The organism is Pseudomonas onubensis (genome assembly GCF_965653655.1).
GTDB lineage: Bacteria > Pseudomonadota > Gammaproteobacteria > Pseudomonadales > Pseudomonadaceae > Aquipseudomonas.
In genome coordinates, this window is record NZ_CBFHAZ010000047.1 from 1 (window position 1) to 44,605 (window position 44,605).

The 44,605-nt window shown below is 59.5% G+C and carries 44 protein-coding genes; 24 read left to right on the forward strand and 20 right to left on the reverse strand.

Annotated features, from left to right (window positions below):
• Positions 1-70: 70 nt before the first annotated feature.
• The 3 genes from msrA to msrB all read right to left on the reverse strand — a co-directional run bounded on the left by msrA (position 71) and on the right by msrB (position 3,222).
• Positions 71-766: a peptide-methionine (S)-S-oxide reductase MsrA gene (gene msrA, locus ACTD9P_RS16465; RefSeq protein WP_438868517.1), complete on the reverse strand. Its 696-nt coding sequence runs from the start codon at positions 764-766 to the stop codon at positions 71-73.
• Positions 767-922: 156 nt separating this feature from the next.
• A complete protein-coding gene (locus ACTD9P_RS16470) occupies positions 923-2,683 on the reverse strand; it encodes a cytochrome c biogenesis protein DipZ (RefSeq protein ID WP_438868518.1) in 1,761 nt (586 codons plus the stop codon).
• 38 nt (positions 2,684-2,721) lie between these two features.
• Complete coding sequence (msrB, locus tag ACTD9P_RS16475; protein ID WP_438868519.1) at positions 2,722-3,222, reverse strand: peptide-methionine (R)-S-oxide reductase MsrB; 501 nt, start codon at positions 3,220-3,222, stop codon at positions 2,722-2,724.
• Between the two features lie 272 nt (positions 3,223-3,494).
• On the opposite strand from msrB, the gene ACTD9P_RS16480 reads away from it, so the two are divergent.
• Together ACTD9P_RS16480 and ACTD9P_RS16485 are read left to right on the forward strand one after the other, a co-directional pair.
• A complete protein-coding gene (locus tag ACTD9P_RS16480) occupies positions 3,495-4,205 on the forward strand; it encodes a response regulator transcription factor (RefSeq protein ID WP_438868521.1) in 711 nt (236 codons plus the stop codon).
• Positions 4,202-5,668 (forward strand): sensor histidine kinase, encoded by a 1,467-nt coding sequence (locus ACTD9P_RS16485; protein ID WP_438868522.1) that lies wholly within the window; start codon positions 4,202-4,204, stop codon positions 5,666-5,668. The genes ACTD9P_RS16480 and ACTD9P_RS16485 overlap by 4 nt, the downstream gene beginning before the upstream one ends.
• A 94-nt stretch (positions 5,669-5,762) precedes the next feature.
• Here ACTD9P_RS16485 and ACTD9P_RS16490 read toward each other — a convergent pair whose 3' ends face one another.
• Positions 5,763-6,467 (reverse strand): SDR family oxidoreductase, encoded by a 705-nt coding sequence (locus ACTD9P_RS16490; protein ID WP_438868523.1) that lies wholly within the window; start codon positions 6,465-6,467, stop codon positions 5,763-5,765.
• Positions 6,468-6,568: 101 nt separating this feature from the next.
• Between ACTD9P_RS16490 and ACTD9P_RS16495 the strand changes: the two genes are divergently transcribed.
• Entirely contained in the window at positions 6,569-7,471 is a 903-nt protein-coding gene (locus tag ACTD9P_RS16495) for a LysR family transcriptional regulator (RefSeq protein ID WP_438868524.1), read from the forward strand.
• An 81-nt stretch (positions 7,472-7,552) separates the two neighbouring features.
• On the forward strand, positions 7,553-8,560 hold the full coding sequence (locus ACTD9P_RS16500) for an aldo/keto reductase (protein WP_438868525.1): 1,008 nt from the start codon (positions 7,553-7,555) through the stop codon (positions 8,558-8,560).
• A 50-nt stretch (positions 8,561-8,610) separates the two neighbouring features.
• Here ACTD9P_RS16500 and ACTD9P_RS16505 read toward each other — a convergent pair whose 3' ends face one another.
• Positions 8,611-9,855, reverse strand: coding sequence for a hypothetical protein (locus tag ACTD9P_RS16505; protein WP_438868526.1), 1,245 nt, complete (start codon positions 9,853-9,855; stop codon positions 8,611-8,613).
• Positions 9,856-10,199: 344 nt separating this feature from the next.
• On the opposite strand from ACTD9P_RS16505, the gene rarD reads away from it, so the two are divergent.
• Complete coding sequence (rarD, locus tag ACTD9P_RS16510; protein ID WP_438868527.1) at positions 10,200-11,081, forward strand: EamA family transporter RarD; 882 nt, start codon at positions 10,200-10,202, stop codon at positions 11,079-11,081.
• A 64-nt stretch (positions 11,082-11,145) separates the two neighbouring features.
• Here the strand turns inward: rarD and hppD are convergent, their stop codons facing one another.
• Complete coding sequence (hppD, locus tag ACTD9P_RS16515; RefSeq protein WP_017135508.1) at positions 11,146-12,222, reverse strand: 4-hydroxyphenylpyruvate dioxygenase; 1,077 nt, start codon at positions 12,220-12,222, stop codon at positions 11,146-11,148.
• 245 nt (positions 12,223-12,467) lie between these two features.
• Positions 12,468-13,391 carry a DMT family transporter gene (locus ACTD9P_RS16520; protein WP_438868528.1) on the reverse strand — a complete coding sequence of 308 codons (924 nt, stop codon included), beginning with the start codon at positions 13,389-13,391 and terminating at the stop codon, positions 12,468-12,470.
• Between the two features lie 77 nt (positions 13,392-13,468).
• On the opposite strand from ACTD9P_RS16520, the gene ACTD9P_RS16525 reads away from it, so the two are divergent.
• The 3 genes from ACTD9P_RS16525 (at position 13,469) to ACTD9P_RS16535 (ending at position 16,560) form a co-directional block, all read left to right on the forward strand.
• Positions 13,469-14,365 (forward strand): LysR family transcriptional regulator, encoded by an 897-nt coding sequence (locus tag ACTD9P_RS16525; protein ID WP_438868529.1) that lies wholly within the window; start codon positions 13,469-13,471, stop codon positions 14,363-14,365.
• Between the two features lie 91 nt (positions 14,366-14,456).
• A complete protein-coding gene (locus tag ACTD9P_RS16530; RefSeq protein ID WP_438868530.1) occupies positions 14,457-15,998 on the forward strand; it encodes an EAL domain-containing protein in 1,542 nt (513 codons plus the stop codon).
• 199 nt (positions 15,999-16,197) lie between these two features.
• The gene (locus ACTD9P_RS16535; protein ID WP_065929983.1) at positions 16,198-16,560 is read left to right on the forward strand and encodes a histone-like nucleoid-structuring protein, MvaT/MvaU family; all 363 of its coding nucleotides are present in this window, start codon (positions 16,198-16,200) and stop codon (positions 16,558-16,560) included.
• A 104-nt stretch (positions 16,561-16,664) separates the two neighbouring features.
• Here the strand turns inward: ACTD9P_RS16535 and ACTD9P_RS16540 are convergent, their stop codons facing one another.
• Positions 16,665-17,201, reverse strand: a complete 537-nt coding sequence (locus ACTD9P_RS16540; protein WP_438868532.1) for a DUF4946 domain-containing protein — start codon at positions 17,199-17,201, stop codon at positions 16,665-16,667.
• Between the two features lie 194 nt (positions 17,202-17,395).
• Here ACTD9P_RS16540 and gloA point away from each other — a divergent pair, with 194 nt between their 5' ends.
• Entirely contained in the window at positions 17,396-17,917 is a 522-nt protein-coding gene (gene gloA / locus ACTD9P_RS16545; protein ID WP_017135498.1) for a lactoylglutathione lyase, read from the forward strand.
• A gap of 106 nt (positions 17,918-18,023) precedes the next feature.
• On the opposite strand, the gene ahpF is transcribed toward gloA, so the two are convergent.
• From ahpF to ACTD9P_RS16560, 3 genes are all read right to left on the reverse strand, one after another.
• On the reverse strand, positions 18,024-19,589 hold the full coding sequence (gene ahpF / locus ACTD9P_RS16550; RefSeq protein WP_438868533.1) for an alkyl hydroperoxide reductase subunit F: 1,566 nt from the start codon (positions 19,587-19,589) through the stop codon (positions 18,024-18,026).
• 127 nt (positions 19,590-19,716) lie between these two features.
• On the reverse strand, positions 19,717-20,280 hold the full coding sequence (gene ahpC, locus ACTD9P_RS16555) for an alkyl hydroperoxide reductase subunit C (protein ID WP_003173835.1): 564 nt from the start codon (positions 20,278-20,280) through the stop codon (positions 19,717-19,719).
• A gap of 133 nt (positions 20,281-20,413) precedes the next feature.
• On the reverse strand, positions 20,414-21,346 hold the full coding sequence (locus tag ACTD9P_RS16560) for a site-specific integrase (RefSeq protein WP_438868534.1): 933 nt from the start codon (positions 21,344-21,346) through the stop codon (positions 20,414-20,416).
• A gap of 169 nt (positions 21,347-21,515) precedes the next feature.
• On the opposite strand from ACTD9P_RS16560, the gene ACTD9P_RS16565 reads away from it, so the two are divergent.
• A complete protein-coding gene (locus tag ACTD9P_RS16565; RefSeq protein WP_438868535.1) occupies positions 21,516-22,523 on the forward strand; it encodes a DNA-binding protein in 1,008 nt (335 codons plus the stop codon).
• Here ACTD9P_RS16565 and gorA read toward each other — a convergent pair whose 3' ends face one another.
• On the reverse strand, positions 22,524-23,882 hold the full coding sequence (gene gorA, locus ACTD9P_RS16570) for a glutathione-disulfide reductase (protein WP_438868536.1): 1,359 nt from the start codon (positions 23,880-23,882) through the stop codon (positions 22,524-22,526).
• Positions 23,883-23,979: 97 nt separating this feature from the next.
• Entirely contained in the window at positions 23,980-24,819 is an 840-nt protein-coding gene (gene galU / locus ACTD9P_RS16575; RefSeq protein ID WP_003212579.1) for a UTP--glucose-1-phosphate uridylyltransferase GalU, read from the reverse strand.
• Between the two features lie 308 nt (positions 24,820-25,127).
• Between galU and ACTD9P_RS16580 the strand changes: the two genes are divergently transcribed.
• Complete coding sequence (locus tag ACTD9P_RS16580) at positions 25,128-25,316, forward strand: hypothetical protein (protein WP_438868537.1); 189 nt, start codon at positions 25,128-25,130, stop codon at positions 25,314-25,316.
• Positions 25,317-25,461: 145 nt separating this feature from the next.
• Positions 25,462-25,746: a hypothetical protein gene (locus ACTD9P_RS16585; protein ID WP_017135492.1), complete on the forward strand. Its 285-nt coding sequence runs from the start codon at positions 25,462-25,464 to the stop codon at positions 25,744-25,746.
• 9 nt (positions 25,747-25,755) lie between these two features.
• Here ACTD9P_RS16585 and ACTD9P_RS16590 read toward each other — a convergent pair whose 3' ends face one another.
• The 4 genes from ACTD9P_RS16590 to ACTD9P_RS16605 form a co-directional block, all read right to left on the reverse strand.
• Positions 25,756-25,986, reverse strand: coding sequence for a hypothetical protein (locus tag ACTD9P_RS16590; RefSeq protein ID WP_438868538.1), 231 nt, complete (start codon positions 25,984-25,986; stop codon positions 25,756-25,758).
• A 77-nt stretch (positions 25,987-26,063) separates the two neighbouring features.
• Positions 26,064-26,987 carry a c-type cytochrome gene (locus tag ACTD9P_RS16595; protein WP_438868539.1) on the reverse strand — a complete coding sequence of 308 codons (924 nt, stop codon included), beginning with the start codon at positions 26,985-26,987 and terminating at the stop codon, positions 26,064-26,066.
• The gene (locus ACTD9P_RS16600) at positions 26,984-27,631 is read right to left on the reverse strand and encodes a c-type cytochrome (protein WP_438868540.1); all 648 of its coding nucleotides are present in this window, start codon (positions 27,629-27,631) and stop codon (positions 26,984-26,986) included. Before ACTD9P_RS16600 ends, ACTD9P_RS16595 begins: the two co-directional genes overlap by 4 nt.
• Positions 27,632-27,802: 171 nt before the next feature.
• Positions 27,803-28,153: a hypothetical protein gene (locus ACTD9P_RS16605; RefSeq protein WP_200433939.1), complete on the reverse strand. Its 351-nt coding sequence runs from the start codon at positions 28,151-28,153 to the stop codon at positions 27,803-27,805.
• A 213-nt stretch (positions 28,154-28,366) separates the two neighbouring features.
• Between ACTD9P_RS16605 and ACTD9P_RS16610 the strand changes: the two genes are divergently transcribed.
• The 4 genes from ACTD9P_RS16610 to ada all read left to right on the forward strand — a co-directional run bounded on the left by ACTD9P_RS16610 (position 28,367) and on the right by ada (position 30,651).
• Entirely contained in the window at positions 28,367-28,669 is a 303-nt protein-coding gene (locus ACTD9P_RS16610; RefSeq protein ID WP_003173824.1) for a DUF1883 domain-containing protein, read from the forward strand.
• 26 nt (positions 28,670-28,695) lie between these two features.
• Entirely contained in the window at positions 28,696-28,854 is a 159-nt protein-coding gene (locus ACTD9P_RS16615; protein WP_438868541.1) for a hypothetical protein, read from the forward strand.
• A 3-nt stretch (positions 28,855-28,857) separates the two neighbouring features.
• The gene (alkB, locus tag ACTD9P_RS16620) at positions 28,858-29,523 is read left to right on the forward strand and encodes a DNA oxidative demethylase AlkB (RefSeq protein ID WP_438868542.1); all 666 of its coding nucleotides are present in this window, start codon (positions 28,858-28,860) and stop codon (positions 29,521-29,523) included.
• 75 nt (positions 29,524-29,598) lie between these two features.
• Positions 29,599-30,651, forward strand: a complete 1,053-nt coding sequence (gene ada, locus ACTD9P_RS16625; protein WP_438868543.1) for a bifunctional DNA-binding transcriptional regulator/O6-methylguanine-DNA methyltransferase Ada — start codon at positions 29,599-29,601, stop codon at positions 30,649-30,651.
• 75 nt (positions 30,652-30,726) lie between these two features.
• Here the strand turns inward: ada and ACTD9P_RS16630 are convergent, their stop codons facing one another.
• Entirely contained in the window at positions 30,727-31,320 is a 594-nt protein-coding gene (locus tag ACTD9P_RS16630; RefSeq protein WP_438868544.1) for a CGNR zinc finger domain-containing protein, read from the reverse strand.
• Positions 31,321-31,494: 174 nt separating this feature from the next.
• On the opposite strand from ACTD9P_RS16630, the gene ACTD9P_RS16635 reads away from it, so the two are divergent.
• A complete protein-coding gene (locus tag ACTD9P_RS16635; protein WP_438868545.1) occupies positions 31,495-32,373 on the forward strand; it encodes an alpha/beta fold hydrolase in 879 nt (292 codons plus the stop codon).
• Positions 32,374-32,482: 109 nt separating this feature from the next.
• Positions 32,483-33,553, forward strand: coding sequence for an NAD(P)H-dependent flavin oxidoreductase (locus ACTD9P_RS16640; protein ID WP_438868546.1), 1,071 nt, complete (start codon positions 32,483-32,485; stop codon positions 33,551-33,553).
• On the opposite strand, the gene ACTD9P_RS16645 is transcribed toward ACTD9P_RS16640, so the two are convergent.
• Positions 33,550-37,299 carry a hypothetical protein gene (locus ACTD9P_RS16645; RefSeq protein ID WP_438868547.1) on the reverse strand — a complete coding sequence of 1,250 codons (3,750 nt, stop codon included), beginning with the start codon at positions 37,297-37,299 and terminating at the stop codon, positions 33,550-33,552. The genes ACTD9P_RS16640 and ACTD9P_RS16645 overlap by 4 nt on opposite strands.
• Before the next feature lie 253 nt (positions 37,300-37,552).
• On the opposite strand from ACTD9P_RS16645, the gene modA reads away from it, so the two are divergent.
• The 6 genes from modA (at position 37,553) to ACTD9P_RS16675 (ending at position 43,724) form a co-directional block, all read left to right on the forward strand.
• The gene (gene modA, locus ACTD9P_RS16650) at positions 37,553-38,299 is read left to right on the forward strand and encodes a molybdate ABC transporter substrate-binding protein (RefSeq protein ID WP_438868553.1); all 747 of its coding nucleotides are present in this window, start codon (positions 37,553-37,555) and stop codon (positions 38,297-38,299) included.
• Positions 38,296-38,982, forward strand: a complete 687-nt coding sequence (gene modB / locus ACTD9P_RS16655) for a molybdate ABC transporter permease subunit (protein ID WP_438868554.1) — start codon at positions 38,296-38,298, stop codon at positions 38,980-38,982. Before modA ends, modB begins: the two co-directional genes overlap by 4 nt.
• Before the next feature lie 5 nt (positions 38,983-38,987).
• A complete protein-coding gene (gene modC, locus ACTD9P_RS16660) occupies positions 38,988-40,067 on the forward strand; it encodes a molybdenum ABC transporter ATP-binding protein (protein ID WP_438868548.1) in 1,080 nt (359 codons plus the stop codon).
• Between the two features lie 74 nt (positions 40,068-40,141).
• Positions 40,142-41,191 (forward strand): DNA topoisomerase IB, encoded by a 1,050-nt coding sequence (locus ACTD9P_RS16665; protein ID WP_438868549.1) that lies wholly within the window; start codon positions 40,142-40,144, stop codon positions 41,189-41,191.
• Between the two features lie 124 nt (positions 41,192-41,315).
• Positions 41,316-42,950, forward strand: coding sequence for an ABC-F family ATP-binding cassette domain-containing protein (locus ACTD9P_RS16670; RefSeq protein ID WP_438868550.1), 1,635 nt, complete (start codon positions 41,316-41,318; stop codon positions 42,948-42,950).
• A gap of 69 nt (positions 42,951-43,019) precedes the next feature.
• Positions 43,020-43,724 carry a YoaK family protein gene (locus ACTD9P_RS16675; RefSeq protein ID WP_438868551.1) on the forward strand — a complete coding sequence of 235 codons (705 nt, stop codon included), beginning with the start codon at positions 43,020-43,022 and terminating at the stop codon, positions 43,722-43,724.
• A gap of 145 nt (positions 43,725-43,869) precedes the next feature.
• Here ACTD9P_RS16675 and ACTD9P_RS16680 read toward each other — a convergent pair whose 3' ends face one another.
• Positions 43,870-44,223: a hypothetical protein gene (locus tag ACTD9P_RS16680; RefSeq protein ID WP_438868552.1), complete on the reverse strand. Its 354-nt coding sequence runs from the start codon at positions 44,221-44,223 to the stop codon at positions 43,870-43,872.
• Positions 44,224-44,605 lie beyond the last annotated feature (382 nt).

Below are 44,605 nucleotides of genomic sequence, written 5' to 3' on the forward strand. Positions count from 1 at the left end.
AGCCACACATGTGCTGACTGACACTACGCCTTCGCGAGCAAGCCCGCTCCCACATTGGGTACTGCGGTGGTTATTGGTTTTTGACTAACACCGGCTCTGCGCGGTACTGGTCGGGGAACAGTTTTTTGAGCTGCGCTACCTTGGGCAAATCATTGATCACGATGTAAGGGTAAGACGGGTTCTCGGTCAGAAAGTCCTGGTGGTAGGACTCCGCCGGGTAAAACGCCTTGCCCATCTCCACCTTGGTGACAATCGGCTTGTCGAAGGCTTTGGCTGCGTCCAACTGGGCGATGTACGCCTGGGCGACCTTTTGCTGTTCGGCATTTTGCGCAAAGATTTCCGAACGGTACTGGGTGCCGCTGTCCGGGCCCTGGCGGTTCAGTTCTGTGGGGTTGTGGGCCACCGAGAAGTAGATCTGCAACAGCTTGCCGTAGCTGACCTTGCTCGGGTCGTAAGTCACCGACACCGATTCGGCGTGGCCGGTATCGCCGTCGCTGACCGACTCGTACTGGGCCGTGTTGGCCGCGCCGCCGTCATAGCCGGATACCGCGTTTTTGACCCCTTGCACATGTTGGAACACGCCCTGGACACCCCAGAAGCAACCACCGGCGAACACCGCGGTTTGCAGGTTGCCGGAGTCGGCCGGCAGGTCCATGGCCGGCGGCGCGATCATCACCGCGTCTTCGGCGCCACTGAAGGAGAAGGCCGAGCTTTGGCCGACGAAAGCGGCGAAGGCAAGCGCGGGTAAAAACTTGAGAAGCTTCATCACAGTCACTCCAGTGCAACTGAATAAACAAGGCCAAAATGTGGGAGCGGGCTTGCTCGCGAATGCGATCCAACAGTCACAAAAGCTTTGGCAGATCGAACGCTTTCGCGAGCAAGCCCGCTCCCACACTGATTGGGTTATCACTTCATGTCAGGCTTAGCCGAAGGTGAAGGCATAGGCCGACACATGCGAATCAAGAAATTCGATGCTGAAGGTACGGTCCTTAACGCCGGCGGGCTGACGCACCAGCTGGTACAGGCGTTGCTCGGTCACCGTACCGCTGCCATCCGGCGCCACATCGGTGCCATGGGCATCGCCTGGCGCCTGGCCATCAATCGTCACCTTAAAGCGCACCGGCTTGCCATCGGCGCCAGGCCCCAGCACCAGGTGCAGGTCACGGGCATGGAAGCGGTAAACCACACGCCCACCGGCCTGGTCGAGGGTGGCTTGCTGGCCGCCGACATTCCATTGGCCTTCCAGGGTCCAGTTGTTCAGGGCCAGGTGGCCGGCCGCCGGGTAATTCACCACTGTGTCGGTGCCCAGCGAGCCGGTGGTGACGAAGTTTTCCGCACGCTGGAAGCCCAGGTAGGTTTCCGGCGATTGCACTTCGTTCATGTCCGGCGCTTGCTGCACACCCTTGGCATCGGCCTCGATCAAGCCACCGGCGACGTTGGTCGCGCCGGCCTCACGCAGCAGTTGCTGAATCACGCGCTCCGACTCGGCATAGTCGCCTTCACCGAAGTGGTGATAACGAATCTGGCCCTTGGCATCGGCAAAGTAATGCGCCGGCCAGTATTGGTTGTTGAAGGCGCGCCAGATCTTGTAGTTGTTGTCGATCGCCACCGGGTAGGTGATGCCCAGGTCTTTCATGGCCTTGGTGACGTTGTTCACGTCGCGTTCAAAGGCAAACTCCGGGGCGTGTACGCCGATCACTACCAAGCCCTGGTCTTTGTATTTCTCGGCCCAGGCTTTGACGTATGGCAAGGTGCGCAGGCAGTTGATGCAGGAGTAGGTCCAGAAATCCACCAGCACCACTTTGCCCTTGAGTGCTTCGGCGCTCAGCGGCGGGCTGTTGAGCCATTGCACCGCGCCCTCCAGCGGCGGCAGTGAGCCTTCGATTGGCAGCGTGTCGCTGTGGTTGGCCGCCGCCATCATGGCGCCACCGGCCATCATCGCCACGCTCTTCTGCGCAGGCTTGGCGCTCAGTGTGTCGACCAGGCTTTGTTCGAGGCCACCAGTAGAAGCGGTCGACAGACGTGACAGCACGCCAGTGTCCAGGCCCAGGGCGATGGCAGCCACACCGGCCAACATCAGTGCCCCCAGGCCTCGGCGCAGCCATTCACCGGCGCCCAGGGATTTTTTCATCAAGCCAAAGACTTTACCGCCGACCAGCAACGCCAAGGCCAGGGAGGTGGCAGCCCCGGCCGCGTAAGCCAGCAAGAGCAAGGTAGTACCGATGCTGGCCCCTTGCAGCGCCGCGCCGGTCAACACCAGCCCGAGGATTGGCCCGGCGCAAGGCGCCCAGAGCAAACCGGTGGCCACGCCGATCAGGAACGACGCGCCCGGACGCGGTTTGGCATCGGCCCCGGCGGCTTCCGACAAGCGGCTGCCGGCGGCCACCAAGGGCCGCGTCAGTCGCTCCGACAGCTGTGGCAGCAACAGCGTGAGCCCGAACAGGGCAACGCACAGCAACGCGAGCCAACGCCCGTATTGATTGACTTGCACCACCCAACCGCCGCCCACCGCAGCCAGTGAGGCCACCAGGGCGAATGTCACCGCCATCCCCGCTAACAGCGGCAAGCCACTGCGCATAAACGGCTGCCCGGTGCGAGCGAAGACAAAAGGCAGAACAGGCAGGATGCACGGGCTGACAATTGTCAGCACGCCGCCCAGATACGCGAGAACCAGCAGCCACATGGGATCGACCCTTATATGAATTAAAAATGGACATCGGCTTAAGCCGCCGTGAACGTCATGGCGGCGCCATTCATGCAATAGCGCAGGCCGGTAGGTGCCGGGCCGTCGTCAAATACGTGGCCTTGGTGGCCACCGCAACGGCGGCAGTGGATTTCCTTGCGCACCACGCCATAGGAGGTGTCGACGTGGCTGGCGACCGCGTTGTCCAGCGGCTGCCAGAAACTTGGCCAGCCGGTACGGCTGTCAAACTTGGTGGTCGAGGAGAACAGCGGTAATGCGCAACCGGCACAGGCAAAGGTGCCGGCGCGGTGTTCGTCATTGAGTGCGCTGCTGTAGGGGCGCTCAGTGCCCTCCTCGCGCAGCACGTCAAATTGCTCGGCTGTCAGCAAACTGCGCCACTGGGCTTCGGTGTGGTTGACCTCAAAGGTTTCGGCCGCTTCGACTTCGGTGACCATGTTCAGCTGTTTCAGCAGGCCCCCGGCCAGGACGGCGACGCCCAGGCCACCACCGGCCAGCAGCATTTGTCGACGTGAGTACATACGATTCTCCTCAACCCATAAATAATCTGGCGGGTGTACACCTGTGGCGAGCGAGCTTGCTCGCGCTGGGCTGCGTAGCGGCCCTAAAAAAAAGCGGGAGCGCTGCGCACTCCAGCGCGAGCAAGCTCGCTCGCCACGACAGCGCACTTGCAATGTCGCCATCCTGAGCCTTGGACGGTCGCGAAATCCTCACGCAGAGTTAAACAATTCGTGATAACTACACTGTTGCAAAAGCCGCACAATGCGCGAACTACAAGCGAAGGTTTTGTTTTATGGATCAGCCCAAACGTGTCCTGGTGGTCGAGGACGATGCCCATATTGCCGACTTGATCTGCCTGCACCTGCGCGACGAGCAGTTCGAGGTGGTGCACAGCGCCGACGGCACCGAAGGCCTGGGCCTGCTCGAACAAGGGGGCTGGGATGCACTGATCCTCGACCTGATGCTGCCCGGTGTCGACGGCCTGGAAATCTGCCGCCGTGCCCGCGCCATGGCGCGCTACACACCGATCATCATCACCAGCGCGCGCTCCAGCGAATTGCACCGCATCCTCGGCCTGGAGCTGGGCGCCGATGACTATCTGGCCAAGCCGTTCTCGATGCCGGAGCTGGTGGCGCGGGTCAAGGCCCTGTTGCGCCGGGTCGACGCGATGGCGCGCAACCTGAAGATGGACGCCGGCAGCCTTGAGTTGGGCGCGTTGTTCATCAACCCGCTGACCCGTGATGCAAGCTTGCAAGGCCAGCGCCTGGATCTGACGCCGCGCGAATTCGACCTGCTGTACTTCTTTGCCCGTCAGCCCGGCAAAGTCTTCTCGCGCATGGACCTGCTCAACGCCGTGTGGGGCTACAGCCACGAAGGCTACGAGCACACCGTGAACACCCATATCAACCGGCTGCGCGCCAAGGTCGAGGTCGACCCGGCCAACCCGGCGCGCATCCTTACGGTGTGGGGCCATGGCTACAAATTCGCCGAGAGCGCCGCATGAAGTTGACCCTGACGCAACGCCTGTCGGTGGTGTTTGCCGTGTTGCTGGTGATCTGCAGCGGCACTTCGGCCTGGCTGCAGGTGCGCTCCAACCACATGCATGAACTGGAAGTGGTGCAAGGCCTGTCCCGCGACCTGGCGGCGCACATTGCCCGCGATACCCAACTGATGGACGCCGACGGCCTCAAGCCGGATGCCGTGCGCAACCTGTTCAGCCAATTGATGCTGGTTAACCCAAGTGTCGAGGTGTACCTGCTCGATATTGACGGCCGTGTGGTCGGTAACGCCGCCCCCAGCGGGCATTTGCTGCGTGACCACGTGGACCTCGCGCCGGTTCGGCGCTTTCTCAGCGGCGCCATGCTGCCGATTCTGGGGGATGACCCGCGCAGCGTCGACGGGCGCAAAGTGTTTAGCGCTGCGCCGCTCAAGGCCAACGGCCAGCAAACCGGGTTTCTGTACGTAGTGCTGCTGGGCGAAGCCCATGATGTATACGACGCCAAGGACGCCACCGGCATGGCCTTGAAGATCGCCCTGTGGTCCATCGGCCTGGTCGCCCTGCTCTGCCTGATGGCGGGCCTGATCGCCTTTGCCTGGATCACCCGCCCCCTGCGCCAACTGACCGACAAGGTCGGCCAGTTCGACATTAACGGCGCGCCGAAAGCCGCCGAAACGAAGGTGCCCGAACTCAACAGCGGCGACGAAATCGCCGTGCTCGATCACGCCTTCGTGCAAATGCAAAACCGCCTGGGCGAGCAATGGCGCGCCATCACCCATCAAGACCAGGAACGCCGGGAGATGGTCGCCAATATTTCCCACGACCTGCGCACGCCGCTGGCGTCCTTGCATGGCTACCTGGAAACGCTGTCGCTCAAGGATGCGAGCCTGAGCCCCGAAGAGCGCCGGCGCTACCTGGGCATCGCGCTGGACCAGAGCCGCAAAGTTGGCGGGCTGGCCCAGTCACTGCTGGAGTTGGTGCGCCTGGAGCATGGTTTTGTGCAGCCGGTGATTGAGGGCTTCTCGCTGCCGGATCTGGTGCAAGACATTTTCCAGAAATTCGAATTGACCGCCGAAGCCCGTGCCATCACCCTCACCGCCACCCTGCCGCCCAAGGTGCCGACGGTGCTGGCCGACCTGGGCCTGATCGAGCGGGTGCTCACCAACCTGCTGGACAACGCGCTGCGTCATACGCCGGTGAATGGCGAAGTCGAGGTGATCCTGGCGCCGGAGGCCGGTGCCGTGGCGGTGACGGTCAGCGACAGCGGCCCCGGAATCGATGCCGAATTGCGCGAGGGTTTGTTCCTGCGCGCCTTCACCATCGGCGGCGCGCGCCGCGATGGCGGCCTGGGCTTGCGCATCGTGCACCGCATCCTGCAACTGCACGGGCGCAGTATCGAACTGGTGGAGCGCCCAGGGCATGGCGCGACGTTCAGGTTCTCCCTGCAAACCCGAGCCTCAACACGTTGACTTGCGGCTAAGCTGGCATGGCGGCCTGTGCCGCCATGCCTTTTTGCAGTGCCTGCGCCCTTTGCCAACCAGCCCCCGCACGTTTGCTCAGGGTTTACAGCAGGCCTCCGCCGTCGATATCAATTACCGCGCCGGTGACAAAGCCATTTTCCATGGCCAGCACGTACCCCGCCGCAACCTCCTCTGCCTGCCCGACTCGCCCAACGGGCAATGCCGCACCCGCCTTGGCGAACATCGCCAGGCGTTGCTCCTCTGCAAGCCCCGCGTACGCTGGCGTATCAATCACGCCCGGGCTGATCACGTTGACCCGCCGTGGCGCCAACTCTTTTGCAAGCTGCTTGCCCAGCGCTTCAGTCGCCGCATTGATACCGGTCTTGATGAACTGACCGGGCATCAACTTACGACCCAGTTGGCCCGAGGTCAGGCTGATGCTGCCGTGCTCGGCCAAAAATGGCAGCGCCTGTTGGATCGCACGCAATGCACCCCAGAGTTTCACGTTGAAATTTTCCTGGGCCTCGTCCAGATCCGTCTCGATCAGCGGTTTGGCCCGCACCGACGGACCGGAGGTAAACACCAAGTGGTCAAAGCGCCCGACCGTCTCGAACAAACGTTGCAAGGAGGCGCTGTCGGTGACGTCCACCGGCTCGCTGCGCACGCCATTGCCCGCACCGGAGGTCAAACGGCGCCCGGCCAGCACCACGTGTGCGCCACGGGCGGTGGCAGCCTTGGCCACGGCGGCACCGATGCCGCTGCTGCCGCCGATCACGATGACGGTTTTACCGCTGAGGGAAGATGTCATGGGGTTGCTACCTGGCTGAAAAAATGAGCGTTGATCTTCTCAGCTTGGCAATCGGCGAAAAATCCCGGTAAAACGACAAGATCTTTAAAGGATTTTTACAAATGAGCTCGACCCTGGACCTTGAAGTGTTCGTACGTACCGCCGACACCGGCAGCCTGTCGGCGGCGGCGCGCAGCCTCAACCTTACCCCGGCGGCGGCGAGTATTGCGCTCAAGCGCCTGGAAACCCGGCTGGGCATTCGCCTGCTGGCCCGCTCCACGCGCAGCATGCGCCTGACCGAAGAAGGCCGACGCTACCTGGACAGCGTGCGGGTGGCCCTCGAAGCGCTGGCCGAAGGGGAACAGGCGATCAAGCAACAAGGCCAGAGCCTGAGTGGGTTATTGCAACTGGCGGCACCTTCGGACTTCGGCCGTAACGTACTGCTGGGCTGGCTGGATGAGTTCAAGCTCGAACATCCGACGATCCGCCTGCAGTTGCTGCTCAACGACAGCAACGCGGATCTGTTCCGCGACACCGTCGACATTGCCCTGCGCTTTGGTGTGCCGAGGGACTCCAGCCTGGTGGCGTTGCCCGTGGTGCCCGGCCACCATCGCATCCCCTGCGCCAGCCCTGATTACCTGGCGCGCCATGGCACACCGCGTACGCCGGCTGACCTGGCGCAGCACAGCACGCTGCGCTACATGCGCCGTGGGCAGGCGAATAGCACTTGGTATTTTCGCCAGGGTGCGTTACTGCAAGAGGTCGAGGTGTCGGGCGACTACCTGAGCGACGACGGTGAAATCGTGCGGCGCTGGGCGCTGGCCGGCCACGGCATTGCTTACAAGGCCAATCTGGATATTGCCGGCGATATCAGGGCCGGGCGGTTGGTGCCGCTGCTGCCCGACTGGCAAGGCGAGCCTACGCCGTTCAACCTGATGTGCCCGCACCGCTTGCAAGTGTCGGAACGGGTGAAAGTGCTGCATGGTTTTCTACAGCAGCGCTGCCAGACCTTGCTGAGTGCATGAAGAAACGCGCGCAGGGCTTGTTCCAGAGCCGTTGAGTCTGGTATTGCATGGTTGACGTTTCCCTGCCATGAGGAGCTTTGCATGATTTACCGCACATTGGGCGAGTCCGGGTTGAAGGTCAGCGCGCTGACCCTGGGCACCATGATGTTTGGCGAGCAGACCAACACGGAAGACTCGCTGCGCATCATCGACAAGGCCTGGGACCAGGGCATTAATTTTATCGACACCGCCGACGTCTACACCGGCGGGCGTTCCGAAGAAATCGTCGGCGAAGCGATCACCCGCCATCGGGCGGATTGGGTGGTGGCGTCCAAAGTCGGTTTCGGCCCGGCAGACGGTTTGCCCAACCGCAGTGGCTTGAGCCGCAAACGCATTTTCAATGCGCTGGAAGCCAGCCTGACGCGCCTGGACACCGACTACCTGGACATCTACTACCTGCACCGCGAGGACCACGACACGCCGCTGGAAGTCACCGTGTCGGCGATTGGCGACCTGATCCGCCAAGGCAAGATCCGCTATTGGGGGCTGTCCAACTACCGGGGCTGGCGTATCGCCGAAGTGATTCGCCTGGCCGAACGCCTGGGTGTCGACAAACCGGTTATCAGCCAGCCGCTGTACAACATCGTCAACCGCCAGGCTGAAGTCGAGCAGATCACCGCAGCCGCTGCCTATGGCTTGGGCGTAGTGCCTTACAGCCCATTGGCGCGAGGAGTACTCAGTGGCAAATACGCGCCCGACGTGACGCCCGAAGCTGGCAGCCGTGCGGCGCGCCAGGACAAGCGCATCCTGGAAACCGAGTGGCGGGTGGAATCGCTGCGCATCGCCCAGCAGATTCAGCAGTACACCCAAGGGCGTGGCGTGGGGATTGTCGAGTTTGCGATTGCCTGGGTGCTGAACAACTCGGCGGTGAGTTCGGCGATTGTCGGGCCGCGTACCGAGGCGCAGTGGGATGCATACACCGGCGCGCTGGAAGTGAAAATCACGGCAGAAGATGAGGCGTTTATTGACTCGCTGGTGACGCCGGGGCATTCGTCTACGCCGGGGTTTAATGACGTGAGCCATTTTGTGTCAGGGCGTATTAGTCGGTAGTCATACCCCGCCCACAGTCGCCAGTGTGGGCGGGTTTGTTGGTTACCGAGTTATAGTTTTATATCCGCTTTTACACCTAACCCATGGGCGGCTTCCCTGGCCTCTTCTTGTGTCACAGGTTGTTGTTTTAATATCTTCGCCAGCACGGCGGCGACAGATCTGTAAGTACCATAGCCAGGCACAAACCCCTGAGCGGTAGTCGCAAAGTGGGTCAGTATCGCGTCCATTTCACTTTTTGGCAGACCGAATACCCTGCCGATATCGTTGTTCTTATTCAAGAAAAGTAATACGGCATTGACGGGGTTATCCAGGCCTCGCTCGACTGTATCGGCAGTTGCTTTGTCCACGCCAAACGCTTGCAGAAGCGTTGAGACGCCGGAAAATGGACTTTCCAGGAAGTTGGCGAAGGCATTGACTACAGAATCCAAATCACCATTGCCCCTGAAAGCGAGTGCTCTCAGTTGCGGCAATGTGATGGGGGCCAGTGGCAGTTGACTATGAGCGCCATTTCTAAGGAAATAAAAATTCCCCTTGTCACCGGAACCTAGCAAATTACCGTAAAAGTCATACCGATAGACCACTTTCTCGCCATCCGGTCGCACGCCGCTAAAGGTCGGCCGGCCTGCATCGACCGATTCCAGTTGCTGATTGACAAGGCCATTGACGAACATAATTGTCGTGGGGTTTTCACTGGTTCGATCCAAGTGTTCAAACACATTCCCTACGATCTGCTTGCCTGGCCCCATCAGCATTTTGGGCGCACTGCCTTCAGATGCGGATGCCCGCTCCTGTAAAGCTGTTCTGACCGGGGATGACGCATTTCTGTCTCCAAAATGGGTAAGAAACGCATTAAACGCGTCGGGCTTTTTCGGTAGATTTTTCAAAAAATCGTCAATTGCCTCATAGCTTTTAAACTCATAACTTGATTTAAAGTCCTGCTCCGGCATCCACAGTACGAAATTCACAGCACCCGGAACGATCGGTTCGCGTTTGACAATGAAACTATGCCTGGCCTGATAAGGCCCCACGTTGAAACTGTAAGCACTCACGCGAGGTTGTTGGGATGTGTCTGAAGCGGCAACAGCATCCAATAATGTTTTTCCGTCCGCCGTGAGTACACCGCTTTTGGTATCGCGCGCAACCGACTCGGAAAAGGTCTTATAGACTTCAAGTTTGGTCCAGGAAGGTGTGTCACCTTTCGGAAATGCAAAGCTTTCGCCCCACCTGCCGATAATACCGGGCAAGCCGTTGAAGGTGGCGGGTGAAGAACCGTAATAGGGGGAGATGCGCTGCATGGAGTGGCCTCGTTATCTAATGTTTAAGTCTGCAACCCCCCTGAACCATTCCTTGCCAGAGTCACGGTTATCATCACGCAGTGATGACGCCCGTCAAAGTCGCGTTTACTAACTTCTTTCCATTAGTTAAAGCTTTTGCAGGGCGTTGATAACCCGTGCAAAACGTTCCGTGCAAAACTAAGCGTGGTCATGCTAGCCACGCGAAGTCATACTTATGTGGGGTGAACGTGGGAATATGTTCCATTAAAACGACTTAATCGACGTGACAAAGAATGTCGTGAACCCTATATTCCCCACCTAAGTTGCCCCCTTCTTCTGTAAAAATCAGCGTTCGCGAGGACAGTGTGTCTAAAGGTGTTGTTTTATCGGTCTTGGCCTCGGTGATGTTTGCCGTGATGTATTACTTCACCTCGCTGCTCACGCCCTTGAGCGGCCTGGAGATTTTTGGTTGGCGCATGCTGCTGACCGTGCCGTGTATGACCGTGTTCATGATGGTCAGCGGTGAATGGCGGCGCGTGTGGGAGTTGCTGCGGATGCTGGCGGCCAAGCCGCGATTGATCGGCGGCGTGGTGCTGTCGTCGGCCCTGCTGGGCGTGCAATTGTGGTTGTTTATGTGGGCGCCGCTGAATGGGCGCAGCCTGGATGTGTCAGTGGGCTATTTCCTGCTGCCGCTGACCATGGTGCTGACCGGGCGCCTGGTATACGGGGAACGCTTGTCGCGCTTGCAGCAAATCGCGGTAGTTTTTGCCGCGCTCGGGGTGCTCAATGAGTTGTACCAGGCAGGTGGTTTTTCCTGGGCCACCCTGGTGGTGATCATCGGTTACCCGGTGTACTTCGTGGTGCGTAAATACCTGCACACTGATCACTTGGGTGGCTTGTGGCTGGACATGGCGCTGATGTTGCCGGTGGCCTGGTGGTTTGTGCAGCACGGCGAACAAGGCTTTGCCGTGCTCGATGTGCACCCCAAGCTGTATGCGTTGATTCCGATGCTGGGTTTGATCAGTGCCTCGGCGTTGGTGAGCTATATCATTGCCAGCCGCTTATTGGCCTTCAGCCTGTTCGGGCTGCTGAGCTACGTGGAGCCGGTGTTGCTGCTCTTCGTGGCGTTGTTGCTGGGTGAAGGCATCAAGGGCGGCCAGTGGCTGACGTATATCCCGATCTGGCTGGCCGTGATGGTGCTGGTGTATGAAGGCTTCAAACATCTGGTGCGTCAGCGCAAAGCTTAAGATGTGCAGGCACTAAAAAGCCCGGCTGAGAACCCTCTCAGCCGGGCTTTTTTGTTGCTGACGCTTAGTCGGTGGTCAGTACACCGCGACGCACCTGGTCACGCTCGATCGACTCGAACAGTGCCTTGAAGTTGCCCTCGCCAAACCCATCGTCGCCTTTGCGCTGGATGAACTCGAAGAACACCGGGCCCATCAGGGTTTCCGAGAAGATCTGCAGCAGCAGACGCTTGTCGCCCTCGATCGAGGAACCATCCAGCAAAATACCGCGTGCCTGCAGTTGGTCCACCGGTTCGCCATGGTTGGGCAGGCGGCCTTCGAGCATTTCGTAGTAGGTGTCTGGCGGCGCGGTCATGAAGCGCATGCCGATCTTCTTCAGCGCATCCCAGGTCTTGACCAGGTCTTCGGTGAGGAACGCCACGTGCTGGATGCCTTCGCCGTTGAACTGCATCAGGAACTCTTCGATCTGGCCCGCGCCTTTGGACGATTCCTCGTTCAGCGGGATGCGGATCATGCCGTCCGGGGCGCTCATGGCCTTGGACGTCAGGCCGGTGTATTCGCCCTTGATATCGAAGTAGCGTGCTTCACGGAAGTTGAACAGCTTCTCGTAGAAGTTGGCCCAGTAGACCATGCGGCCGCGATACACGTTGTGGGTCAGGTGGTCGATGACCTTGAGGCCCGCCCCTACCGGGTTGCGGTCCACGCCTTCGAGGTACACGAAGTCGATGTCGTAGATCGAGCTGCCTTCGCCAAAACGGTCGATCAGGTACAGCGGCGCTCCGCCGATGCCCTTGATGGCTGGCAGGTTGAGTTCCATCGGGCCGGTTTCGATATGGATCGGCTGGGCGCCCAGTTCCAACGCGCGGTTGTAGGCTTGCTGCGAGTCTTTGACGCGGAATGCCATGCCGCACACCGAAGGGCCGTGTTCGGCGGCAAAGTACGACGCCAGGCTGTCGGGCTGGTTGTTGAGGATCAGGTTGATCTCGCCCTGGCGATACAGGTGCACGTTTTTGGAGCGGTGGGTCGCCACTTTGGTGAAACCCATGATTTCGAAGATCGGCTCCAGGGTGCCCGGAGTCGGCGATGCGAATTCGATAAATTCAAAGCCCATCAGGCCCATTGGGTTTTCGTATTGGTCGGCCATTTCGGCACCTCATCATTCTTGTAAGTAGCAAGCAGTCAATTACAGGCAAGGATGAGGTTGCACGGTGGCGCACACGAGAGGCCCCGCACGCTGCGGGCGAGGAAGTCACCAAAAATGAGGGGGGAGCCGAGTAGCTTCATGATTACATCAGTCTCTGACGGCCGAGGCTTGCGTGAGCGCAAGTCCATATTCTTGTATGCGTAAATCGATTCTACACAGCGTAACAGTATTTGTCCGCACTCTTATCAAATCCCTATTGCCTTTGGCTGCGCAAGGGGTTTGTTGCATAAATAGATGCCCAACAGGATCACCGCGCCGCCCAACACCATGGGCAATGTCAGTTGCTCGCCGAGCAGCAGCGCGCCACAGATCACCGCCGTCAGCGGGTTCAGCGCAATGAACACGCCTGCGCGGGTTGCACCGATACGCCGGATGCCATCGTAATAACCGATGTACGCCAGCGCGGAGCCGAACACGCCCAAATACACCAGGCTCACCACCTGCGGCCAGTGCAGGCTGGCGAGCCCTTCAACCGTGAAGCGCCCGGTGAGTGCAGTGACCAGCGTCAGCATCAGAGTACCGAGCAACACTGACCACGTGACGGTTTGCAACGGCCCCAGGCTTTGATTCAGCGCCCGGGAAAACAACGAGTAAATCCCCCACCCCAGCACACAGCCAAAAATCGGTACGTCACCCTGCCAGGTACTCGATGCACCTTGCAGCACCTGCGGGTTGCGACTGACGATCACCAGCGCAGCGCCGGCCAGGCACACGGCGATGCCCACGACCTTGGCAGCGCCGAGGCGCTCTTTGAACAACCACCAGGAAGCCAGGGCAATCACGGCCGGGTTCAACGCCACGATCAACGAGGCGCGCGAGGCATTGATGTAATGCAGGCCGTAGAAAAAACACAGGTTGTAGAAAAAAATTCCGAAAAAACCCAGTACCGCCAGACGCAGCAGTTGCCGGGGACGTGGCCGCGCTAGCGGGATGCGTGCGCACAGCATGAACAGCAGCAGCGCCAGGCTGGCAAGGATAAACCGCAGGCTGGCAGCCAGCAGTGGGTCGACTTGATTGGCCAGGTAGCGCCCGGCGACAAAAGTGCCGCCCCAAATCATGCTGACAGCGGCGAGCTTGAGGTACGTGAGGCGATCAGACAGAAGATGCATTGGCAATTGCTCGACAGGCGACAGGATTGGCATATTCTTCGACTAATGTTAGCTAATCGTAAAATGAGCCTTTACTCATGACCTTGACCCAACTGGAAATTTTTTCCCTGGTGGCCGAACTGCAAGGTTTTACCAGTGCGGCACACCGCCTGGGCATCAGCCAGTCGGCGGTGTCCCATGCCGTCAAGGCTCTGGAGCAGGAGTTGGGCGTGGATTTGTTCCGGCGCCACCAGACGCGGGTGGAGCTGAGCGATATCGGCGCGCAATTACTTGGGCGTGCCCGTGCCATGCTCGGCCTGGCCGCGACCTTGCAGCAGGAAGCCGCCGATGCGCGCGGTATGAAGCGCGGCACCCTGCGCATCGGCTCCTTTGGGCCTACCGCGTCGGTGCGCTTGTTGCCGGCAATCCTCAGCCATTTTCGGCAGGCCTACCCGGGTATCGAAGTGCATGTGGACGAAGGGCCTGACCGGCAAGTCATCCAGTGGCTGGACGAGCGGCGCGTCGACGTGGGTTTTGTGGTGCTCGCCGACACGCAAACAGACAGCGAACGCTTCGACACCGTGGCGTTGTTCGAGGATCAGCTGGTCGCGTTGTTGCCGGCCAACCATGCGCTGGTTGCCAGCACGTCAGTGCCGTTGAAAGCACTGTGTGATGATCCGTTCATTCTCACCGAGGCGGGTTCGTCGGAGTTGGTGATGCGCTTGTTCAGTGTTGCCCGATTGCGGCCTAACGTGCGGTATCGCTGCGCGCAATTGCTCAGCACACTGGCGGCTGTCAGCCGTGGCGACGGAGTGAGCATCGTGGCGCAGGCATCGTTGCCGGAACAAGCCGACAGCCGTTATGTCGCGCGTCCGTTGTCGCCGCCGGTCCCGCGCCGGATCGGCCTGGCGGTGCTGGACCGGCGCCAAGCCTCTCCGGCAACCCTGGCGTTCCTCGCTCTTGCGCAGAGGTGGGTCACCGATAAACCCGTGTAACCGTGGTAAGGCCATTCAAGTGAGCGCCACAGCGTAATGCCATCTATCATCGGCACACACCTCTCTTTTTATTCCGTTATTGGCTGCCCCTATGCCCCTCACCGCCAAAGGCCCTCGAAGCCGCACTGCACGCGCTTTTTTCAGCAGCGTTTGCGGTCTGCTCCCCGTTTTACTGGGGGTTGTGATTCTTCACTGGCAAGCCGAACGCACCCTGGAACAAAGCACTGCCCAAACCGCCCTGGAAGCGGTACGCCAATTCGATTTGATGCTCGACAACACCGCCCTCGCCGCCCAAGCCTTGCTGCCACTGGCCGGCCAACCGTGCGACAACGGCGCGCAACTGGCACTGCGCGAACAAGTCACTCGGCGCCCCTTCGTTCGGGCTACCACCTTGTCCTGGCAGAAAAACATTTATTGCAGCTCGTTGTTCGGCGGCAATTACCAGTCGCCCGTCAACCCGGACGATTACGTGGATGGCACGCTGTGGTTGATGAACGGCAACCCGGTAACGCCGGATACCGCACTGTTGGTTTACCGCCTGGTCGATGGCGATAAAGCCGCGTTTGCCTCGGTTGACGGTTATCACCTGACCAACGCCTTGCGTCTGATCAGCCGCTACGCGGATCTGATCCTGCAAGTGGGGCCAAACTGGCTGGACGACGACGGTAAGGTGCACACCACCGCCGTCCCGCAGTTTGCGGTGGCTCATCAGCACCTGGCCTCTGAGCGTTATCGTTACAGTGTCGACGCGGGCATGCCGGCCGGTGAGGTATGGCGGTACATGGAGGCGCGTTACCCGGCGCTGTTCAGCTTGTTGGTATTTTTTGGTGTGTTGGCGGGCGTGTTGGCGCACTGGCTGCAAAAGCGCTCGTCGGCGCCGACCCATGAGTTGCAGCGCGCGTTGGGGGCCAACGAATTTATTCCGTATTTCCAGCCTGTGGTGCGCGGTGACACCCGTGAGTGGGCCGGCTGTGAAGTGTTGATGCGCTGGCAACATCCAAAGGAAGGCCTGGTGCGCCCTGACCTGTTCATCCCGTTGGCCGAACACTCCGGCCTGATTGTGCCGATGACCCGCTCGCTACTGCGCCAGACCGCCGCACAACTGGCCCCGCATGCCGAGCGCTTCAGCCCGGGCTTCCATATCGGCGTGAACATCACCGCCAGTCACTGCCAGGACCTGGACCTGGTGCAGGACTGCCGGGAGTTTCTCGCCGCTTTCGCGCCTGGCCAGGTGACGCTGGTCTTGGAGTTGACCGAACGTGAACTGATTCAGCCCACCGACATCACTGCCCGCCTGTTCGACGCCCTGCATCAACTGGGGGTGATGATCGCGATTGATGACTTCGGCACCGGCCATTCCAGCCTGGGTTACTTGCGCAACTTCAATGTCGACTACTTGAAAATCGATCAAAGCTTTGTCGCCATGATTGGCGCCGATGCACTCTCAAGGCATATTCTGGACAGCATCATAGAACTCAGCGCCAAGCTGGACCTGGGTATAGTGGCCGAGGGCGTGGAAACAGCAGAGCAATGCGAATACCTTGCAGCCCAAGGTGTGGATTTCCTGCAGGGCTACCTGTTCGGCCGGCCGTTACCCTTTGAAGCATTCATTAAGTCGTTGACCAGCCATTGAATAGCCATCTAGTCCGTTGGATGAAATAATCTTATTTAGGTAACGCCGTGATTTACTCGTGCGGCATTAACTACTACAATTTTTCCTGCCTGTGCTGAACTCGCAGAAAGGCCACTTTCTTTGAGTTACCTTAAAGCTCTTGGCCTACACGCTTTATCTGCAGTTGATGTCAGCCAACAACACTATTGGAGTACAGATTTTGTCCAGACTCGCCGAATTTCGCGCAGCAGAAAAAGCCCTTCAAGAACAGCTGGCCCAGCTGGAATCCTTGAAGAATGACGCCGGCCTGAAAAAAGAAATCGAATTCGAAGAAAAGCTGCAAGGGCTGATGAAGCACTACGGCAAAGGCCTGCGCGACATCATCTCGATCCTTGATCCTAACCCTGGCAAAGCCAGCGCAGCGGCTGCCGCACCAAAACAGCGCCGCGCACGCGTGGTCAAGGTTTACCACAACCCGCACACCGGCGAACTGATCGAAACCAAAGGCGGCAACCACCGCGGCCTGAAAGCCTGGAAAGAACAGTATGGCGCTGCCACTGTAGATTCCTGGTTGCGCGGCTGATCGAAAGACGCTGCAAAAAACCCCGCTGATGCGGGGTTTTTTTTGCTTCGAAAACGAACTTAATCAAGTGTTCACTTTGTTCAAAAACGAGCGATATAACCCGCTCAAAGTTTAAGGCTATCACGCACCGAACTGACTTCTTCCTTACTGGCTTCATAGGCCTCAGCCTGACCAGCGAAGGAAAAGACATAGGCTTTATCGGTATCAACTGCGCCGACCAATGTTTGTGACAATATGTGCCGACCGTTCTCGGTAATCACGCAAGTAGTTTCCAGCGCCTCAAGACGGCTCAAGGTGGTGGTGTGCATCTTGGTGCACACGCTTTGATAACCGCTGCCGGCAAAATCCTTCTGGATGGATTTGCGCATTTCCAGCAATACGCCTTGAAGATTAACTTTATGGCCCGCCTCAATCGGTGTGCCGGTCAACTCCATGACCATCAAGGTGTTGCCGTTTTCATCATTCTTGATTGCGCGTTGGCGGGACACCGCCTGCGGTTTTACCGGCGCTTCGTCGTCGGGCACTACTTCCTCGACTTGCCAGCCGCTGGGCCAATGAATTTCCGGGTCGGCCGCCAACACAAAGGGGCTGCCCAGCAACATGCACATAGCGCTCAACAGCGGTTTACGAAATTCAATCATCAAGAAACACACCCAAGGTCCAAGCGTCGAAGTTTGAGCCCGGCACCCTTGGCTCGCAAGGGCTGAGTGAGCTTTTTCATTTGGCTCGGCCGGCAACGCTTGCGTATCATGGCGTTGCGGCACGGATGCCGGCCGCAAGCCAAGGGACCACTCAAGTCACGAGTCGCGTTTGCCCCATTTTTTCTGGAGGGCCCATGAGCCTGCACGATCTGAACACTTTCCCGGGCGTCACTGCCCAACCTGACACCGCCACCTCGAACTTCGTGTTCAACCACACCATGCTGCGGGTCAAGGACATCACCAAATCGCTGGATTTCTACACCCGCGTCCTGGGCTTTTCCCTGGTTGAGAAACGCGATTTTCCGGAAGCTGAATTCAGCCTGTATTTCCTGGCCCTGGTGGACAAGGCCCAGATCCCGGCCGACGCCGCGGCGCGTACGCAGTGGATGAAGTCGATCCCGGGCATCCTCGAATTGACCCACAACCACGGCACCGAAAACGATGCCGACTTCGCTTACCACAACGGCAACACCGACCCGCGTGGCTTTGGCCATATCTGCATTTCAGTGCCGGATATCGTCGCGGCCTGCGAGCGTTTTGAAGCGCTGGGCTGTGATTTCCAGAAGCGCCTGAGCGATGGCCGCATGAAAAGCCTGGCGTTCATCAAAGACCCGGATGCTTACTGGGTTGAGATTATTCAGCCAGCGCCGCTGTAAGCGTTCTGCGTGACGCGCAGCGTCACCGGATGCATTCCCACGTAGAACGCGGGAACGAAAAAACCCCATGATCACTCATGGGGTTTTTTATTTACGCTACCTGAATTTATGCCGGTGCCGACGTGCGGATCAGGTGATCAAAAGCACTCAGCGAAGCCTTCGCGCCCTCGCCTACTGCAATCACGATTTGCTTGTACGGCACGGTCGTCACGTCACCGGCAGCAAACACGCCCGGCAGTGAAGTTTCGCCACGCGCATCGACGATGATCTCGCCGCGCGGGGTCAATTCCACCGTGCCTTTGAGCCAGTCGGTGTTGGGTAGCAAGCCGATCTGGACAAAAATGCCTTCCAGCTCGATGGTCTTGAACTCGCCGCTGTCGCGATCCTTGTACGCCAGGCCGGTGACTTTCTGGCCGTCGCCTTTGACTTCACTGGTGAGCGCGCTGGTGATCACGTCAACGTTCGGCAGGCTGTAGAGCTTGCGCTGCAACACGGCATCGGCGCGCAGTTTGCTGTCGAACTCGAGCAGGGTCACGTGGCTGACGATACCGGCCAGGTCAATGGCCGCTTCAACGCCGGAGTTACCGCCGCCGATCACTGCCACACGCTTGCCTTTGAACAACGGGCCGTCGCAATGCGGGCAGAAGCACACGCCCCTGGCCTTGTATTCCTGCTCGCCCGGCACACCCATTTCGCGCCAGCGGGCACCGGTGGCCAGAATCACGGTCTTGGACTTGAGGGTCGCACCGCTTTCAAAGCGAATTTCGTGCAGCTCACCGGCATTTTTTGCCGGGACCAGGCTGCTGGCACGTTGCAGGTTCATGATGTCCACGTCGTACTGACGCACATGCGCTTCCAGCGCGCTGGCCAGCTTCGGCCCTTCGGTCTCCTGCACGGAGATGAAGTTTTCGATGGACATGGTGTCCAGCACCTGGCCGCCGAAGCGCTCAGCGGCCACGCCGGTGCGAATGCCTTTACGTGCGGCGTAGATCGCAGCAGCAGAACCGGCCGGGCCACCACCAACAACAAGTACATCAAAGGCGTCTTTGGCGCTGATTTTCTCGGCGGCCTTTTCGATACCGCTGGTGTCGAGCTTGGCAAGGATCTCTTCCAGGCCCATGCGGCCCTGGCCGAAGTTCACGCCATTGAGGTACACGCTGGGCACCGCCATGACCTGGCGTTCATCGACTTCAGCCTGGAACAGCGCGCCGTCGATGGCGACGTGGCGGATGTTCGGGTTAAGCACGGCCATCAGGTTCAGCGCCTGGACCACGTCCGGGCAGTTCTGGCACGACAGCGAAAAGTAGGTCTCGAAGCTGAACTCGCCCTTCAAGGCGCGAATCTGTTCAATCACTTCGACACTGGCCTTCGACGGGTGGCCACCGACTTGCAGCAGGGCCAGCACCAGCGAAGTAAATTCATGGCCCATGGGGATGCCGGCAAAACGCAGGCTGATATCGGCACCCGGACGGTTGATGGAGAACGACGGCTTGCGCGCATCACTGCCATCGGTTTTGAGGGTAATCAGCGTAGTAAGGCTGCTTACGTCCTGCAAAAGGGCAAGCATTTCCTGGGATTTCGCACCGTCGTCGAGGGAGGCGACGATCTCGATCGGCTGGGTGACCCGTTCCAGGTATGACTTCAACTGAGCTTTAAGATTGGCGTCCAACATACGGGCGATTTCCTATTAATTCGGTTTATTGCAGACAAAAAAACGCCCGAGCGAAACTCGCCCGGGCGTTTTGAGGGCGGTGCAGCTTACTTAAGGTGCGGCAATCCGCCCTTGATGTTTCACAGACTTAGATCTTGCCGACCAGGTCCAGGGACGGAGCCAGAGTAGCCTCGCCTTCTTTCCACTTGGCTGGGCAGACTTCGCCTGGGTGAGCAGCGACGTACTGAGCGGCCTTGATTTTGCGCAGCAGCTCGGAAGCGTCACGGCCAACACCGCCGTCGTTCAGTTCAACGATTTTGATCTGACCTTCCGGGTTGATTACGAAAGTACCGCGGTCTGCCAGGCCGGCTTCTTCGATCAGCACGTCGAAGTTGCGCGAGATGGTCAGGGTTGGGTCGCCGATCATGGTGTACTGGATTTTGCCAATGGCTGGCGAAGTGTTGTGCCAGGCAGCGTGAGCAAAATGGGTGTCGGTGGAAACGCTGTAGATCTCGACGCCCAGTTTCTGGAATTCGGCGTAGTTGTCAGCCAGGTCTTCCAGTTCGGTTGGGCAAACGAAGGTGAAGTCGGCCGGGTAGAAGAAAACTACCGACCATTTGCCTTTCAGGTCAGCGTCAGTCACATCTACGAAGTTGCCGTTTTTGTAGGCGGTCGCTTTGAACGGTTTTACTTGGCTGTTGATGATAGGCATCGGTGACTCTCCGTCAGTGGTTGAAAAGTTGATGAGATGAATCCTACCCACTCTTTCCCTTGATGGCTCATTGGCAAACCTGATGCTGACGATTGGTTTTCCCTATCAGGTATCTGTATTAATAGAAGAAATCTCAAAGCAGCGGCTGAGTCGCCAGGGTCATGCCCAGAAAGGGGGTCGCTTCAACATAGCGCATGGCAGATTTCATGTCGCTCCAGCCGACGTAACTCATCAGCGACTTCAAATCCCAGCCACTGCGGTGGGCCCACGTGGCAAAGCCACGGCGCAGTGAGTGGCTGGTGTATTGATCGGCCGCGATGCCCGCGCGCTCCAGGGCCTGGCGCAGCAGCGGGATCACGCTGTTGGGGTGAAGCCCCTCCTCGCCCAGGTTGCCCCAGCGGTCCACCCCACGGAACACCGGGCCGCGCACCAGGGCCGAAACGCTCAGCCATTCGCTGTAGGCCTGCACGGGGCACAGCCGCAGCAGTGCCGGGGTCTGGTAGGTCTTGCCGAGGTTGTCGCGGTCACTTTTGCTGCGTGGCAGGTACAGGCTGATGCCGGCGCCAGGCACCGCTTGCACATGTTCGATGCTCAGGCGGCACAACTCGTCGCTGCGAAAGCCACGCCAGAAACCCAGCAGGATCAGCGCCGTGTCGCGCTTGGCGCGCAGCAACCGCGGCTGATCCTGCGCCTCACGCGCTTGCCCGGCTTCAACCTCCAGTGATGCCACCACCTGCTCAAGGTGCTTGAGCTGCAAAGGCTCGGCCTGCTTTTCCTGTGCCGGGTGCACCGCCCGAATGCCCTTGAGCACCTTGCGCACCACGGGCGCCTTGGTCGGGTCCGGGAACCCCTGGCTGGTGTGCCACTGCGCCAGCGCCGAGAGCCGCAGCTTCAGCGTGTTGACCGCCAGCACTCCGGCATGGGCCACCAGGTAGCGCGCCACGCTGTCGCTGGTGGCTGGCAGGAAGCCGCCCCAACTCACTTCAAAATGCTCGATGGCCGCGCGATAGCTGCGCCGCGTGTTGTCGCGGGTGGCGGCGTTGAGGTAACGGTCCAGGTCGCTCATGAAAGGCCTATTCGTACTGCTGACGAGTGTATTAGCGGGTAAAACGCTTATGACACGGGATAATACGCCAATATCCCATCTGTTAAATCATGAATTTAAACGAGTTTTATTCGTGATAGAGTATGTATCTACATACTACGTACCACAGTACTAAATCGACGGAGACCCCATGGCACGCGGCGGCATAAACAGAGCAGTGGTTCAAACGGCACGCCTGGCGATCCTGGCCCGCGGCGAAAACCCCAGCATCGATGCAGTGCGTATCGAGATGGGCAATACCGGCTCGAAAACCACGATTCATCGCTATTTGAAGGAACTCGATGACAGCGAAACCCGGCTGACCATCACTGAAGCGCCCATTGACGACGAGCTAGGTGAGTTGGTCGCGCGTTTAGCCCAGCGCCTTAAAGAGAAGGCGCAGGAGCCTATCGACTTAGCGCTGGCGCAGTTCGAACAGCAAAAAGCCGCCCTGCTCGCTCAGGTTGAAGCGCTGGAACTGAATCAAAGTCAGCTCAAGCAGCAATTGGATATCCAGGCCGCCGCACTGGCCGAAGAAAGCGCCGCCTTGCAGACCGCCAGCACCAGCCTGCAAACCGAACAAACCCGCAATGCAGGGCTCAGCCAGGCATGCAGCGATTACGAGCTGCGCATTAATGACAAGGACGAGCAGATTCGCTCGCTGGAAGACAAGCACCTGCACGCGCGTGACGCGCTTGAGCATTACCGCAATGCGGTCAAGGAGCAGCGCGAGCAGGAACAACGGCGCCATGAAGGCCAGTTGCAGCAGGTGCAGGCCGAACTGCGTCAGGCGCAACAAAGCGCCATGGTGCGCCAGGATGAGATCACCCAACTGCATCGCGACAATGAGCGGCTGCTTATCGAGCACCGCGTGACCAGCAAGGAATTGACCGCCCTGCAGGAGCAATCACGCAAGGAGCAGGCGCAGCAGCAAACACTCAGCGAGCAGCTTGGCCGGATAGAAAGCGAACGCACCCTGCTTCAGGAGCGTTTGCGGGTTGCGGTAGAGGAAGGTCAAGCGCGCCAGGCGGCGCTGAGTGAGCAACAGCAGGTGAGCAAAACCCTGGAACTGGACCTGATCAAGGCCCAGGCCAGTATCGAGGCATTGCGCCTGGCGGCCGTCGTTGCAATGCCGCCAGAGGCAACAACCGAGGCTTGATCAGCCCGCCACAGGCGTGCGCATGGTGACGAACTCTTCCGCCGCCGTAGGGTGCACGCCGATGGTTTCATCGAAATGCTGCTTGGTCGCGCCGGCCTTGAGCGCGATCGCCAGGCCCTGGACGATCTCGCCGGCGTCCGGCCCGACCATGTGGCAACCCAGGACTTTGTCGGTGTCGGCGTCGACCACCAGCTTCATCAAGGTTTTTTCCTGGCAGTCGGTCAACGTCAGTTTCATCGGCCGGAAGCGGCTTTCGAAGATCTGCACCTTATGGCCGTTTTTCTTCGCGTCTTCTTCGCTCAGGCCAACCGTGCCGATATTCGGCAGGCTGAACACCGCGGTCGGAATCATCGCGTAATCCACCGGGCGGTATTGCTCGGGCTTGAACAGGCGACGAGCAACCGCCATGCCTTCGGCCAGCGCGACGGGCGTCAATTGCACACGCCCGATCACATCACCAATGGCCAGGATCGAGGCTTCGGCGGTCTGGTACAGGTCGTCGACTTCGACAAAGCCACGCTCATCCAATTTGACGCCGGTGTTTTCCAGCCCCAGGTTGTCCAGCATTGGGCGGCGGCCGGTGGCGTAGAACACGCAATCGGCTTCCAGCACGCGGCCGTCTTTGAGGGTGGCCTTGAGGCTGCCGTCAGCCTGCTTGTCGATGCGCTCGATATCGGCATTGAACTGCAGATCAAGGCCACGCTTGGTCAACTCTTCCTTCAGATGCGTGCGCACTGCGCCGTCAAAGCCGCGCAGGAACAGGTCGCCGCGATACAGCAGCGTAGTATGCGCGCCCAAGCCATGGAAGATGCCCGCAAACTCGACGGCGATATAACCACCGCCGACCACCAACACACGCTTGGGCAGCTCTTTGAGGAAGAACGCCTCGTTGGAGCCTATGGCGTGCTCACGCCCCGGGATTTCCGGGATCTGCGGCCAGCCGCCAGTCGCAATCAGGATGTGCTTGGCAGTGAAGCGCTCGCCATTGATCTCCACCTGATGAGGGTCCACCAGACGCGCATGCCCTTCGTGCAGGGTTACGCCGCTGTTGACCAGCAAGTTGCGGTAGATGCCATTGAGGCGGTTGATTTCGCGGTCTTTGTTGGCAATCAGTGTCGCCCAATCAAAATTCGCCTCGCCCAACGACCAGCCAAATCCACTGGCCTGCTCAAAGTCTTCGGCGAAATGCGCACCGTACACCAAGAGTTTTTTCGGCACGCAGCCGACGTTCACACACGTGCCACCCAGGTAACGGCTTTCGGCCACCGCCACCCTGGCACCAAACCCCGCCGCAAAGCGCGCTGCGCGAACACCGCCGGAACCGGCACCAATTACATACAGATCAAAATCGTAGGCCATTTCACTCTCCTCGGCAGGACATCAGCATACCGACTTACATGGGGCCGAAAAACGAAAAAGCCACCCGAAGGTGGCTTTTTGGGCGAGCCACTGTGAATCAGTAAGCCTTACCGGTCTTGTAGAAGTGCTCGTAGCAGAAGTTGGTGGCCTCAATATAGCCTTCAGCACCACCGCAGTCGAAACGACGGCCTTTGAATTTGTAGGCAATCACGCAGCCATCTTTGGCTTGCTTCAACAGGGCGTCAGTGATCTGAATCTCACCGCCTTTGCCTGGCTCGGTTTCTTCGATCAGCTTGAAGATGTCCGGCGTCAGGATATAACGACCGATAATCGCCAGGTTCGAAGGCGCGTCTTCCGGCGCTGGTTTTTCAACCATGTCACGCACGCGAATCAGGCCATCACCAATGTCGTCGCCGGCGATCACGCCGTACTTGTTGGTTTCCTGAGGGTCAACCTCTTGAACCGCGACGATGGTGCAACGGTATTTCTGGTACAGCTTGACCATCTGGGTCAGTACGCCGTCGCCTTCCAGGTTGACGCACAGGTCGTCAGCCAGGACCACGGCGAACGGTTCGTCACCGATCAACGGGCGGCCGGTGAGGATGGCGTGGCCAAGGCCTTTCATCTGGGTTTGACGGGTGTAGGAGAACGAGCACTCGTCGAGCAGTTTACGGATGCCGACCAAGTACTTTTCCTTGTCGGTGCCCTTGATCTGGTTTTCCAGCTCGTAGCTGATGTCGAAGTGGTCTTCCAGCGCGCGCTTACCACGGCCGGTAACGATGGAGATTTCGTTCAGACCGGCATCCAGTGCCTCTTCGACGCCGTACTGAATCAGTGGCTTGTTCACCACCGGCAGCATCTCTTTGGGCATGGCTTTGGTCGCTGGCAAGAAGCGAGTGCCGTAACCGGCTGCTGGGAACAAGCATTTCTTGATCATATAAGTCCTTACAAAGGGCTGTGCGTACGGAATTCGGCGCAGTCTAATCAGGCCGCAGTCACCTTACAATGGGTCCTGCTGGCGTTGCGATGTCAACATAGAGAAAAAATCCGCGCGTAAGTTCCGCTGATCCTACGAAGAGCATTCACTCACGGCGCGACAAAACCAGCCTTTGCTCCTTTATTTAAACGGGCCTGAATGGTTTTAGCATGCTTTTCGATGCAGGGCACTGACCTGCAACAACTTGCGCGCCGCGGGGCCAATTGGCGCTATCATTACGCGCTTGAACCACACCACGAGATTGATAGATGTCAGAACCAAAAGGCGTAAACGGCTACCTGATCACCCAGCGAGCGGACGGCTGGCACCTGATCAACTTCCACGGCGACAGCGTCGCTGGGGTATTCGCGAGCGAAAGCATGGCCATTACGGTGGCTGAAGTGTTTGTGGACGAAGCTGGCCACGCATCGAGCAAGCGCCCCAAGGACAAAAAGTAAGCGCTATTGCGTTGCGCACAAAGCCCCGGTCGACGGGGCTTTTTTGTGTTTATCTGTACCTTGATGGCCGTTCGCTATAATCTTGCTGCAAACGCCCCACGACAGTGTCTGCGCCCCTCCTACACCCTCGACGACGACCCAACTCATGAACAAGATTCTGGCACTGACTGCGGCTCTGGCGCTGATGACCGGCTGCACCACCACGTCCGACACCTACCTTAAAAACGGCGAGCAAGGCTTGACCATCGATTGCTCGGGCGAGGCCAATTCGTGGGCCAGTTGCTACGAAAAAGCCGACGCTTCATGTGCAGGCACCGGTTACCGCATCGTCGGCACCGAAGGCACGCCAGCACTCAAGGAAAGCGACAAGACCCTGGGCAAAGACGTGGGCAACTTCAAGAGCCGCAGCGTCGTGGTGGTGTGCAAGTAACCCTGCGGGTTACAGATGAACTTCGGCGAACTTGATGCCCAGGCCACGCAAGGTCTCGATCAGGTCATCCAGGCGCGGGAATGACTCAACCTCGTCCTGATCGTCAACCAGGAAGTAACTGCGGCCGCCGCTTTTCTTGAAAAATACGATCCACTCGCTCAGGTCGGCAGGGTTCTGGATGACATGGGTGGCCGTTATCTGGCCTTCGGCATGTCGGGCTTTGACGTGTTCTCGTTTCATGACGGGCTTTCCAGGAAGGACAAATGCCGCGCAAACCCAGGGTTTGAGCGGCATCTTTGCATTGAATGGCCGACAGTTTAACGGATGCCCTGCCCGATCAGCACGCCCTCTACCGTCTGACCGTAAAGATTGACCCCGTCATTGGCGTGAAACTTGACCCGAGTCTTCTCTATTGAGCCTTCAACCAGGCGCGGGTCCTGCGGCCGTTCATGGCTGTTGACGTAGGCCGCCACATCCCACGCCTGTTGATCGCTCAGGCTGCCACCCTTGCCCAGTGGCATGTTGTGCTTGATGAAGGACGCAGCCGTGTTGATTCGATGCATGCCGGCGCCCCAGTTGTAGGAGTCCTTGCCCCACAGCGGCGGCATCACATAGCTGTCACCGACCTTTTGCCCCTGCCCTTCAGCGCCGTGGCACACCGCGCATTGGCCCTTGTACACCTCGGCGCCCTGGGCCAGGTTGTAACCCTTGGCCGGTTGCGCTACGTCCGGGTAGCCGCGCCCCGCAAGCTCCACGCCCAGCGGCGCTTTGCTGGCCAACCAATAGGAATAGACTGACAGCGCGGTAATCTCGGGGCTGTCGGCGGCTGGAGGCGTGCCGCCATTCATGCTGAACTGGAAGCAGCCCTGCAAGCGCTCGGCATAGGTGTTGACCTTGCCGTTCTTCTTTCGGTACGCCGGGTACATCGGGTACGCGCCCCACAGCGGCGCCGAGTTGGCCAAGCGGCCTTGATCCAAGTGGCAATTGCTGCAGTTGAGCCCGTTGCCGACAAACTCTGGCGCCAGGCGCTTGGTGTCGACGAACAAGGCGTAGCCCTGGCGCACCAGCTTGCCGTAAGCATTGTCGGGCAGCTCGCTTTCCTGCGGCGACTGGAATTGCTCGGCCGCTGCGGGCGTGGCCGCCAGTTGCAACTGGGATTGGTCTTGCATGGCAATCGGTGCCGCATGGGCAGGCAGTGCAGCCAGCAAGCCGAATATAGACGCTAACGTGAATGGCTTCATGGCTTGGCCTCCAACTTCAACGCCGCAAAATACTGGGCAACGCCCTGCACTTCTTCTGCCGTCAGGGACTTGGCGATATGGCCCATCAAGTCATTCGGGTCGTTGTGACGGCTACCGTTTTGCCACGCCATCAATTGCGCCGCCAGGTAAGCGGCAGGCTGGCCCGCCAGCGGTGGGAATGCATCGCCCACGCCAGCTCCGGCAGGCCCATGGCAACTGACGCACGCGGGAATCTGCCGCTCCCAGGCGCCTTGCAGTGCCAGCTTTTGCGCAGCGTTCACAGGCATTTCGCTGCGATACGCCGTTGCGACGGCCGGAAACGGCATCGCCGCCACCGCCTCACTGACAGCCGCAATTTCCTCTTCAGTCAACGCCTTGGCCAATGGCTGCATCACCGGATTACTGCGCGCCCCGCTGCTGAAGTCAGCCAATTGTTTGCGCATATACGCGGCCGGCAACCCTGCGAGTCGGGGGAAACCGGCGGCAGCCAGGCCCAACCCATCGGCCCCATGGCAAGCCACACAGGGCATGGCGCCCGGCTGCGATCCGCCTTCGGTAAACAGCTTTTTTCCCTCCAGCGCGTGGGCATTGCCCAATAACAACAGCAACGCGCTGCCTATCAACAGTCGTTCCAGAGACATCATCACGGCTCCTTCCTTATAGTTATATGCTTAGACTACAAACGCATAAGCCTACAAATAGTAGGGTAACGATCCTCGAACGACAACACTCAAATAAACGCAAAAAAAAGCCCGACCCTGCCAAGGCAGAGTCGGGCTTTTCTATCGGGATCAGTAAGCGGATAAACCAAATGCTTAGCCTGAGATGCAATCCTCCGCGGCTTTCTTGATATCGCCTGGGCGGATCGGCACATTTGACATGCTCTCATAGAGCTTGATACTGCTGCCGCTGGAGCGGTCTTCAATCTCGAAGATCGCCGAAGGGTCGGCCGAGAATTTCTGCGGCACAATCACCTGTACGCCATCCTTGTGCGGCTCAATCTGCGACGGCCGGCGGGTCGCTTCCAGTTTACGGACCACGCACGCGGCATATTCAGGCGGTTTTTTGCCTGAAATAACCACCAGGGTTGGCGGGGTCTGCTTGATATCTGCAACCGAAGCACATCCACCCAACGCCAAGGCCAGAACCAACACACTCCACTTCATACTTAAACCTCCGATAAAGACCCTACGACAGCGTAGAGGGGAAATTTCTCCCGCTGATGTAGGATTTATCTCTGAAAACTCGGGAAATAACTGTTTTAAATTGTCGAAGTCGTCGACGACGACCCGATAATAATCGCGTCAGGGCTGATAAACTCTATCTTAACCTACGTATCATTCTGATTTTTCAGAAAAAGCCCTTCTGGAGACACCCCCATGAAATTCATCCACCAGCGCGAGCACCTCAACGAGGGCGACATCGTTGTCATCGAATGCTCGCAGACCTGCAATATTCGCCTGATGAGCGATGCCAATTTCCGCAGTTTCAAGAACGGTGGCCGCCACACTTACCACGGCGGCGCGTTTGACAAATTCCCGGCGAAAATCACCGCACCCAGCACCGGGTTCTGGAACATCACGCTGGATGTGGTCACGCGCCGCGCCATCAGCGTGACCCGCAAACCTGCGTTGTCCCACAAAATCCGTATCGTTCGCCGTACCAGCACCAAGCTGAGCTGAGCCGAACCCTCGACAGGAAAACTGCTGTGACCAAATACGTAATCAAATACAAGCTCAACGGCGAACGTCGCTTTGAATTTGCCCTTCTGCAGGCAGGAAGCGTTGAAGAAGCCAAAGCAGCCCTGGCAAAAATCCACGATGCCAGTGACGAAATCACCGACATCAATGTGAGCAAGGCGCTGTAACCCATGCCAGGCCCGACGGCTGATCTGTTCGCTGAGGATGCCTTGCAGCAACCGGCGGGGCGCGAGCAGATTGGCGAAGAGTCCTACGTACTAAGGGGCTTTGCCCTGCCCTGGATTGAGCGCCTGCTGCCTGAGCTACGACAGATACTGGCCCAATCGCCGTTCCGGCAAATGGTTACGCCCGGCGGTTTCATCATGTCGGCAGCGCTGAGCAGTTGCGGTGCACTGGGCTGGACCACTGACAGCGCCGGTTACCGCTACAGCCCCATTGATCCACGCAACCAGCAGCCCTGGCCAGCTATGCCTGAGACGTTGCGTGAACTGGCCACGCTGGCGGCAGCCGAAGCCGGCTTCAGCGCATTTGTCCCGGACGCGTGCTTGATAAACCGCTACGTGCCGGGCGCCAAGATGTCCCTGCATCAAGACAAAAACGAACGTGTCTACAGCGCCCCAGTCGTTTCAATCTCCCTGGGTTTGCCGGCTGTATTCCTGTTTGGCGGCCACGAGCGCAGCGACAAAACCCAAAAAGTTTCACTGTTCCACGCCGATGTAGTGGTCTGGGGCGGTGTCGACCGTTTGCGCTTTCATGGGGTAATGCCCATCAAGCAAGGCGTGCATCCGATCATGGGCCCGCAACGCATTAACCTGACCTTTCGCACCGCCGGATAATTTGACCGCAAGCTTCAGAGTGCCGGCCATCAGCAACGCGGTTAATCTGGCCGTGATCCGTCAAGAGTGCAGGCCATGACCACCGAACAAGACCCACGCTGGGCCGCTATCGTCGCCCGTGATGCCAAGGCCGACGCCCTGTTTGTCTACGGTGTGAAAACCACCGGCGTGTATTGCCGCCCCAGCAGCGCCTCGCGTTTACCGCGCCCGGAAAACATCGAGTTTTTCGACACTGCGGCGCAAGCCGAAGCTGCGGGTTATCGCCCCAGCAAGCGCGCGGCCGGCGACCAGACTCAATTGGCCGCCCACCATGCCCAACTGGTGGCCGAGGCGTGCCGACAGATCGAGCTGGCCGAAACCCCGCCTGGCCTGGAAGCACTCGCCCATGGCGCCGGGCTAAGCGCATTCCATTTTCATCGCGTATTCAAAGCCGTCACTGGCCTGACACCCAAGGCCTACGCCAGCGCCTTGCGTTCGCGCAAAGTCCGCCACAGCCTCAAGGGCGAACATTCGGTGACCAACGCGTTGTATGACGCAGGCTTTAATTCCAACAGTCGCTTTTATGAATCCGCCGATCAACTGCTCGGCATGAAGCCCAGCGACTACAAGGCTGGCGGCACCAACAGCACGATTCTTTTTGCCGTGGGCCAATGCTCGCTGGGTGCGATTCTGGTGGCGCAAAGCCAACGCGGGGTGTGCGCGATTTTATTGGGCGACGATCCGGACACCCTGCTGCGCGACCTGCAAGACCAATTCCCCAAAGCCGAACTGGTCGGCGCCAATCATGAGTTCGAACAGTTGATAGCCCAGGTGGTGGGTTTTATCGAAGCCCCTGCCCTGGGTTTGAATTTGCCCCTGGACTTGCGCGGCACCGCCTTTCAGGAGCGCGTATGGCAGGCATTGCGCGACATCCCGGTGGGCAGCACCGCCAGCTACGCGCAAATTGCTGCGCAGATCGGCGCGCCCAAGTCGTTTCGCGCGGTGGCCCAAGCCTGTGGCGCCAACAGCCTGGCAGTGGCGATTCCCTGCCATCGCGTGGTGCGCAGTGACGGTGAGCTGTCGGGCTACCGCTGGGGCGTAGAGCGCAAGCGCCAGTTGCTGGAACGCGAACAGTCGGAAAACCGCTAGCAGATACGGTGGGTCACAACCCCGGCAATGACATCAAACAAGCCGCCAACATCGGGCTCATACACCGCCCTTCTTTTACAGCCCCAGTTTCCGTTTACGGAATTGGGCCACTTTATGCCGGTTGCCGCACAACGCCATGCTGCACCAGCGGCGCTTGTGAGCCTTGGTGCGGTCATAAAACCACAGGATGCATTCCGGATGCTCGCACCGACGAATCAGGTTGAAGTCGCCAGCCACCAATAAATTAGCCGCGGCTTCAGCAATCGGCGACAAAAATTGTTCGGCGGTCTGCACGTTGCGTTGGCGTTCCAATTGCGGTGCACCGGATGCCGGCCAGAGCAACTGCGGATGGCTCACCGCCTTGCGCAAAAAGCCGTTGAGGGCTGCCGGATTGCCCGCCTGGCCGTGCTTGCGCGCGGCGACCAATTCACGAATCACCTCACGCAGCTCCCGCGCAGCGCGCAGCAACGCGCCGTCTGCAAATATCGGTATGCCGCCCTCATGGGCCCAGTGCAAACGCACCAGCCAGCGCTGCACGTCCGCGTCTGCCTGCCAGAAATCCCTGGGTACGCCGTCGATATTCGCCAAGGTGTTAAGCATGTCCAGCACCGGCTCATCGGCGAGCACATAAGGTTCCAGGGGGGTGGCTGCGGGTGTTGGGATGGCCATGATGAGTCCTCTTGATCTCCGCGCAATCGTAACCGCTATTTTCGTGGCCCGATAGTTACAACAGACCAATAGCTAACCTGATTAATTTATTTGACAGGTTACTATTTTTGGCGCAGCTTTTTAAAACGGTAACCCGTATAATCAATCAATCAAGTTACTAAAGGCGTCCTTATCATGTCTATCCAAGCCCCTGTAGTTCGCTACCATCATGTCGATGCCGACGGTGTGCGCATGTTCTACCGTGAAGCTGGCGACCCCACGGCCCCGGTCATCCTGCTGCTGCACGGTTTCCCGAGTTCCTCGCACATGTACCGTGACCTGATCCCGCTGCTGGCGACTCGTTTTCGAGTAATCGCACCGGACTTGCCAGGCTTTGGCTTCACCGAGGTGCCCGCCGAGCGTGACTACCAGTACAGCTTCGAGAACCTGGCGACCACCGTGGGGCATTTCGTCGATGCGCTGAAACTCACGCGCTACGCCCTGTACGTCTTCGATTACGGTGCACCCGTGGGCTTGCGGCTGGCCGTGGCGCACCCACAACGGGTCAGCGCACTGGTCTCGCAAAACGGCAATGCTTACCTGGAGGGGCTGGGGGATGCCTGGGCACCGATACGCGCCTACTGGGCCGAGCCAAGCCAGGCCAACCGCGAGGTGATCCGCAACGCGGTGATCAGCCTGGAAGGCACGCGCTACCAATACCTGCACGGAGTGAGTCAGCCGGAGTTGATTGCGCCCGAATCCTACATGCTGGATGTGCTGTTGATGCAGCGTCCGGGCAATGACGAGATCCAGCTGGATCTGTTTCTTGATTACCGCAATAACCTCACGCTGTACCCGGCGTTCCAGGCGTTTTTCAAGGCTACGCAACTGCCTGCCCTGGTGATTTGGGGGCAGCACGACCCATTCTTCATCCCGCCTGGCGCGCATGCCTACACCGGCGATAACCCGAATGCCGTGGTCGAGTTGTTGGACACCGGCCACTTCGCCCTGGAAACCCACGCCGCGCATATCGCCCAGCGCATTCATGCGGTGCTGGGGCATGCCATCGACTAACGGCAACGCACGAAACCACCCACTCGTCCAGTGAATAAAACAGACTGGCCGGGTGCCATGGCCCCTGTTAAAACAGCGCAAAGTCTTACTCACGCTGGAGACGCATCCCATGAGCACCTGGCCAGACACCCGAATTCTCGACCTGTTGGGCATCGACGTGCCTATCATCCAGGCCCCAATGGCCGTGGGCACCACGACCGCGATGGTCATCGCTGCCAGTGCCGCCGGCGCACTCGGCTCGCTGCCCGCCGCAGCATTGAGCATCGAGCAACTGCGCGAAGCCTTGGGCGCAATTCGCCAAGCCAGGTCCAGTCCGATCAACGTCAATTTCTTCTGCCACCAACCGCCTGCTGCCGACGCAGGGCACGACGGTCGCTGGAAGGATTTGCTGGAACCCTACTACCGTGAGCTGGGTGCCGACTTTGATGCGCCAACGCCGGTATCCAACCGTGAACCTTTCAACGAGGCGGCGTGCAAAGTCGTTGAAGAATTTCGCCCTGAAGTCGTGAGTTTTCACTTTGGTTTGCCGGAAAAGGCGTTACTTGATCGAGTAAAGGCCACCGGCGCCAAGGTACTGTCTTCGGCCACCACCGTTGAAGAAGCCATTTGGCTCGAACAGCATGGTTGCGATGCAATTATTGCGATGGGCATTGAAGCCGGCGGGCACCGCGGGATTTTCCTGAGTGACGACCTCAACACTCAAATCGGCTTGATGGCGCTGGTGCCGCAAATAGTTGACGCGGTAAATGTGCCAGTGATCGCCGCCGGTGGCATAGGTGACGCACGCGGCATCGTGGCGGCCTTCGCCCTGGGCGCTGCGGCTGTGCAAATCGGTACCGCGTACCTGTTTACCCCCGAAGCCAACGTCACCCCGTCCCACCACCACGCACTGCGCCACGCCCAGGCCAGCGAAACCGCGCTGACCAACCTGTTCACCGGCCGCCCGGCGCGGGGCATCGTCAACCGGGTCATGCGTGAACTCGGCGCGATCAACCCGGCGGCCCCGGCATTCCCCACCGCTGGCGGCGCCTTGATACCGCTCAAGGCCAAGGATGAGGCCGGCTTCAGCAACCTCTGGGCAGGTCAGGCCGTGGGGCTCAAACATGAGCTGTCAACCGGTGAGCTGACGACCTTGCTGGCCACGCAGGCCCTTAAACTGCTCAAGCGCACATCGGGTTAAACCGGCACCGGCTCGGCGGGCGGCAGCCCGCTCAGGCGGCTTTCCTGAGCCTGGGTCAGCACCCGAAAGTTCTTTTTGCGCAGGGCATGAATGCCGTAAACGATGCGAGCGAAATGTTCGTTGCTGTTTTCATAGGGCTGGCACGTCATGACCAAGGCAAAAAAACAATCCGGCTGACGACTGACCGCCAAGGTGTTGATCAGTTTAAGCCCGACGTCAAACAATGCCTGGCCGGTACTCAACGACAATCGTTCATAACCGGGACGCAGTACATGATGGACGTGCACTTCCCGGTCGGCGGCCAGCGCTTGATGCAGAAGATTGAGTTCCTCGCTCAAACACAAGTCAGCCGTAGCGCGGTCTCCCGAGACATAGCGCTCGATCTGGGCATGTAGCAGGTTGCGCCAGACGTCGTCCTCCTGCCCGGCGCGCAAGGCGATCCAGTCGATGCAATCGACCAGTGCAGTCTGCGCCGACGCGACCGGCCCCACCGTTCCTTTTTGCAACTGTTCCAAATGGGCCTGCGCTTCACTCACCAACGTGGCCTCTTCAGCGATGACACTGTCCATCAGCACCACATACTCTTCCAGCCACTCAAGTCGCCAGCTTTGAAAAAAGCCAAACAACTGCGCCCGGATACGGTTCACGGCACGGGCGCCAACGGTACGCCGTAACCGGTTCTCAGACTGATCAAACAAGCTTCGCAGGTTGCTGATCTGCACCAACAGCCCCGCGTAACCCTGCAGCGGCTGGTCGTTTTCCAGTAGCTGCGGCGAGTCCTGCGGCATTTCCTTGGAGAGCGCGTCCCAAAGTCTGGGCAGTTGCCCTTCAATCGCAGCGACATACCCGGGTGGACAGCTCAGCACCCAGAAGTTGCCCCGATTGAAAAAGTTGCCCCAGCTTATGCCGAATGGGAACAGCGCACTGAGTTCAAGGCTCGCCTCGGCAAAATGGGTGTAGAGCTTGTACACCACCAATTTATCCTTCAGCGTCGGCACTTGCCGCATACGCTGTTCCCAGCACTCGACGGAATCAAAATAGGCCAGGCCTTTTGCCGAAGGGTCGAGATTTCCCAGCGCCACATCCAGAATCGCCGCATCGCTGTCGCTGCGTAGCGACAGCGCATAGTGGCACTCGGGTTGCCGGTCATCGTGTGTGGAAAACATCAATACGCCTATCGCCTGGACCTCCCAGGACTTGCTCAACAAGTACTGCGCGCACTGCGCAGATTCGGCATAGCCCGCCGTGCGGGTACCCTTGGAATAACCCTGCAGCTCAGCCAGCTTGTTAGCGTCGCGGTAGAGTTTTTCCAAGCGCTCGCGTACACCCAGCAAGTCGGTGGAGGTAGGCAGAAATAGCATCGACGCACCGGCCTGCTCCAACGTGACGGGCATGGCAATCTGGGGGCGGGGTACCGCCACGGGCAACAGCGCCCTGCCCGCTTGAACCGACTGCTTCAACAGCGTGCGCAACTGGCTCTTGGCCAGGGACATATCGGTATGGAGTTCCACGACGCTGAGCAACACGCCCAATTTGCACTCGTGCACATAGGCCGCGTAGTCCTCGGGACGGTCCATGTTCTTTGCCCACTGGTAAGAGAAACTGGCGTCTGCGACATTACCGATCAACCGTACGCCACCGGATAACAGCAACGCCCCCACGCCTGACATCCGCCCCACAGTGGCCGTTACCAGGCTGGCTACCGAGCGGGCGGCCGCCTTGAGCACGCTCCATTTCCCCCGTTGCTGCGCCTCTTCGGAAGAAAACACCAAGTAATTCATCATCTGCTTGAGCTCGGTAATCGCAACTTCATACAACGCATCGTTGAGATTGGCGACTTCCTGAAAAGACACGGGCTCGGGCGGTACACGCCGAAAGTGGTAGCCATAGCGTTTTTTCTGCGGATAGAAATCCGAACGCTCAAGGCTGTTCTTTTCCGCAAAAGAGAGGTGGTGCGTGATAAATCGCATCAAATCATCACTTGGTTGCCCCCCTGTGCCGCTGGGTTGCCACACCACCCATTTGAGCTCGGTCATGCCCAGCGAGATGAGCAAAGCCTTCTGTGAGCTGTGCTTGAGCACAAACGCATTGGGCACTTTCTTTTCGTTGAACAACAGCACCCGTGGTTTGAGCTCACCTTTGAGAAAGCGGTGGGCCAGCTCACACAACGCCCCATCTTGTTTGGCGCCATCAGCCAGGAACTGCGCGGCTCGCACTTTGACCAAGGCCGCGCAGGTTTCACCAAACAGCTGTTTGTAATCCGTCTTGGCGATCAGCTCGTCAATATCGGCGACGAACGTGTCGTACATCAAATCAGGCAAGCGTCGCAGTGCATCGACCTCCACGGAAGACAGCCGCTGACCACCGACATGCACGGCGGCGGCACTCTCCTGGACAAACGCAGTACGTTGCGGCTCGCCGGTCAGCACTTGCACGAAGGAAAAGTACTTGTAACGCGGTGGCGCATAGGCGGTCACGCCCGGTGAATAGACTTGATAGCCCACCTGAAATTTGTAACGGAACTGCTGTTCGCTCTTGAACCGTGCCTGCACGGCCGCCGGTAACCCGGTCCGGGCCAGGCTGCGCTGAACCAGACTCTGGATGTAGTCCTTGGTGGGGTCCACGCTCCACACACTGCTTAACAAGGCATCCCATCTCTGCCAGGTCTTGGTTGCCACGGGCGCCCCCGGGCTTACCGGGGCCCGGGGGCTTTCCAGCCACTGCACCGACTCCTGCGCCAGCACCTGTACATCGAGCGTGGCCCCGGAAGCATCACAGCGAATGTACCAGTCGTTTGCCTGCTCTGGCCGCGGCCGGATCACACCGTCGTTGTCCATGACCCCGCAGCTCACCCAAGGGCAACGGTGGTTCAGATACAGGCCGAGGTAGTATTGCCACCGGGTGGCCGCGCGATAGGTCGGCGGGACGCTGACCGAGTACTCCAACGCCGGGGCATCCCCCGGAAGATTGCCGAGGGTGACCTTCACCTGTTGATCGGGTTCGATGTTGCAGACCGGCAGCAGTACGCTTTTGAGTGTCCACCGCGGGTAGATACTCAGCATGGCGGCTTCCACCGGTTCCCCGAAAGACTTGAGCCATAAACTGTTTTGGCTCGAGTCCGTTGAGTAATGAAAGTTGCTCCCGGACTGCACACCAATGCGCATACCCGGCCATTTCAAGCTGATCGCCTTGGGCCATTGGTCGATACCGAGGGCAATCAACGGCACGTCAAACCAGATTTCCACCATCTGCTCATTACGAATGTTCCACACTGACAACACCACCACCTCGGTCTTGAGCAACGCCCGAGGCGAACGCATCAATATATGCCGCACCCAAGTGCCGGTTTGGACCTGTTGCTCGCCTAGGATGCGGCTGAGCAGAAATTGGGTAAAGTTCAGCTCACCCGCGACCTCGCCGTAAAACGCCGGCATCAACGCCTTCGCTTGCACGTTCGCGGTCCTTTGCTGCTTGTTGGTAAAGGCCTTCCAGGGCAGCCGATTATTGAGCAGGTGCCACAGTTGCACTTCCTCTCTCTGCACAATGATCGGCTGGCTTTGGCTGGCGTCGCTGTCGTCGAATATCGAGAACTCCACGGGAATCAGCGATCGGGTGCTGATCAGTGCTTTGGCCGATGGCTTGAGTTTGGACTTGGCTAATGTCCGCTGTATCCACGCCTGGGTGTGGGCCTCACCGCTGTCGACATTCGTCGCGCCCACTTCGATGTAAGCGTATTCCTTGCGCATAACGTGCTTTCCGTTTTAATCAATACGCAGAGCACTATCCAAGTTCCAGCTTGGCTTGACTGTAAGCCGTGCTTGAGTCGACGCGATGAAATCTCGACCACGGGCCGGCCCTTATTCCGGGGTGAATTTTGCTTGCCATTTTTACGCTATATACCTATACATACAGCGCCTGACAGTGCCCCCTCAATAACCGGCAGCAGGTTCAGCACCTTCTCAAACGGAGCCGTTCATGACGTTCAGTACCTCTCGTTTTATGCCCACGTGCCTGGCCGCTTTGGTGGCAGTGTTGGCCACCGCCGCCCACGCCGATGAAGTCCAAGTGGCTGTCGCCGCCAATTTCACCGCGCCGATCCAGGCGATTGCCGCCGATTTCGAAAAAGACACCGGCCACAAACTGGTTGCCGCCTACGGTGCTACTGGCCAGTTCTATACCCAGATCAAGAACGGCGCGCCGTTCGAAGTATTCCTGAGCGCCGATGACACCACCCCGCAAAAACTTGAAACCGAAGGCGATACGGTCAAAGGTTCGCGCTTCACCTACGCAGTCGGCACCCTGGCGCTGTGGTCGGCCAAAGAAGGTTACGTGGATGCCAAAGGCGACGTGCTGAAGAAAAACGACTTCAAACACCTGTCCATCGCCAACCCGAAAGCGGCACCTTATGGCCTGGCGGCCACTCAAGTGCTGGCTAAAGAAGGCTTGACCGAGAAGGTCAAGGACAAGCTGGTCGAAGGCCAGAACATCACCCAGGCTTATCAGTTCGTGTCCACCGGCAATGCCGAGCTGGGTTTTGTCGCGCTGTCGCAGATCTACAAAGACGGCAAGGTCACCAGCGGTTCGGCGTGGATCGTGCCGGCGGCCATGCATGACCCGATCAAACAGGACGCGGTGATCCTCAACAAAGGCAAGGACAGCGCGGCGGCCAAAGCCCTGGTTGAATACCTCAAGGGGCCAAAAGCCGCTGCGGTGATCAAGGCCTACGGTTACGAGCTGGCCAACTGAATATGCCGCTGTCGAGTGCCGATTTTTCTGCGATCTGGTTGACCATCAAGTTGGCATCACTGACGACGGTGATCCTGCTGATCATCGGCACTCCGATTGCCCTGTGGCTGTCGCGCACCCGCTCCTGGTGGCGCGGCCCCATAGGCGCGATTGTCGCGTTGCCGTTGGTGTTGCCACCGACGGTGATCGGCTTTTACCTGTTGTTGACCATGGGCCCCAACGGCTACTTCGGCCAGTTGACCCAATGGCTGGGCCTTGGCACCCTGACCTTCAGCTTCGCCGGGCTGGTGATCGGCTCGGTGATCTATTCCATGCCGTTTGTGGTGCAGCCGCTGCAAAACGCCTTCTCTGCCATTGGCACGCGCCCATTGGAAGTGGCGGCGACGTTGCGCGCCAATCCTTGGGACACGTTTTTCACGGTGATCCTGCCCCTGGCCCGCCCGGGATTTATCACCGCCTCGATTCTGGGCTTCGCCCACACCGTCGGTGAGTTCGGCGTGGTGTTGATGATCGGCGGCAATATCCCCGACAAGACCCGTGTGGTCTCGGTGCAGATCTACGACCACGTCGAAGCCATGGAATACGCCCAGGCCCATTGGCTGGCCGGCTCCATGGTGGTGTTCGCTTTTCTCGTATTGCTGGCGCTCTATTCCAGCCGTAAAACCAAGATGGGCTGGAGCTGACCGCAATGATTGATGTACGCCTGAACCTGAAGTACCCAGGCTTCGCTCTGGACGTGGACCTGCACCTGCCCGGCCGTGGCGTGACCGCGCTGTACGGGCATTCCGGCTCCGGCAAAACCACGTGCCTGCGGTGTATCGCCGGGCTTGAGCGGACTGAAGACGGGTTTATCCAGGTGAACGAAGAGGTCTGGCAAGACAGCCGCAATGGCGTGTTTGTACCACCGCATAAACGCGCACTCGGCTATGTGTTCCAGGAGGCGAGCCTGTTTCCTCACCTGTCGGTGCGCGCCAATCTGGAGTTCGGCCTCAAGCGTATTGCCCGCGCGCTTCGCCGTGTGGACATGGCTCAGGCCGCCGAATTACTCGGCATCGGCCACTTGCTTGAACGCCACCCGCAGCACTTGTCCGGCGGCGAACGCCAGCGCGTCGGCATCGCCCGCGCTCTGCTCACCAGCCCGCAGTTGTTGTTGATGGATGAGCCGCTGGCGGCCCTGGACAGCAAGCGCAAAAGCGAGATTCTGCCCTACCTCGAACGCCTGCACGATGAGTTGGATATTCCCGTGCTGTACGTCAGCCATGCCCAGGACGAAGTCGCGCGGCTGGCCGATCACATCGTGCTGTTAAGCGACGGCAAGGCCCTGGCCAGCGGCCCCATCGACGAAACCCTGGCACGCCTGGATTTGCCGATGGCGCTGGGCGATGACGCCGGTGTGGTCATCAACGGCACGGTGGTTGCCTTTGACGCGCACTACCAATTGCTCACCTTGCAGTTGCCCGACAGCCCTTTGCAGATGCGTGTGGCCCATGCGCCGCTGGCGTTGGGTAAACATTCGCGGGTCAAGGTGCAGGCGCGCGACGTCAGCCTCAGCCTGCAGGCCGAAGAAGCCAGCAGCATCCTCAACCGCTTACCGGTGACGGTCACCCAGGAAATAGCAGCGGACAACAGCGCCCATGTACTGGTGCGCCTGGACGCTGGCGGTACGCCGTTGCTGGCGAGGATTACACGCTTCTCCCGCGATCAACTGCAACTGCATCCGGGCCAGGCGTTGTGGGCGCAAATCAAGGCGGTGGCGGTGCTGGCGTAAGTATTTGGCACGCGCGCAAAACCCTGCGGTCAATCAGGTATACCGGCCTGATCTATTGCCAAGGAACTTGCACCATGCCCGACTCTGCGCTGCCTGCCGACCTGCCCCGCGACCTGCATTATGTGGACGACACTCAACCTGGCATCCGCCGTAAAAAACTACGCGGCAAGTTTCAGTACCTCGACCCCAAAGGCCAGCGCATCACCGATGCCGATGAAATCAAGCGCCTGAATGCGTTGGCCGTGCCACCGGCCTACACCGACGTGTGGATCTGCGCCGACCCGCGCGGCCACCTGCAAGCCACCGGCCGCGATGCGCGGGGCCGCAAGCAGTATCGCTACCATGCGCGCTGGCGCGAAGTGCGCGACACCGACAAGTACTCGCGCCTGCAAGAGTTCGGCAATGCCTTGCCCAAACTGCGCAAGCAGTTGGAAGCGCAAATCGCCGCGCCGGGTTTCACCCGCGAAAAAGTCCTGGCCACCGTGGTGATGCTGCTGGACGCCACACTGATCCGCGTCGGCAACACCCAATATGCCCGCGACAACAAATCCTACGGGCTGACCACCCTGCGCAACCGCCATGTGGACATCAAGGGCAGCGAGATTCAGTTCCAGTTTCGCGGCAAGAGTGGCGTCGAGCATCAGATCAGCGTCAAGGACCGGCGCCTGGCCACGGTGGTCAAGCGCTGCCTGGAGTTACCGGGGCAGAATCTGTTTCAGTACCTGGACGAAGACGGCGAGCGCCACACCGTCAGTTCCCACGACGTGAATGCCTATTTGCACAGCCTCACCGGCGCCGATTTTACCGCCAAGGACTACCGCACCTGGGCCGGCACCGCGATGGCGCTGGCGGTGTTGCGCGAGTTGGAGTGGCAGCCTGAATCCGATGCCAAGCGGCATGTCGTGGCGATGGTCAAGGATGTTGCCAAACAGTTGGGCAATACACCGGCAGTGTGCCGCAAGTGCTATATCCACCCCGCCGTGCTGGAGCATTTCAGCTTGGGCGAGCTGTCCAAACTGCCCAAGCCACGGGTGCGCAAAGGCCTTAAAGCCGAAGAAGTGGCGCTGGCGATGTTCCTGGAGCAATTGACTGCCGACTTGCCCAAGCGCGCCAAGCTGGGTTAGCCTTCGGGTCCCTTCTGACTCACGGGATGAGCGCCGACGTGAACAACTAAGCCTTCCAAAATGTATCTGCAACGAGCCGCCTGGCGCGCTTGTTGGCCTGTTAGACATTTTTTTGGAGGTGCTGATGACTGACGTCAAACGCCTGCCCGTATTGGTTTCCCTGCAACACGTGTGCTTCCAGTTCGCCAATGGCGAAACCTTGCTGGACGACCTCACCCTGTCCATTGATTACATACCCACGGGGATTGTCGGCCGTAATGGTCGCGGCAAAAGCATCCTGGCGCAGCTGCTTGCCGGCGTGCTTGCACCCTCCAGCGGCGCGCTCGATGGCAAGGCCCGCGTGGCCTACGTCGCCCAGAGCCTGACGCTGCAAGCTGGAGAAAGCCTTGCCCAGGTGACTGGCACCGCCCACGCATTGGCCGCACTTGAGCGTATGGCCCGAGGCGAGGCCCAGCCCGGTGACCTCGAACTGATTGACGATCGCTGGGACCTTGCCGAACGCTTGCGCACTGCACTGGATGACGCCGGCCTGCACGCGCTCGGTTTTGAAGCCCCGGCCAATCAACTGAGTGGCGGCCAACTGGCCAGGGTTGCCGTGATCGGCGCGTTGTTGGCGGCGCCGGATTTGCTGGTGCTGGATGAGCCCACTAACCACCTCGACGGCCATGGGCGCGAGTGGCTGCTGCGGGTTCTGAGCGAGTGGCGTGGCGGTTTGGTGGTGGTCAGCCATGATCGCCAGCTGCTCAATAGCCTGTCGCGCATCGTCGAGCTGTCGCCCCTTGGCATGCGTGTGTATGGCGGCAACTACGACACCTATCGCCAACAACGCGATACCGAACAGCACGCCGCCGCCCTGGCGCTTGAGCATGCTCGCCTGCAACGCAGCCGCGAACGCAAGCGCCTGCAAAAAGATCACGACAGCCTGCAACGCAATGCCGCCCGCTCCCGCAAGCATGCCGAAACCGCCAACGTTGATCGCTTTACCAAAGCCCGCTGGAAAGGCGCCGCCAAGGAAATCGTCAGCACAGTGCGCAGCGCTCACCACGCCTATAAGCACGAACTGGATGAGCACGTGCGCCAGGCCTATGCGCGTGTCGTCGATGAAACCCCCACGTTGCTCGCCCTGCCCGGCTCTGCATTGCCCAACGGCCGACAGGTACTCACCCTGGAGCATGCCCAACTGCCGTGGCTCGACCCGCACCAGCCTGCAACTTACCTCACGCTCAACCTGATCGGCCCGGTACGCGTGGCCGTGCGGGGGCCGAACGGTTGCGGCAAGTCCACGCTGCTCAAGCTGCTGGCGGGCCAATGGCAAGCCGTCAGCGGCAGCTGCACGGTGCCGGTGCCCGCAGCCTATATCGATCAGCACCTGGCACTGCTGACGGATGAGCGCTCCATCGTCGAACAACTCAATTTGCTCGACACGCCACTGGCCGAAGCCGAGCTGCGCACGCGCCTGGCCTTGTTGCAACTGGACGCCCTGCGCGTCACCCAGCCCACCGGCCAACTGAGCGGCGGCGAACGTTTGAAAGCTGCGATGGCGATTGCTTTGTGGCGCGATACCCCGGCGCAACTGCTACTGCTGGACGAACCCACCAACCATCTGGACCTGGAATCGGTACTGGCCTTTGAGCAGGCGCTGCGAGGTTTTAGCGGGGCCATTGTCGCGGTGTCCCATGACGAGGCGTTTATTCAGGCGATCCAGCCGACCCACCACTTGAACTGGCAGCCCACCGGCTGGCGACTGGAAAGTGTCTGAGGTCATTGCACGCGCGGCCGAAGCGTCCTACGGTAGTGGCCGAATAATCTCAACGCGGAGCCCGGTCCCATGTTGCCCTCGTCCCCCAGGCCTTACGCCAATGCCGCGCTTGCCCATCGCCAACGCTGGCGCGGGCGGGTCGGCTTGATGCTGGTGGCCAGCCTGTCGGTGCTGGCCGGCATGACCGATGCGATTGGCTTTATGGCCAGCGGTGATTTTGTTTCATTCATGAGCGGCAACACCACGCGCCTGGCCGTGGCGATCAGCGCCGGTGACCTGGGCCTGACCGGGCGCCTGGTGTTGCTGGTGGCGGTGTTTGTGCTGGGCAACGCCTTGGGCGTGGTGGTCAGCCGCCTCAGCCGCCGGCATGCGCTGCCTTTGCTGATGTGCATCGCCGCCTTGTTGTGCGGCGCGGCGCTGTGGCCCTTCGACGATACTTTGGCGGCGCTGCTGGCGGCGATCCTGGCCATGGGCATGCTCAATGCCGCCGTGGAAGAGGTCAACGGCTTGCCGGTGGGCTTGACCTATGTGACCGGCGCGCTCTCACGTTTTGGGCGCGGGCTGGGTCGCTGGATGCTGGGGGAACGGCGTAATGGTTGGCGGGTGCAACTGGTGCCGTGGGCCGGCATGTTTGTGGGCGCCGTCATCGGTGCGGTGCTGGAGCATCACCTCGGGCTCAAGGCGCTGCTGGGCAGTGGCGCGTTGGCCGCGGTGCTGGGGCTGGTGTCGCTGAAGATTCCCCGGCGCTGGCATTTGGGCTACATGCCGCGATAGGAAGCAAACGAGGCCCGCTCGACGTTCAGGCCTCGACGTCCGTGTACTGGTAAAGAGCCATCACGTCGAGCGAGCGGGAGGAATGATAAGCCAATGCCCGGCGACTGTCCTGCCGGGCTTTTCCGAAAAATGCTAAGGAGACAGCCTACAGACAGGTTGCCAGTGCAGCCAAACGACGCTTGGCCGGCATCGTGTCCTGGGCGGCATAGTAGTTGACGCTGGAGCCGGCACCGGCTACGCGCACATCGGCGAAGTAGTCGCCACTGGTGGTGTAGACGGTAAAACCGCCGGCTTCGAGCGGCTCTTTGAAGCCACCGGCATCAACGCCGAACACCGCCTCGTCCTGCCAGCCGAACTGGATGCACTGGGCAACCACCAACGTGGCTTTGTCCGACGCCAGGGTCTTGTAGGGCTGACCGGTGCGCGCGTCTTTCATCTTCGAGCCTGCACAGCCGGACAGTGCGGCCACTGCCAATGCGCCAATTACCAGCTTTCGCATGCCATTGCTTCCTTGGAAAAAATGCGACTTTAACACTGTCCGGTGATTGTCTGATGGGTGCATAAACTTTGTTTCACTGTGAAGGGTGCGCCTGGCACCTATAGTCAGCAGGCTCATTTTTAAGAAGTCTCCCTTCTGCCCGCTCTCCCGCGGGCTTTTTTTTGCCTGGTTTTTTTTGGGGGGGCGGTTGAGCACGCGGTGGTGATGTTAGTTGGAGGCATATCCATTACTTAGGTAACGGCTGAGGATGAAAAGGCCTGAGCAACAGCTACAGCAACAGCCGACCTCACCGTCAAGGTTGGATGCGGTCAACTGTGGGAGCGGGCTTGCTCGCGAATGCGGTGGGTCAGTGAATTCATCTGTCACTGACCCACCGCATTCG

Coding starts and splice junctions, on each gene's coding strand:
- msrA (WP_438868517.1), bottom strand. CDS start 766: ATGAAGCTTCTCAAGTTTTTACCCGCGCTTGCCTTCGCCGCTTTCGTC.
- ACTD9P_RS16470 (WP_438868518.1), bottom strand. CDS start 2,683: ATGTGGCTGCTGGTTCTCGCGTATCTGGGCGGCGTGCTGACAATTGTC.
- msrB (WP_438868519.1), bottom strand. CDS start 3,222: ATGTACTCACGTCGACAAATGCTGCTGGCCGGTGGTGGCCTGGGCGTC.
- ACTD9P_RS16480 (WP_438868521.1), top strand. CDS start 3,495: ATGGATCAGCCCAAACGTGTCCTGGTGGTCGAGGACGATGCCCATATT.
- ACTD9P_RS16485 (WP_438868522.1), top strand. CDS start 4,202: ATGAAGTTGACCCTGACGCAACGCCTGTCGGTGGTGTTTGCCGTGTTG.
- ACTD9P_RS16490 (WP_438868523.1), bottom strand. CDS start 6,467: ATGACATCTTCCCTCAGCGGTAAAACCGTCATCGTGATCGGCGGCAGC.
- ACTD9P_RS16495 (WP_438868524.1), top strand. CDS start 6,569: ATGAGCTCGACCCTGGACCTTGAAGTGTTCGTACGTACCGCCGACACC.
- ACTD9P_RS16500 (WP_438868525.1), top strand. CDS start 7,553: ATGATTTACCGCACATTGGGCGAGTCCGGGTTGAAGGTCAGCGCGCTG.
- ACTD9P_RS16505 (WP_438868526.1), bottom strand. CDS start 9,855: ATGCAGCGCATCTCCCCCTATTACGGTTCTTCACCCGCCACCTTCAAC.
- hppD (WP_017135508.1), bottom strand. CDS start 12,222: ATGGCCGACCAATACGAAAACCCAATGGGCCTGATGGGCTTTGAATTT.
- ACTD9P_RS16520 (WP_438868528.1), bottom strand. CDS start 13,391: ATGCATCTTCTGTCTGATCGCCTCACGTACCTCAAGCTCGCCGCTGTC.
- ACTD9P_RS16525 (WP_438868529.1), top strand. CDS start 13,469: ATGACCTTGACCCAACTGGAAATTTTTTCCCTGGTGGCCGAACTGCAA.
- ACTD9P_RS16530 (WP_438868530.1), top strand. CDS start 14,457: ATGCCCCTCACCGCCAAAGGCCCTCGAAGCCGCACTGCACGCGCTTTT.
- ACTD9P_RS16540 (WP_438868532.1), bottom strand. CDS start 17,201: ATGATTGAATTTCGTAAACCGCTGTTGAGCGCTATGTGCATGTTGCTG.
- gloA (WP_017135498.1), top strand. CDS start 17,396: ATGAGCCTGCACGATCTGAACACTTTCCCGGGCGTCACTGCCCAACCT.
- ahpF (WP_438868533.1), bottom strand. CDS start 19,589: ATGTTGGACGCCAATCTTAAAGCTCAGTTGAAGTCATACCTGGAACGG.
- ahpC (WP_003173835.1), bottom strand. CDS start 20,280: ATGCCTATCATCAACAGCCAAGTAAAACCGTTCAAAGCGACCGCCTAC.
- ACTD9P_RS16560 (WP_438868534.1), bottom strand. CDS start 21,346: ATGAGCGACCTGGACCGTTACCTCAACGCCGCCACCCGCGACAACACG.
- ACTD9P_RS16565 (WP_438868535.1), top strand. CDS start 21,516: ATGGCACGCGGCGGCATAAACAGAGCAGTGGTTCAAACGGCACGCCTG.
- gorA (WP_438868536.1), bottom strand. CDS start 23,882: ATGGCCTACGATTTTGATCTGTATGTAATTGGTGCCGGTTCCGGCGGT.
- galU (WP_003212579.1), bottom strand. CDS start 24,819: ATGATCAAGAAATGCTTGTTCCCAGCAGCCGGTTACGGCACTCGCTTC.
- ACTD9P_RS16580 (WP_438868537.1), top strand. CDS start 25,128: ATGTCAGAACCAAAAGGCGTAAACGGCTACCTGATCACCCAGCGAGCG.
- ACTD9P_RS16585 (WP_017135492.1), top strand. CDS start 25,462: ATGAACAAGATTCTGGCACTGACTGCGGCTCTGGCGCTGATGACCGGC.
- ACTD9P_RS16590 (WP_438868538.1), bottom strand. CDS start 25,986: ATGAAACGAGAACACGTCAAAGCCCGACATGCCGAAGGCCAGATAACG.
- ACTD9P_RS16595 (WP_438868539.1), bottom strand. CDS start 26,987: ATGAAGCCATTCACGTTAGCGTCTATATTCGGCTTGCTGGCTGCACTG.
- ACTD9P_RS16600 (WP_438868540.1), bottom strand. CDS start 27,631: ATGATGTCTCTGGAACGACTGTTGATAGGCAGCGCGTTGCTGTTGTTA.
- ACTD9P_RS16605 (WP_200433939.1), bottom strand. CDS start 28,153: ATGAAGTGGAGTGTGTTGGTTCTGGCCTTGGCGTTGGGTGGATGTGCT.
- ACTD9P_RS16610 (WP_003173824.1), top strand. CDS start 28,367: ATGAAATTCATCCACCAGCGCGAGCACCTCAACGAGGGCGACATCGTT.
- alkB (WP_438868542.1), top strand. CDS start 28,858: ATGCCAGGCCCGACGGCTGATCTGTTCGCTGAGGATGCCTTGCAGCAA.
- ada (WP_438868543.1), top strand. CDS start 29,599: ATGACCACCGAACAAGACCCACGCTGGGCCGCTATCGTCGCCCGTGAT.
- ACTD9P_RS16630 (WP_438868544.1), bottom strand. CDS start 31,320: ATGGCCATCCCAACACCCGCAGCCACCCCCCTGGAACCTTATGTGCTC.
- ACTD9P_RS16635 (WP_438868545.1), top strand. CDS start 31,495: ATGTCTATCCAAGCCCCTGTAGTTCGCTACCATCATGTCGATGCCGAC.
- ACTD9P_RS16640 (WP_438868546.1), top strand. CDS start 32,483: ATGAGCACCTGGCCAGACACCCGAATTCTCGACCTGTTGGGCATCGAC.
- ACTD9P_RS16645 (WP_438868547.1), bottom strand. CDS start 37,299: ATGCGCAAGGAATACGCTTACATCGAAGTGGGCGCGACGAATGTCGAC.
- modA (WP_438868553.1), top strand. CDS start 37,553: ATGCCCACGTGCCTGGCCGCTTTGGTGGCAGTGTTGGCCACCGCCGCC.
- modC (WP_438868548.1), top strand. CDS start 38,988: ATGATTGATGTACGCCTGAACCTGAAGTACCCAGGCTTCGCTCTGGAC.
- ACTD9P_RS16665 (WP_438868549.1), top strand. CDS start 40,142: ATGCCCGACTCTGCGCTGCCTGCCGACCTGCCCCGCGACCTGCATTAT.
- ACTD9P_RS16670 (WP_438868550.1), top strand. CDS start 41,316: ATGACTGACGTCAAACGCCTGCCCGTATTGGTTTCCCTGCAACACGTG.
- ACTD9P_RS16675 (WP_438868551.1), top strand. CDS start 43,020: ATGTTGCCCTCGTCCCCCAGGCCTTACGCCAATGCCGCGCTTGCCCAT.
- ACTD9P_RS16680 (WP_438868552.1), bottom strand. CDS start 44,223: ATGCGAAAGCTGGTAATTGGCGCATTGGCAGTGGCCGCACTGTCCGGC.